Source organism: Mucilaginibacter sp. UYNi724 (assembly GCF_054057495.1).
This window is the reverse complement of the sequence record NZ_JBSRZI010000023.1, coordinates 1-42,755: the sequence shown is the minus strand read 5'-3', so window position 1 is coordinate 42,755 and position 42,755 is coordinate 1. Positions and strand designations below refer to the sequence as shown.

The following is a 42,755-nucleotide window of genomic DNA, read 5'->3' as shown; positions in this document are numbered from 1 at the left end:
CAAAAAAGCTCAAACATCTTTGGTGAATGTTTGAGCTTTTTTATCAATGTTTGTGTAATCAAAAACAGTCAACCTATTTCAGGACTACTCATTTAAAACGATCGTTACACGCCTAACAGTAACCTTGCGGGATCTTCCAACAGTTGTTTTACACGTACCAGGAAGCTTACCGATTCGCGGCCGTCAATAATGCGGTGATCGTAAGAAAGGGCCAGGTACATCATCGGGCGGATAACCACTTGTCCGTTTACGGCAACCGGGCGCTCTATAATGTTGTGCATACCTAAAATAGCCGATTGCGGCGAGTTGATGATAGGTGTAGACATCATTGAACCAAACACACCACCATTAGTGATCGTGAAGGTACCGCCGGTCATTTCTTCTAAAGTAAGTTTGCTTTCGCGGGCTTTGCCTGCTAAAACAACAATCGCTTTTTCAATTTCGGCAAGGCTCATGCTCTCCGCGTTGCGGATAACCGGCACTACCAAACCTTTTGGCGCAGAAACCGCGATAGAAATATCAGCAAAGTTGCTGTAAACCACTTCTTCGCCTTCTATACGGGCACCAACTGCAGGCCATTCTTTCAAGGCCTCGGTAACCGCTTTGGTGAAGAACGACATAAAGCCTAAGCCAACGCCATGTTTCTCTTTAAATTTATCTTTGTATTTGCCACGCAGTTCCATAATCGGCTGCATATCCACTTCGTTAAAAGTGGTAAGCATGGCAGTTTCGTTTTTAACGGCCACCAAACGCTTGGCAACTGTTTTACGTAACGACGACATCTTTTCCCTACGGTCGCTTCTTGGGCCCTGCGGCGTGGCCGGGGCAGCAGGTGCAGCTGCGGCTGGTTTGGCAGCAGGAGCAGCAGGTTGGTTTTGCGCGTTTAGGGCATCACCTTTGGTAATGCGGCCATCAACGCCTGTTCCGTTTACAGATGCGGTATCGACACCTTTTTCGGCTAATATTTTGGCAGCAGCAGGCGATGGTGTGCCCGATGCGTAAGTTGTTCCTTTTGATGGGGCAGCCTGTGGTGATTCGTTCACCTTATCGGCTACGGCGGGGGTTACCGGTGAAGCAGCAGGTGCCGAAGCGCCGCCACCTTCAATAGTACAAACTACCGCCCCAATGGCTAAGGTATCGCCTTCTTTAGCTATGGTTTTTAACGTACCCGCTTTTTCGGCAGTGAGTTCAAAAGTTGCTTTGTCAGATTCCAGTTCGGCAATGGCTTCGTCCATTTCAACGGCATCACCGTCTTTTTTCATCCAGCGCGATAATGTTACCTCGGTGATAGATTCGCCAACGGGTGGTACTTTTATCTCTAATGATGACGAACCACCTTGCACAGGCGCCGGAGTTGAACCACTTTGATCTGGTGCCGGTGCGTAACCGTTAGCAGGTACTTCAGGACTTACCGCCGTACCTGGCTCTTCCGTTTTAGCAGTTACAGGTGTGGCAGCAGGTGCTTTATCAGCAGCTACCGCAGGCGCAGCAGCGCGGCCATCTTCAATACTGGCTACAACCGCGCCAATAGCTAATGTATCGCCTTCGGCTGCAACAATTTTTAAAGTCCCGGCTTTTTCAGCAGTAAGCTCAAAAGTTGCCTTGTCTGATTCCAACTCGGCTATCACTTCGTCCATTTCTACCTGGTCGCCATCCTTTTTCTTCCAGGCTGACAGGGTTACTTCGGTAATGGATTCGCCTACCGGCGGAACTTTTATTTCTAAACTCATATTGGTAAGTAGTTGTAGTTTTTATTTTTTGGAACGAGGACTTGAGTGCGTGGTGCGGTTTTGATTAGCTATTACGCTCTTCGCTCTCATCACCGGCAACACAATATCAATCTGCCCCTGCGTTAGCCATTTTCTCTGTTGTTTTTTTGATGGTTTCTTTAACCGCTTTGCCGGCAGGTGCTTCAAACGCTTTAGATACTATGTGCAGCTGTTGCGCGGCATGCTGTTTAGCAAAACCGGTGGCCGTGCTGCTCCCCTCTAAACGCGAGATCACATTCAGGTTCATCAATTTGTCATTGTGGAACTTGCGGCAAATATATGGCCACGCGCCCATGTTTTCCGGCTCTTCCTGCACCCAGATAAACTCGGTGGCCTTATCGTATTTAGCTTTTATTTTCAGGATCTGTTGTATCGGGGTTGGGTATAACTGCTCCACGCGTACAATGGCAACATCCTTACGTTTATCTGTCTGTTGTTTCTCTAACAGATCATAATAAACCTTACCGGTACAAAGCAATACGCGTTTAACTTTTTTAGCATCAACGTAGTTATCGTCTATCAACTCGTAAAATTTACCATCGGTAAAATCGGCCATTGGCGATACACAGTTGGGGCTGCGCAATAAACTTTTTGGCGTAAAAATGATCAGCGGTTTACGGAAACTGCGTTTCATCTGCCTCCGTAATATATGGAAGAAATTTGCAGGCGTGGTACAGTTAGCCACCTGGATGTTATCGTCGGCACAAAGCTCTAAAAAACGCTCCACACGTGCCGATGAATGCTCGGGGCCCTGGCCTTCGTAACCGTGCGGCAATAACATCACCAAACCGTTACCACGTTGCCATTTTGTTTCGGCGCTGGCAATGTATTGGTCAACTATGATCTGTGCACCGTTAAAGAAATCGCCAAACTGCGCTTCCCAAATGGTTAAAGCGTTAGGGTTAGCCAGGGCATAACCATATTCGAAGCCTAATACGCCGTATTCAGACAGCAAGGAGTTAAATATGCTCAGTTTTGCTTGGGTGTCAATAGTTTCCAGCGGGGTATATTCATCCTCAGAATCGGCCAGGGTTAATACCGCGTGGCGATGCGAGAACGTACCGCGTTTAACATCTTCACCACTCAACCTTACCGGGAAACCATCTTTCAATAATGTACCATAAGCAAGAAGCTCGCCCATCGCCCAGTCGAATACGCCGGTTTTGTTAACCATAGCGTTACGGTCCTGGAACAATTTCTCAATTTTCTTGAAGAACTGTTTACCTATTGGCAAAACCGTCAGTTTATTACCAATTTCAATAATGGTTTCTTTGCTTACCGATGTATCAATCGCGCTGATCAGTTCGCTGTGGTTAGCTAAGTGCAGGCCACTCCAAGCGCCTTCAAACATCGGGATGGTATCGGTAAACCTATCAGAAGCTTTCGCATCGTCAAGCATTTTCTGTAATTCGCCACGAAAATCTTTTTCCAGCGTTTTTACATACTTGTCGTCTATAGTGCCTTCCGTTATGAGTTTTTTGCTGTAGATCTGTAGCGGGTTAGGGTGCGCTTCAATGGCTTTGTACAACACCGGCTGGGTGAACTTAGGCTCATCCGCCTCATTGTGGCCATAACGGCGGTAACAAAGAATATCGATAAACACATCCTCGTTAAACACCTGGCGGTATTCCATTGCCAGGTTTACAACGTAAACCAATGCTTCAACATCGTCACCGTTTACGTGGAACACAGGCGAAAGCACTGTTTTTGCAACATCGGTACAATAAGTACTAGAACGCGCATCTTTATAGTTGGTGGTAAAACCTATCTGATTGTTGATCACCAGGTGAATGGTACCACCAGTGCGGTAACCGTCCAGTTTTTCCATCTGTAAAACCTCGTAAACAATTCCTTGCCCGGCTACAGATGCGTCACCATGTATTAATATAGGGGCTATCTTTGAATGATCGCCATTGTATTTAAAATCAATTTTTGAACGCGTGATACCTTCCACAACCGGGTCAACCGCCTCTAGGTGCGATGGGTTGGGGCAAAGGCTAAGGTGTACTTTTTTACCTTGTTTGGTCTCGATATCTGTTGAATAACCCAGGTGGTATTTAACGTCGCCGCCAAAAGGTGATTCCGAATCGAAGTTTTTTCCTTCAAACTCGGTGAACACTTCCTGGTAGGTTTTCTCCATTATATTGGTCAGCACGTTCAACCGACCGCGGTGGGCCATACCGATGATGAATTCCTCTAAACCCAATTCAGATCCTTTTGTAATAACCGAATCAAGCGCAGGGATCAAGGCCTCGGCACCTTCTAAAGAAAAACGTTTTTGTCCCAGGAACTTCGTACCTAAAAAGTTTTCAAACACTACGGCTTCGTTCAGTTTGGCAAGCATTTGCTTTTTCTCGTCGGCGTTAAAGCTTGGCGTGTTACGTTTGGTTTCCATCCTGTCCTCAAACCACTTTAGTTTAATAGGGTTACGGATGTAGGTATATTCGGCACCAATGGCCTGGCAATAAGTTTGTTCTAATAACCCGCGGATATCGCGCAGCTTGGCGGGGCCTAAGCCAACTTCAACACCTGCATTAAATACGGTGTCCATATCGGCTTCGCTTAAGCCAAAAGTTTCTAATTCTTTACCCGGAAAGTACTTGCGGCGTTCGCGCACGGGGTTTGTTTTAGTAAATAAATGGCCACGTGTACGGTATCCATTTATCATGTTCATCACATTGATCTCTTTTAGCAAATTTTCCGGCGTGGCAACTGACGCTGCAGGTGCTGCCTGGTTATCCTTACCAAAATCGAAGCCTTCAAAAAACTTTTGCCAGCCAAAATCTATCGACTCGGGGTCTTGTTTATAAGCTTCGTAAAGGGTATCAATGTAAGCGGCGTTAGCGCTATTTATATAATTTAGGCGATCCATGAGCAACCAATGTTTTGAAACGGTAGCAAAATTAAGCATAATACATCCAAATGCTGAAAATATATGCAATTAGTTTAAGATAAAATCTCCAAAAGAAACTAACCGGTATGTTTTGAACCCGTACGGACAATTTTACGCGCAAAATAGCGCAGATAAGACGCCCCTTCAAGCAATATAGCAAGCAGACCTATAATTATGGTGAATTGTTCGAAAGGGTTCATAATATTTATACGATATATTATGCCGATTGTTGCGTAGTACGCCTGTAATATTATGCTTTAACGGTGGATGCCGTGGCAGGGAGCCAGGTATCAATATAATCGCTTTTGCTATCCAGCTGGTCTGTTGATTTGGCGGCGTTAAAAAAACGGTTGCCTTTAATATCGTTGCCTACTCCTGCAACAAAGGCCCAATTACCCCAGTTACTTGCCGGCGAATAGTCTATCAGTTTCTCTTCAAAATACAGGGCACCTTTTGTCCAGTCTACCTGTAACTCTTTTGTTAAATAGTTTGCAACAGCCTGCCTGCTGTAATTGGTAATATAACCCGTAGCATTCAGCTGATGCATGGCTGCGTCGATAAATGGGACCCCGGTTTCGCCATTTTTCCATTTTTCAAAAAGCTCGTCCTGGTTATCGGCAGTATCCGGAACATCGCCAAAACCCTCCGACCTGAAAAATTTTTGCCCGTGCTTTTTAAACATAAAGCGAAAGTAATCCCTCCACAGAAGCTCCAGCATTATCGGGTCGGTATTGGTGAGGTGGCGGTCGCGGTGATAATTAACTACTTCCCAGTAAACCTGCCTTGGGGAGATACAACCAACCGCTAACCATGGGCCTAATCCCGATGAATTGCAGTCGGCAGTACGCACCGCCTTGCCCTGGTTTTGGATGCAATTTTCCAGGTAAGCGTGGAGTTGTTTTAATGCCGAGGTTTCGCCGCCGGTAAACTTCTCCGCAGCGCGGGCATCGTCGATAGGCTCAGGTATGCCCAGATCTGCAAGGGTCGGCAACTGCCCGGCAACCGTAATTTCGGGGACAGGAATCTGCTCCGGACTAACCACACTCGGCCTTACCGTGCTATCACGTTCTACCTTCTTTTTAAAGGTTACAAAACTATCCGGGATATCTTTTATCGGGAATGGCAGGTCTTCCTTATGGTACATGGTATGCCCGATGAAATGCTTCAGGTTGAGCTTCATTTTCCATAAGGCGGCCTCCACCCTTTCAGATACATCGGTTTCATCGGGTGCAACTTCGCGGTGATGGTACACTTCGCTTACCTGGTATTCCTCGGCTAATTGGGTAAGCACCTCGGCAGGGTCGCCGGTGCGGATGATGAGATCGGCACCAAAAGCTTGCAGGTTTTTCTTAAGATCGGCAACGGCTTCTAACAGGAAACGAGCACGAAAACTGCCCGTTTTTTGCGCGCCTAAAGCACTGGTTTTAAAGTAGAATGGATCAAAAATATATACGGGCAATACTCGGTCGGCACGGCGCACGGCTTCGGATAATATTTCATTATCATGTATGCGCAGATCATTCCTAAACCAAACCAGTATAACTTTATCACTCATATGAACAACTAATCTAAACTTATTTAGATTGATTACAAAAATGGTAATTATTTATTTCCCTTGCACCGTTCGCTGCAATATTTGACATCATCCCAACATTTTGCCCATTTTTTTCGCCACGTAAACGGCCGTTTACACACCGGGCAAAGCTTTGCAGGGAGGTTTTCTTTCAATGTTCTGGCCATATTATCAGGATAACAAATAGCAACGATTACTGTTATACTATATATGAGTTTAAAAAATAAAAATGTTGTTGTGGTGGGTGGCAGCAGTGGTATCGGCTTGGCATTGGTAAAGCATTTGGCAATACAGGGAGCGAACATATTTAACATATCGCGTAACCCCGCAACTGACTGGCCTGAGGGTGTAACGCATATCCAGGCAGATGTCTTGGGCGATTTGAGTAGTATTGAGAACTGGTTACCGCAAATAATTCATGGGTTAGTTTACTCGGTAGGAAGCATCAACCTAAAACCATTTCAGCGCCTGACAAAAGATGATTTTTTAAACGATTATAAACTGAATGTAATGGGTGCTGCCGAGATCATCAGGCTAAGCCTTAAGGCTTTGAAGGGTGCCGGTGGCGCAAGTATCGTGCTTTATAGTTCCGTAGCGGCAAAAGCGGGGTTACCGTTCCACGCAAGTATCGCGGCGGCAAAAGGCGCGATAGAAGGGTTGACATTATCATTAGCGGCCGAGCTCTCTTCAAACCAAATCCGGGTTAACGCCATTGCGCCGTCATTAACTGATACGCCACTCGCTAAAAACCTGCTAAGCACTGATGAAAAACGTGAGGCATCAGCCAAAATGCACCCGCTTGGTAAAATTGGCACACCGGATGATATTGCCCTTGCAACCCAGTTTTTATTGAGCGACCACAGCGGCTGGCTTACCGGACAGATCATCGGTATAGATGGTGGCCTTGGTAACTTAAGGCCATTATAAAATAAGCTTGTAACCAAGCGTTTAATTATAGATAGTAATGACAAATGCAATTAAGATTATCCTTAATTTTATAATGTAAAAACCAAATATTATGGCAACCACAGAAAGCATCCAAACAGCGTATATAGATTATGTATTGACCGAAGGCCAACAGCCACAATCGGTTTATGTATTTGCTAAAAAGAATGAAATGGCCGAGGAAGAATTTTACCGTTTCTTTGGATCATTCGACGCGGTTGAACAAAGCGTATGGGCAGATCTTGTCCTAAAAACCTTAAGTGAAGTGCGTGCGCAGGAAATTTGGGCGCAATATTCATCGCGAGAGAAAGCACTATCTTTTTTCTACAGCTTTTTCGAGCTGTTGAAAAGCAATCGCAGCTTTGCCGTTTACAGTATAAGAAAGCATCGCAGCTTAGGTACGCCAAAGGTATTGGAGCCAACCAAAGAGATTTTTGAAAACTTTGCGGAAACCATTTTGAATGAAGGCATAGAAAGCCAGGAACTAAGCGACCGTAAATTTTTCAGCAAGCGCTATAAAGATGCCCTTTGGGTACAGTTTGGTTTCGTGCTAAATTTCTGGGTAAAAGATGATTCTACCGGATTTGAAAGGACGGATGAAGCTATCGAAAAAGGTGTTAACGTAACTTTCGACTTGTTCCAACGCTCGCCGATAGATAACCTGTTTGAGTACGGTAAGTTTTTGGCAAAGAATGGCGGGTTAAAGGAGAAGATGGGGTTTTAATAAGCCCACCCAAACCCTCCCCGAAAGGGAGGGCTTATAAATACAAATGAACAATAATAATAATAAAGTCTCCCCTATTGGGGGAGATTTAGAGGGGATTGCCGCCATATTCGATATGGATGGCACATTGATAGACAATACGCCCTACCACTACCAAGCCTGGCAGCAGCTTTTTAAAAAGTATGATATACCCGATTTGAGCAGGGAAACTTACCTGAGTAGCATTAGTGGTGTCCCCATTTTAAATACCTTGAAAAAGTATTTTGGCGAGGAGACGGATGAGGCGAAAATGCAGCAACTCATTAAAGAAAAAAAGGACTTTTATGAGCAAGCTTTTAAGCCTTTTTTACGACCAATAAACGGCCTTGAAACGTTTTTAACCGACCTCAAAAACGCTGGTGTTAAGATGGCTTTGGCTACATCATCAAATATGGATGATGTGGAATTTATATTCGGCACGATACCTATCCGCAAATACTTTGATGCCATAATTATTGGCAGTATGGTAAGCGAGCCTAAACCATCACCACTGATTTTTTTAAAGGCTGCCGAGCACTTAAATACCCGCCCCGAAAAATGCGCGGTGTTTGAAGATTCAATTTCGGGCCTAAAGGCTGGCCGCAACGCGGGTATGAAGGTTGTAGGTATTACCACGGCGCATCCTCCAGAAACCGTTACCAAATTGGCCGAACTGGTAATTAATGATTATGCCGACATAGATCTGCATAAGATGGCCGCACTATTTTGAGAAAGATTAACATGAGCGAGAATACCTCTAACGAACAAAACAGCATCCCCACCAGCAAGGTTGAACGCAGCGCCAAGTTTGTAAAAACAGGCTTCAAAATTGGTGGTAACTATATTAAGCATTACTCTAAAAAACTTTTCAACCCCGAGTTGGATAAATCGCAGTTGAATGAGGATAATGCTACAGACATCTACCAATCGCTTAGCGAACTTAAAGGCAGCGCGCTTAAAGTAGCGCAGATGCTAAGCATGGATAAAAACCTACTGCCGCAGGCATACGTGGATAAATTCACGCAGTCGCAGTATAACGCGCCACCTTTATCGGGGCCCCTTATTGTACAAACGTTCAAGAAATATTTTGGGAAAAACCCCGATCAGATCTACGATAAATTCAACATCCGATCTACCAACGCCGCATCTATAGGCCAGGTGCACCAGGCAGAACTGAATGGCAAAAAATTAGCGGTAAAAATTCAATACCCGGGCGTGGGTGATTCTATCTCGTCTGATCTGAAACTGGTAAAGCCATTTGCATTCCGGATGCTGGGCATGAGCGAGAAGGAACTTAACGTTTATATGAGCGAGGTGGAAGAACGCCTGTTAGAAGAAACAGATTACGAACTGGAGGTACGCCGCTCTATCGAATTTTCTATAGCCTGCAAAAATCTTAACAATGTTGTGTTCCCGGGGTACTATCCCGACCTCTCCAGCAAACGCATCATCACTATGGATTGGCTGGAAGGGCAGCATTTAAAAGAGTTTTTAGCTACCAATCCTTCCCAAGAACTACGCGACCAAATAGGCCAGGCGCTTTGGGATTTTTACAATTACCAGCAGCACGAACTGCGCGCCGTACATGCCGACCCCCACCCAGGCAATTTCCTGATAACCCCCGAGGGTAAACTGGGCTGTATTGATTTTGGCTGTATTAAAGTAATGCCCGATGATTTTTACTATCCGTTCTTCGCGCTTACCTCGACAGACCTATTCGAAAATAAGGAAGAAACTATCAAAGCGTTCCGGAAACTGGAAATGATATTGCCTAACGATACGCCGGCGCAGATCGACTTTTATCACAGCATGTTTAAACAAATGATAAGCCTGTTTGCCAAGCCATACATCACCAACATGTTTGATTTTGGTAAGAAAGAGTTTTTTGACGATCTGTTTGGTTTCGGCGAAAAAGTTGCTAAAATGCCCGAGTTTAAACAGGCACGTGGTGTTAAACATTTCATCTATGTAAACCGTACCAACTTTGGCTTGTACAATATTTTGCACGAGTTACAAGCACGCGTAAACACAGCTACATATAAACCACATATAGAGGAATTAGCCGGCTAAATAGAATTATAAAGGGAATTAAATAAACGTAATAACTACCCCAAGCGAAAGGCAGGCTGTTGATACCCAAGCAACATTTGCACGCAGGTACCAAGTCTCAATTTCAGCAATTCGGCCAGTGCCGATGTATGAGTTTGAGCGGTGGCGGCAATACACGCCAAATGCGATCAGCAAAACAAAAACAACACAGAAAAAGCAAATAATTAATCGTTGAAAATCTTGTGTTAACATAGTTTTAATTCAGCAAGGGTTATTTGTTCATCTAATATGATAACAAAGAGGCAAAACTTTATAGTTAGCTATTACCAACTTAACAAACCCTTACAGTATCTATACGGGTATTACACGGCAAGGGTTACGTATCATAATATATAGCGGCGGGAAATATTAAACTAATGGGGGAATTTTAGCAACTTTTTATTCTTCGATAATAATTTGTGCTACGATGATCAAAGAAAGTATAATGCTTATTGCCCAACTTATAGACGCCTTTGCAGACCACGACTGTATATCGGTTACGCGGCCACTACCTAAATAAGACTGGTATTTTTTACGGCTGTAGATACCATAACCAGCAGCACAAACAACTAATGTTGCCAGCAAGCAAATTACGATGAGCCGAAAATTACGATTTAACATCTGGTTTATAACTATACGCTAACTACATAAACGTCAACCGGCTGCACTTAGATTTGCGTGCAACCGTTACCTTTATAAAATCAAACTCCAATAAGCTATAATATATCGCCGGCATATATTGCCGGGTAAATAATTGGTCTAATCAAGAAGGAACGGTGTTACCGCAGCAAACGAAATAACAAAGGTCGCTATCCAGCTTAGGGTAGCCCTCATCGACCAATCCTGAACATCTGTCAACCTGCCCGTATTTGCAAACGAACGTGCCTTGCTTTGGCAATAAACAGCATAAGCTGCCAATAAAACAATAATAGTAACTGTACTAAAAATCAAAATCAATTTAAAACTGTGCGTAAACATCTCTCTATATACTTTATCTTAATATATACTTAACATTGGTATGCCATAAAAAGTTTACGTGGCTTGATATTTTTTTAATAGCTAACAAACTTGTTACAAACCTATTAAGGGGAAGTTCCTGTAGCTTCCTGGCATTCGCGCCTATAAACAGCAATTTAAAACACCCCGCCAAAAACGTTGTTGCACCTACATGAAAGTGCTACTTGCAGGAGCTAACGGATACATTGGCACAAGGCTTATCCCCGTTTTATTGGAGAAGGGACATACCGTTGTATGCCTTGTACGTGATAAACGCCGCTTTCATGAACAGAACGATTACAGCGACAGGGTAACCCTGCTAACCGGCGATCTCCTTAAGGAAGAAAGCATTGAAGCCATTCCCGAAGATATTGATGCAGCTTATTACCTGGTACACTCCATGGCGCAGGCTGATGATTTTTCCAAGTTGGAAGCGCTATCGGCACATAATTTTGTAAAAGCGCTCAATAAAACAACCTGTAAGCAACTTGTTTACCTAAGCGGAATCACCAATGCTGCCAACTTATCTGATCATTTGCTATCGCGAAGGCATGTAGAAGATGTATTAAGAGAAAGTACGGTAGCCTTAACAGTATTACGTGCCGCCATAATCATCGGCTCAGGTAGTTCATCGTTCGAGATAATTCGTGACCTGACGGAGAAACTCCCCATTATGACTGTGCCGCGCTGGGTAAATACCAAATGCCAGCCAATTGCTATCCGGGATGTATTAGGTTACCTGGAAGGCGTGCTTTTGAACGAGGCAACGTTCCAAAAAACATATGACATAGGCGGGCCGGATGTGCTCACCTTTAAACAAATGATGCTTACTTATGCCAAAGTACGTAAGCTAAAGCGTTACATCGTTACTATACCTTTCCTTTCACCCAAGATCTCGTCATACTGGCTGTACTTTGTAACATCTACCAGCTATTCGCTTGCCCAAAGCCTGGTAGATAGCATGAAGAACGAAACCATCATGAAAAACCATGATATTGACAATGTGGTAAAACGCCAATGCTTAACTTACGAGGATGCACTTAAACTGGCGTTTGAAAAAATAGAACAAAACTCCATAGTAAGCAGCTGGAAAGACGCGCTGAACAACGGGTATCTGACCTCGGGATTTATGGACCAAATAAAGGTACCCCAAAATGGCACGTTGGAGTATAAAGTAAAACAGCCTTTCAATCGCGACAGCGCCGAGGTACTTAAAAACATTATGGCTATTGGCGGCAACCGCGGATGGTATTATTGGGATTGGATCTGGAGCATCCGCGGCTTTTTAGACAAGCTGTTTGGTGGTGTGGGCAGCAGGCGCGGGCGCACCAGTAATGTAAGCATATCTGCCGGCGACGTGGTAGATTTTTGGCGGGTGTTACTTGCTGATAAAATAAATAACCGCCTTTTACTTTATGCCGAAATGAAGCTGCCCGGCGAGGCCTGGCTGGAGTTTAAAATTATTGAGCGCCACAACCAAACCTTCCTGAGCCAAATTGCTACTTTTAGGCCGAGAGGCCTTTGGGGCAGGCTATACTGGTACATCATGTGGCCATTTCACCTTTTTATATTTAAAGGGATGGCTAAACGGATAACAGATTTTGAGGAGGGTTCATAGACCATGCTTCATAGTTGACTTTAAAACTTCATCAATGAACTAATCTTCTGCAAACTCCTACCATGAACTATAAACTATAATTTACTATCATGAACTACGATCTATGAACCATAAACTAACTAAAAACATCCTCATTACCGGCGGCTCGGGTTTATTAGGCAGGGAACTAACTAAAGCACTGTTAGCGCTTGGCCATACCGTAAACCATTTAAGCCGAAGCCCGGGTAAAGACCTACACGTAAAAACCTTTTTGTGGGATGTTGCCAAAGGGCAGATAGACCCGCATTGCATAGATGGCGTTGATACGATTATACACCTGGCGGGCGCGGGCATTGCCGATAAACGCTGGACAGATGAACGTAAGCGCGAGATAGTGGAGAGCCGCACCAAATCTATAGGCCTTATTTACGGGTTAATGAAAGATAAAGCACACAAGGTAAACACGGTTATATCGGCATCGGGCATTAACTATTATGGCAACCGTGGCGAGAACTTGCTTACCGAGGATAGCGCCCCTGCAAAAGACTTTATTGGCGACTGCTGCGTAGCATGGGAAAAAGCGGTTGATGCAGGCAAAGCGTTCGATTTGCGAATCGTGAAATACCGTACCGGTGTGGTGCTTACTACAGAAGGTGGCGCGCTGCCCCAACTGGCAATGCCTGTAAAACTGGCGGTGGGTTCGCCCTTGGGCGCGGGCGGGCAGTGGGTGCCGTGGATCCACCACCGCGATGCTATTGATATGTATTTGTATGGTTTGGATGATGAACAACTTACCGGCGTTTATAATATGGTGGCGCCGCTACCTGTTACCAACAAAGAGATGACCGTGGCCGTTGCAAAACAACTACACCGCCCGTTATGGGCACCCAACGTACCTGCGTTGTTAATAAAAATACTTTTTGGGCAAATGGCAAGCCTGGTATTAGGCAGCACAAAAGCATCGGCACAAAAAATTGAGGACGCCGGTTTTAAATTTAAATACCCTGATGTAGCGTCGGCATTAAAAGAAATTTATGGATAAGGATACCCCTGTAAGCATTTTTTGGTTTCGCCGCGACTTACGGGTAGCAGATAATGCCAGCCTGTACTATGCCCTTAAAAGCGGCAACCCTGTGCTGCCTATTTTTATTTTTGATAAAGAGATCCTGGACAAACTGGACGATAAGGACGATGCCCGCGTAAGTTTTATTTACAAAGCTATTGAGGAGGTTAATAAAGAATGCCACGAGCACAACAGCAGTCTATTAGTAGTTTATGACAGCCCCCAAAATGCCTGGGAAAAACTTATCAAAGAATATAACATAACAGTTGTTTACACCAATCATGATTATGAACCGGCTTACGCTAAAGACCGCGATAGCGATATAAAAGAGTTGCTCGCAAAACACGGCATCGAATTTAAAACCTATAAGGACCAGGTAATTTTTGAGAAAGACGAAGTAACTAAAGACGACGGCAAACCCTACACGGTTTACACCCCTTACAAAAACAAGTGGTACCAAAAGCTGAAACCGTTTTACCTGAAGGCTTATCCGTCTGAAAAATATTTGAAAAACCTGTACAAATTTAAGGCCCCCGCTCTGCCCACTTTAAAGGATATGGGTTTTGTTAAAAGTGAAATAGACTACCCCGAAAAAGAATACGATAAGGTAATTGAAGATTACGCCAAAAACCGCGACTTCCCCGCTATCACGGGCACCTCGCATGTTGGGGTGCATTTGCGTTTTGGTACAGTTAGCATAAGGCGATGCGCACGCGATGCACACAATGCGCATGAAAAAACATGGCTGAACGAATTGATATGGCGTGAGTTTTATATGATGATCCTCCACCATTTTCCGCAAACTATGGACCATGCCTTCCGCCCGGAGTATGATCGCATTAAATGGATAAATGATGAAGCCCAGTTTGAGGCCTGGTGTAAAGGCGAAACAGGTTTCCCGTTGGTAGATGCAGGCATGCGCGAGTTAAATACTACAGGCTATATGCATAACCGCGTGCGGATGGTTGTAGCCAGTTTTTTAAGTAAGGACCTGCTGATAGACTGGCGCTGGGGTGAAGGCTATTTTGCTCGCAAGCTATTAGATTATGAAATGGCAAGCAACGTTGGCGGCTGGCAATGGGCTGCAGGTAGCGGTACTGATGCCGCGCCCTATTTCAGGATATTTAACCCGGATAGCCAGCTTAAGAAGTTTGACCCTAAATTGGAATACGTAAAAAAATGGGTCCCGGAATATGCCGACTTCAGCAAGTATCCAAAACCCATTATTGACCATGCCTTTGCGCGTGACAGATGTTTACAAGTTTTTAAAGAAGCGCTAAATAAATAGCAGCCCGTTACTCAACCTTAGTTACCTGGAACTCGAACCTTAGTGCCGAATTTGAAGGGATGCTGTTTTGTGCCGCGGTACCGTAACCCAAAGCCGATGGTATAAGTATTGAAATTGAACTACCGGTAACAGCATGTTTTCTAAGGGCATCCTTAAAACCATCTATAAGGTTATAGGGGGTTAAGGTAGTAGCCGTTGTTTTGCTGGATTCATCAAACGCAATACCATTTAGCAATGCACCTGTATAGGTAGTTGTAACGGTAGAAAATTCGCCTATCTCGCCGGCAGCACCTGTGCCCGGGGTTATAATTTTATAGTAATAGCCAAGCGCATCTTTGGTATAACCTTTTAAGCTATTTGCAGCCATATAGTTATTTATTACTTTATCATCGTAAGCCGGCTGGTCGCCAATTACGTGTACATAGTAATCAAGGCATTGGTTACCTGCAATACGCGTGTTAACATTGGTAATACTACCAGATCCAAAACCGTTAACGCCATAAGCCAGGCGCGATGGTATCAGTACACGCATACTGCCTCCCCTGTATTGCAACAGGTTATGTATAGCCAGCTGCAAACCTTTTGGCAGGTTATCGGCAGTTAAATGGCCCAAATATTCTTCGATATGGTTACTTATGGTGTCAGACGAGGTGTACTTGCCATCAAAAGATTTTAAAGTATAAACAATAGATATTTTATCGGCATATTTTATTGAATCGCCGCTGCCCGGTGTTAAAATCTTGTAGTACATGCCGGTTGTGCCGGTACCATCAGGTGTTGGGTCCTGAATAAAATCGTTTAAACCGTTGCCACTTATGTATTGTTCAATCTGCTGTTTATCATACTCCCTGATGTCCGGTTGGTTATCAAGTTTTTTACAAGCTGTAAGGCCTGCGGCAGCTATTAATAAAAAAGTAAAAATCTTTTGTTTCATCTAAAATTAGTTCGTTACATCTAAAAGTTCAATCTCAAAATCAACCACACTATTGGCGGGTAATTTAATTTCGGGCTGGTCATAAGGGCCGTACGCATAGCGCGATGCTGCTATAATACGGATCTTACCGCCCTTTTTTATATTAGGGATGCCCAGTTGCCAGGCCCTTAACACTTCACCCAAACTAAACGATGGATGAAAATTATTGCTTTGGCCAAATACAAATCCCGTGGTAAGTATTTTGCTGGTATAATCAATAGTTATCCGTGTAGAGTTTGTAAACACATCATTACCTGTTCCGGCTTTTTCTTCAACATAATAAACACCGGTTTTAATCCCGGCGCTATCTACCTGCTGTATTTTAGCGCTTAAACCGGGCGTAGCGGCTATATAATCCTGTATTATTTGATCATCTTTTGCCGCTTGTGTCCGCTCCTCCTCTAAAGAGTCGTAACCCTTTTTGCAGGATGAGAAACAAACTACACTCAAAAATAATATCAGCAGTACCCTGTTCATTTTCAAAACGCAAATTTATTGTTTTATATGGCAATTACAGCAGCTTAACACTTTTTAACACTTAGCGGTTGCTAAATGCTAACGTTCAGGGTTTGTAATTAAGTGTAAGCTGGTTGATTTTTTTAAGCATATCTGTTAAATACTGCTTATCTGCATCGCTTATATGGGCGTTTAGGTAGTTATTAAACTGTTTTACAACGTTTTTGGCAAGCTGGCGTTTCTCTTTGCCCAGGTCGGTTAAATATATTTTTACAGATCGCTTGTCGCCTTTATTTGATTCGCGGTAGATAAGGCCCGTTTGCTCCAGTTGGTTTAGCATCCGCGATAAACTGGTAGACTTTAGCCCCAGCAGCGCCGCCGCCTGCGATACCGTTGTACCTTCTTCTTCAATATTTATAAGCAGGTAACCTATAGATTGTGTAATACCAAATTCGGTAACTAACTGGTTGTACCGGTTAGCAACGGTTTGCCAAACGATCTTTAAAAAGTAATCAATTGTTTCCTGGTGTTTTACACTGCTTCTCATAACTGGACAAACATAAGATTTTTAGTTGATTGGTAAGCGGGGAATGAATAGTTCATGGTTCTTAGATGATAGTTCATGGTGGCAACAATTACACACCGTTTATAAATTATTAACCGTAATTACTGTTTTGCTATGATCTATAAACCATCAACTATCAATCAAATTAATACCCCAACGCTGTATCATCCCCTCTTGGGTCGGCACCGCCGTGATAGCCGGTTTTGGTTTTCAAAATGGCATCCACACGGCCAATTGCACCCTGGTTGGTTAGCTTATACCCTTTTCTTTGGAGTTTGGTCTTTACAGTATCACTTAAGGCACCGGCCTCGCTTTCGATCTCATCCGGCAGCCACTGGTGATGAAAACGCTTTGCAGCCACCGCTTGTTGCATATCCATATCAAATTCTATCACATTTAATACCGTTTGGAAAACCGACGTAATAATGGTCGAGCCGCCCGGCGTGCCAACCACCATACACAATTTTCCATTTTTTTCAACGATTGTAGGCGTCATGCTGGATAACATACGTTTACCCGGTTGGATGCTATTGGCCTTGCCCCCAATTAAACCGTACATATTTGGCACGCCCGGTTTCGAACTAAAATCATCCATCTCATTGTTTAGCAAAAAGCCCGCGCCTGCCACAAATATTTTGGAGCCGAATGTATCGTTCAAAGTGGTGGTAATAGAAACAGCGTTGCCATCCTTGTCTACGATTGAATAATGGGTGGTTTGGTCGCTTTCGTAGCCTATAAAGGTACCGGGTTGTATACTGGTGCTGGGTGTAGCGGCATCCCAGTTAAAGTTTTGCATTCGGCCGGCAATATATTTCGGCGCAAGCAGGCTATCTACAGGTACCTTAAAAAAATCAGGGTCGCCAAGGTATTTAGAGCGGTCGGCATATACGCGGCGCTCTGCCTCAGTAATTAATTGTACCGTGCTATCGCTGTTGAAACCGTAACGGTGTAATGGATATTTCTCTACCGACCGCAGCAATTGTAACAGTGCTACCCCACCGCTTGATGGCGGCGGCATAGTAATGATCTTGTAACCTTTATATTTCCCCGTAACCGGTTTGCGCCATACCGAATGATAATTCTTTAGGTCAGCTTTGGTGAATAGGCCTTTGCCGGCCTTCATTTCGGCAACAATCAGATCGGCTACCGGCCCTTCGTAAAAACCGGCGCGGCCTTTATCGCGTATGGCGGCCAGTGTTTTGCCAAGATCTTCCTGTATCAGTATGTCCCCTTCTTTATAACCACCTTCTTTAATGAGGTAATTTTTACCGGGATTTAGTTTCCTGAACTCAGTCTCGGTACGGGTAATATCTGATGCCAGGCGCTTAGTCATTTTAAACCCTTTGAAAGCCAAATTTATAGCCGGCTGCACTAAGGTTGTCCATTTTAACCTGCCATATTTTTTATGTGCCTGCACCATGCCATCTACCGCGCCTGGTACACCCGATGCCTCGTGAGTGTATAAACTCATATCGGGTATCACGTTTCCGGCTGCATCAAGGTACATGTCTGCGTTTGCCTTTGCGGGTGCCATCTCCCTGAAGTCGAGTGTTTTTGAGGCACCTTTTGCCGGGCGATACACCATAAATCCGCCGCCGCCAATGTTGCCGGCCTGTGGGTGGGTAACCGCCAGCGCAAACTGCACTGCTATAGCCGCATCAATCGCGTTTCCACCTTTTTTTAATACATCAAGCCCGGCTTTAGCTGCATCGGGATAGGCGCAAACAACCATCCCATTTTTGTATTTGGGGTTAATAGGCGGCTGGTCCTGCGCATAAGCGACTTGACCAAATAATATAATAATTACGATTAATTTAAAAGATGACTGCGACCGGAAGCTCATATATGCAGATGTAAATATTTGGCAATTTAACCCATTTAAACCCACATTTGCAACGCTTGCAGGTTCAATATTATCAATTTGTAAATCAACAGCATAATCAATAAAGCCTTTTTAAATTTCTTAAAAAGAACACAAAAAGCCATTTTCGCCGTTTATTACGCAAAAGCAAAAATTTACATCAGGTGGCAAAGCTTTAAATTTCAGGCAAAACACCCACCTAAATAACTACCTTTTATGAAAAAATTTACTCTCATCGCAGTATTGTTTACTTCGTTTTTATTGTTCAGCAAAACTTCGCAAGCGCAAGATTATAACACTGCCGTTGGTTTAAAATTTGGCGGTTACGAAAACGGCATTTCAGTTAAATATTTCATGAACAGCACCGCCGCAATTGAAGGCGTGCTTGGCCTCCGCAACCATGGTGCGGTGTTAACAGGGTTATATGAATTACATCAACCTGCATTTAACACGCCGCTACTAAAATTTTATTATGGTTTTGGCGCGCACGTTGGCTCGGTAGGTAAAGGTGTTTACAAACGCTTTGGCAGTGACGATAACATTTACAACGACAGCCATATTTTACTTGGTGCCGATGGTGTGTTGGGTTTAGAATACAAATTGAAGGAGTCGCCAATAGCCTTCAGCCTTGACCTTAACCCACGCCTTGAGATAGCTACCGGCCCTTTCTTTGACCTTGCGCCGGGCCTGGGACTAAAGTACACGTTTTAAGCATCCCTTACCATTATAACAACAAAGCCTGTGCAGATTGCATAGGCTTTGTTGTTTACTTCACAATAATTATCTTTTTCGAATACACTTTATCGCTTAGGTTTAGCTTGAGCAGATAAGTACCCGGTAGCCTGTCGGTAGTGTTTACTACCGTACTGTAATTACCTGCTGCACCTACTTTTTGCGTGGCTTGGTAAACTATTTGCCCTGCAGTGTTCAGCAATGAAATGCTGAGATTACCTGCAGCCCTGGCCTCAAACACCACATTAAAATAAGTTGTTGCCGGCACCGGGAACACACTTAAGCCAATATCTGTACCCCTATCCGGGTTTTTGGCTACAATGGCATAGGTGAATTTATCAGACATTGCCACGCAACCATTATCGAGCGTAACTTGTACCTGGTAATTACCACTTACCAACGGCGTGTAGGTGGCGCCGGTAGCGCCTGCTATCAGTTCATCGTTCAACAGCCATTGGTTGCCTGTAGTTATGTTAGATGCTAACACATCCCCGGTTTGGGTGATCGTCGGTTTTGTAATAGTTACAGGCACACGTATTACCGAGGCACAGCCGGGGCTGCGCACCTGCATATCATACAGGTAATAGTAAAAGCTTTTATAGTATGTTGTGTCTATTTCGCTGGTGCCGGATACTGCCTCGTTACCGGTAATACTAAATATATTACCAATAGTGAATGGATAACCCGTTACCCCGCCGTTGTTACGATAAATAGTCGCGTTGTTTTCGTAAGATGGCGTTATGGTGTAGGCACCGGCTTCCGGCAGTGTTAGGTTAAGGTTATACACCTTTCCCTGGTCGGCAGGATCATCCGGCTGCACACCTGCCGCGGCGGTGGTGCGTGTTGCCGTAACATTTAGTGTAACGGTTGATACCACCTCGCCATTAACATTGGTAGCCGTAAATATTACCCGGCCAGGGTTGCCAACAAACAAGCGGGCGCTCTCTATAACAACAGGTACTTTCGTGTTTATTTTGATGCCGGGCGTAAACTGGTTGTAGCCGCCCGCGCCAAATACATTTTTGTTGGCAGGGCCAACCTTACCGCTAAAATCATTAAGCCCGGCGTAAAAAGTATTGTTAACAGGCGCTGCCGTAACACTTGCCGGCGAACCGTACCCTACCGGGATGGCATCAGTAAGTGACTTATACCAGAACAGTTCGCCATCGCCATTGCCCGATAATAAATACGATTTGGTATTAGTACAGAAATAGGCCAATAAATTGCTAACCCCGGGCGAGAAGCCGATGCTAATGTTTCCTGTAGTTTTATTGTTAGACACAAGCGCGTCGCCGGTTAGTTTAGTTTCGGCAGTTACCGTGTAAGTGGCACCCGGCGTAGTGTTAAATTTACCGCTCAGGGTAAAATCCGTTTCCTCTTCGGGGTTTAGCGTGCCGGTGAATGTTTCAGTAAAAGTATTAACCGTATTGCTATTAACCGAAACCACTACCGTAACCGGGATATTGCTGATGCCCGCGCTGCCATAGTTTTTAAGCCTTACCGTAACGGCTAAGGCCTGCGCACAGGTAACCCCGGCATCAGAATTTACTATCGCGATGGCACCCGCGTCAATAGCAGGTTTTAAAAATTGCACGCGGTAATCCTGGGTCTCGCCTTTAGCATACGTGCCGCATGCAGTAATGGTTGACGCCGCGTTGGTTTCGTTCAATACAATGCGCAACAGGCTTATATTGCCAGGCGACACCGTGGCAGGAACCGCGATATTGCCACTAATAGTGCCTGTAGCATTTACAATAGTTGTTGTGGCCGCCAGTTCATCAGCATCAAAAACCCCGTTACCATTCCAGTCTATAAATATTTTGGCGGCTTTGTTAAAGTTAGCCCCGCAGGTGCCCAATGAGATGCTAAACGGATAAGTTTTTCCGGCTTCTAACTGGATGGAAAGCGCAGTATTATCGGTAAAGGAAATGCATCCCGCCGGCGCGGTATAATTAATGTTAGATAGAGAGAAACTGTTAACCTTAGCATCGGCAGTTGATGTTGGGGCCGACGCGCAATACGGGTTACCACCTGCACCGGTTACGATAACAGAGTACGCCTGGCTGCCGGACCTAAGCGTGCCCTTGTGCGAAATGGTGATGGTGTATTCTTTCCCGGGTACGGCGTTGGCAATATAAACCTGCTCCAGGTTATCCCTAATGTTATCACCCTTTGTGGCTGGTGCCGATGGGTTATCGGGCGTTAATACCCATGGTGTGTATGTGGTAGCTTCGTCGGCTATGCGCAGGTCAAGGTCGTTTACCAGTTTTGGGGTGCGGTCGTTTATTGTTGTTCCTGCTGTAGGGGTACCTTCGGGGTCGGTCCATGAGATGCTAACCGCCAACGGCCCTACGCCTGAAGCTGTCACTTTAAAGGTGCGGGTTTGTCCCTGCGTTAACGTCGCTTCGTTCAGGATGCTTTTGGTGCCGTTATCGGTAATGGCTTGCGCGGCTTTGGTCATATCCAGCAAACCCCAGCCGTAAATATAATCGGGGCCAACGTTGCCGGCGTCAAACGCGGTGTGGCAAGCCAAACCTTTTAAGGTAGCGGCGCGCATAAAATTACCCCTATTTTTTTGCGCGTAGTACTCCTGCAACAGGTATAACGAGCCTGTAACATTTGGCGCCGCCATTGAAGTACCCGACAAGGTTAAGTAAGAACTTGTGCCCTGCACACCTGTAGATAATACCTGTTCGCCATCGCCAACAAGATCCGGTTTAATACGGCCATCATCTGTTGGCCCCCAACTGCTAAAGAACGATACGGCAACGTCGGTACGGTTTACCGGCCCGTTTGGCAGCGGTCCAACCGAACCTACCGTTAATATATTTTTAGCGTTACCTGTTGTAGTGATAATATCGTAGCCATTATTACTGCTGATAGTTGCCGGCCTTGGCCCTTTATTTACAAAAGTTGGGTTAGTGCGGCTACTGAACCCGTAATATGTTGAGCCCACAGCAGGCCCATTGCTGGACCTGCTGTTACCTGCCGATTCTACAATTAAATAGTACGGCGCGTTGTAGGCTACCTGATCGAACGATTGCACGCGCGAGTCATAGAACCCAAAGTTGTAATCTTCGTTATCGCCGGGCAGGCCGTACCATTCCCAGCGTGCATCACTACTGTTATAATCCCAGCCGCCTACGTCACCGTAAGAATGGTTAGAAAGTAGCAAACCTGTTGCCGCCGCGCTCATTTCAGAAACATCGTTATCAAAATCCCAGGCAGACAGCGTGGCTGCGCCAAAGCTCATTCCCTTTGCAGGGGCGTACACACCCTTTGCTATCATGGTACCGGCCACGTGGGTAGAGTGATCAAGGATGGCGGTATTATCTTTGGCCGTAATGGTTTTACCTTCAAACTCGCGATGGGCCTGGTAAACTTGCCCCCCATCCCAAATACCCAGTTTGTTATTTAAAAATGCGCTGCTGCCACTTAAATCTAAACCTAAAGCGCCACCCGGCTGCACGGTATTTGTACCCGTTGTTGCTGCCGCGATTGTATTATTATGTGTTATCAAATATACGGGGAAGCCGTGGCTGTTGATACCCTCCAACGCAACCAGGTTGCCCGCTTTGGTAGTACGGCGGATAGTCCATCCATTTGCGGGGGCTAATGAAAGTGCCTTTTGATACCCGGTTGTGAAGCTTTCTCGCGAGCGGACAGACAGGGCATCCAGCCGCTGTTTTTTGTCGGCATCTACAGGTATTTGCCGCTGTGCAACAGCCGGGGCCAAACAGCTAAATAAAAGGATGTTAAATAACAGTGCCGCGTAAAATTTTCCCATAAAGTTCAAAGCCGTAGTATTTACAAGTTTCCGCATTTAGCGCCGTATTAAAAAATATTGGGGATTGATAATTGCATTAATTTATTAATGCAATTATAAGACGACAATTTGCAGCTGTTAAACCTCTATTTGCGCGTAAATAGAAGTTTATCATCCATTTACGACATTCTAAAGGTGTATTTTTTTACCCGTTTTGGGAATTTTATTGCGCACTATTTGAGTTAATTGAATTAAAACATATTTTTTAATTCAAAATCCGTGGGGCTAAATATCACGCACCTAATGTCATGTCGAATTTTATAGCAATAATAGGCTGATTTTATTGGTCTTGCATTGTTTTTGCAATGCGCAAGTGTTGATTAATTAAAACCTAAACTTTGAAAAAACATTTACTTAATTATATTTTAATTATAGGTTGCCTTACGCTCAGTTTTCAAAAAACTGTAGGACAAGTTGTTTTTACCTCCCTTCCTGGTAATTCTTCTACATATACTAAAGGTGCAGGAAGTAGTGTTGTATACGGGTTTAGTATGCGCGTACCCGCAGGCGGAAGTTTTTCTGGCGGTGTTTTAAATATAGGTGTAACGCAAGGTTTGAATGGTTTTGTAGGTAACCCCGCTTCCATAGCACGTGTAGCAAGCGCTGATCCTACATTGGCTCAAAATGCGGGCACGATTTTAAATTCCTATTCAGTTAGCGTTAATGGCGGCCCGGGGAACAACGCTTTCTCCGTTACAAGTTGGCCCGCTTTCACAGGTGGCACTAACGGCACTACATACTATTTTTATCTTATCTTAAATTATAATTCCATTAATAATACGCCACAACCAACCGGCTACCAATTTTATTTACCTACCAGCGGGTCGCCGGGGATTACACAAAATACTTACAGCGGTGGAATAACGGTTAACAATACCAATTCGCAAACATATAATTTCTCGGCTCAAATAGATTGGATAGGTGCATCGGGTACAGCTAATAATAACTGGAATAACAGTGCTAATTGGTCGCCGGCTACTGTACCAGGCACAACCGACCTGGCAAGGATCGGCGTAGTTGCTTTCACCAAACAACCTGTAGTTACAGCAACAACTCAAGTCGGGTCAGTTACCTTCGGCACACTAAAAAGCAGTTTAACGGGTACGCCCGATAAAATACTTACTGTAAATGGCTCTCAAACCTTAACCGTAAACGGTGACATTAACCAAATTTCCGGAACAAACGTCAGTATTACATCGATAGTTGCGGGCACTGGCACTATCACTTGTGCAGGTAACTTTAATATAGGTTCAACAACGCAACCATCTGCTGCAGCCAACAACCTTGTAAACATTAGCAGCCAGATCAATCAATTTAATATTTTAGGTAATATTCTTTTAATTTCGCAGGGAAACGGAGGTAATGGTATAAACTATCCAGCCTTTACTTTAGATGCAAATAAAGTTACTTTAACGGGCCAGGTTTCGTTCAGCGCATTAAACAGCCCAACCTTCGGCGGTTTAAACAACGCGGCCTACCAAGGTATAGGAATATTTAAAACAGACCCCGGTACTTCTGCAACCACTTTAGAGTTATTAAATGCCAATGCAATTGCAACACCTATACCTACAGGCTTTTATGTAGATTTTACTGATAATGGCACGGGCAATGGCTATACTATATATAATAAACCTTCTGGTACCCAAACAATTTATACATCTACTACCACCGGTATAGGTTTAAATGCATTTAACTATGATAACCTTACCTTAAGTGGTGCAAGCAGCAAAATATCGGGCGGTGGCACATTAACAATTGGAAATAGCTTTGTAAGCAGTGGCGGCGCAGTGGATCTAAACACCAATAACCCGGATATTACAGTTGGTAACAGTTGGACCAACACGGCGAACGTAACCCAGGGCTCGGGTGATATTACATTGGCAAATTCATTACAAAACAATGCCGGTGCATTTCAATTGGGTGCAGGGAATTTAACAACAACTGTTATACAAAATAACGCCGGGACGATTAGCGGCGGTGCAGGCCCGGGTGTAGTTACCGTTACAAATATATTTCAAAACCAGGGTGGCGCTTATATCTGTAACGGAGAGGACCTTATAATAACCGGCACTACTTATACAAATAGTGCGGCATCCACATTTACTGCAGGCACAGGTACAGTGTTTTTTAGTTCCGGAACCGCACAGTCATTATCTGATGTTACAACAAGTGGCACAACATTTAATAAAGTCACATTTCAGGGCAATGGAACAAAAACCATGTCGGGTAGTGGTGGGTTTGGTGTTTCGTCAACCGGCCTGCTAACCGTGAGCGCCGGGTCGTTAGCTGCCGGGGGTGTTTTAACATTGAGATCTGATGAGGATGGGGCAGCAACAGTAGCATCTATGCCTACGGCGGCATCTGTAACAGGTACAGTAAAAGTAGAACGCTTTTTATCAGGAAGCCCAACAAGCCTTGCGCGAAGGGGGTATCGCTTAATGTCGTCACCTGTGTACGCTGCTACAGTGTCGGGCGCTAATGTATATGATCTAAATTATCTTAAAAACTCTTCGATAGTTACCGGTATAGGCGGGTCGGGCAATGGCTTTACTACAGGCACAAGCACAACAGCAAATGCCAGTATTTATCTTTTCAGAGAAGATCTGGTGCCAAATAACAGTTCGTTCGCAGCAGGTAATTTTAAAGGGATAACACAGTTAAATAAAACTCCCGCATACAATTTTGGCATTAATGCATTAAGCACTTTAACAAACACCAACGATGCTTCTACCTATTTGCCGGTAGGCAATGGGTTCATGTTCTTTTTTAGGGGTAACAGCACATTAAACACTACAGCACAAACCGGCACTAAAACCACCTCGCCCTATGACTATCCTGAAGATGTAACATTTACACAATCAGGAACGCTTAATCGTGGTACTATAGTAGTAAGGCCCTGGTCAATCGGCGGCACTGCGCTCCTATATTCAACAGGAATCGCAAATAACGTCCCACACAGTGACGTAAGAGGTTATAACCTGGTAGGCAACCCCTATGCGGCAACCATTAACTGGGAAAAATTTAATCGTAATGGTATAAATTCGTCTATTTACGGTGGAAACGCTGCCGGTACTGTACCTATTAATACCACCATTTGGCAATTCAATTCAACAACCAAACAATACGCCTCTTATCAGCCAAAAGCTACCGTAACTGCTGCTGATACCACTTTAAATACTGTTATACCTACAGGCGCTGTTTCGAGCGACGGGGTTGTCAGCAATTTGATCTCAAGCGGGCAGGGATTTTTTGTCATTGCAAACGCGCCCGGTCAAACGTTAACTTTCCGCGAGTCGGCTAAAGTTACTTCACAGGCACCCGCGGCAAGTGTTGTAACGCTAATGGGCACATCGCTGCCACGATCTGGCAACGGAGGGATAAACGGCTTTATGCGCTTAAAATTAATAAAGGATAATATTAATACGGATGCAGTTGCACTGGTATTAAACAGCACTAACGACGCGAATTATAAGAACACAGAGGATGCTGTAGACCTTGGCGGTAATGGTGCACAGGTAAGCATATCTGCCTACTCGGCAGATGACATAGGCTTAAGTATAAACAGGTTACCATTACCTAAATTGAACCCGGAGATAGTACCTGTTTCAGTAGATGCTAATACAAACGGTTTATTTTCCTTAAAAATAGAAGCATTAAGCGGCTTGCCATCTATTTACCAGGTTTGGTTGATGGATAGCTATAAAAAAGATTCGCTTGATATGCGCGCGCATGACACCTACAATTTCAACATTGACAGAGCTATTGCCGAAACTTTTGGTAAGGCACGTTTTACCTTAGTTATACGCCAAAACCCCGAGCTCGCTTTAAAACTGCTGGATTTTACGGGCACTAAAGTAACCGCCGGTGTTAAGCTTAACTGGGTAGCGGAGAATGAAGGCAACTACACCAACTATTCGGTTGAACGCAGTATCGATAATGGCAATACATTTGAAATTGTAGGCGGGCTACACGCCACCGGTGATGGAAAATATAATATTACAGACGCTAAACCAGTAAAAGGCCTAAATCAATACCGCCTTAAGCAGGATGATATTAACGGTACAATTACGTACTCTAAAGTTGTTGACATGATGTATGCTGATGTTGAAGGCATAACTATTAAAACGTTTAACGTGTATCCTAACCCGGTTAGCAATACGGTAAACGTGAGCATTATAAACCCTGCAACTACGGCAACCACTTATAACATCAAAATATCTGACGGTAGCGGGTCGTTAATTAAAAACGCGGTATCAACGCAGGCAACCTGGCAGGCAAATGTGGGTAACCTTTTACCGGGCACCTATTTTGTACAGGTAGTTAATAACATAACCAAGGCCGTTATAGGTAATGGTAAATTTATAAAATTGTAATAAGCGTTGCTATAAGATAAGTGATAATGATAAAAAAGATATTCGCCCTGTTTTTGCTACTGACAATAAGTACCATTTCTTTTGCACAAATAACCAACCCATGTGGTGGTACCGATGATGACGATGTATGCCCTTTAGATACCTGGGTTTACGTTTTGGTTGTTGCTGCCGTAATTTACGGCGCTTATAAAATGAACCAAAAACAAAAAAGCGTTTCGTTATAGGTCAAAAAAGCCGCCCTTGGCTTTCTTATAAAAACATTTCAACAACTTTTAATTAATTAACATACTTTTGTTAACTTTAATTAAATTAGTTTTTGGTTAATTAATAAAACCAACCTTTCATGTAATTCGTTCGTATAAATGACAGTTGTAAGGGCACCTAATACAATCCTTAAAATTGTATTCCGCGCCATAATACCCCTGTAATTTGAAAACACGTTTACATAACCTCATCACTACGGCAGTACTGTTACTTGCTGGTACGCAATTGTTTGCGCAGGCCCCTGCTGTTACTTATACTACTCCTCAAAATTTAACAGTAGGCACTGGTGTTACCATAACCCCAAGCAACAGCGGCGGCGCGGTCACCACAAACCCGGCTTATACAGTAACTACCTTTGCAGGCCAGGTGGGGGCAGGTAGCGCTGACAATACAGGCCCACTTGCAAGTTTCAACAACCCTGTAGGAATTGCACGGGACGCCTCCGGAAACCTTTATATAGCGGATCCAAATAACAACAAGATCAGAAAAATAACCACGGCGGGCGTGGTAACTACTTTTGCAGGCAGCGGTGCGGCAGGAGCGGCCGACGGTACGGGCACAGGCGCTACTTTCAACGCACCTTTTGATATTACCATTGTCCCATCGGGCAATTTATATGTGGCCGACTATAGCAATAATAGTATCAGGAAAATAACCCCTGCGGGTGTAGTAACTACTTTTGCAACTGTTACCGCGCCGGCGGGCATTTTATACAACTCGGTAACAGGCACGTTATTCGCCAGCAGTTATACCACTCATACTATTTTACAAATCTCGGCTACGGGTACGGTAACTACTTTTGCGGGCAGCGGTACGCAAGGTGCTAATAATGCCACGGGAACAGCCGCTACGTTTTTTAACCCTGTCGGCATAACTGATGATGGTAACGGCTTTATATTTGTAGCCGACCAGGGGAACAACCTGATCAGAAAGATAACCGCGGGTGGTATAGTAAGCACCTATGCCGGCAGCGGTGTAGCAGGCTCTGCCGATGGTATAGGTACAGCAGCCACATTCAATCGGCCATCAGGTATTTCCATTGCAAACGGCAACATTTATGTAGGGGATGTAAGCAACAACAAAATAAGAATGATAACGATGCCCGGCACTGTAGTTACCACTATAGCGGGCACAGGTACTGCCGGGGCGGGCAATGGCACCGGGGCCACTGCTACTTTTAACGGGCCATGGGGTATTCAGGCAGATGGAACAGGCAATTTATATATAGCTGACAGGTATAGTAACCAGATCAGAAAACTTGCACCTACCAGTGGCTATACGGTAAACACCCCTTTACCAACCGGGTTAAGCCTTAATAACGTTACCGGCGTAATAAGCGGTACCCCAACAGTAGTTACAGCCGCTGCAAACTATATTGTTACGGCCACAAACCCTAACGGTACCAACAGTACCACCATTAACATATCTGTGGCAAACAGTTTAAGCACGCCTATTGATAATAACCCTGCTGCAAATACAGCCAATTCATATTCAGCCATAGGTACAACTACCGGGGTTACCGCTTTTTCTACCATAAACGGCAATATCGCGCTTAACGCGCCTGTAACCGTATCGTCTTTAGAAGCAGGAGCCACCTACCCTGGTTCGGCCGCGGTAGATGGTGCCATCACCGGCGCGCGCTGGTCAAGCGCGTTTTCAGATCCTCAATCCATCATCATTGACCTTGGTAACACTTACACAGTTAGCCAGGTTACATTATACTGGGAAGCAGCGTATGGTAAAGCCTACTCGATAGATATCTCCGCCACAAACGGTTTCGGCGCCGGCACCTATACTACCCTATATAGTACCACCAACGGGGATGGAAATATAGATGACTTAACCGGCCTGTCCGGCACGGGCAGGTATATCAGGATGTATGGTACGCAACGTGCCATAGCGGCCGGTTACTCATTATTTGAATTCCAGGTGTACGGCACAACGGCTATAACTTACGCGCTTACGACTAATCCAAGCTCCTACTTTGCTATTAATTCAACAACAGGCGTTGTAACATTAGCTTCTGCGACGGTACCTGCAGGTGCATACACTATAGGCGTTACCTCTACCGCTACGGGCCTTGGCCAAACTTCAAGCCCCGCCAGCTTTGCCGTTAATATTGCTACTGCAACCCCCACAATAAGCGGCAGTAGCGCGGGATGCGGCGCCGGTTCGGTAACACTTACCGCTGCAGGTGGCCAGCCCACAGGCGGTGTTTATAACTGGTATGGCACAGCCACCGGCAACGCTGTATTAGCTACCGGAACTACATTCGCCCCTATTACCAGCGGTAGCTACTATGTAGATTATACCTCAGGCGGCGTAACCAGCGGCAGAAGCACAGCTAAAATAGTAACCATTAATCCTATAGTATCGTCTCCAATAGCCGCCGCCGTTCTTTCTTATCCGTTAGATGGTAATACCAATGACGTATCTGGCAACCAAAATAATGGCGTGGGCCAAAATACGCCGGCATTTACAGCAAACAGGTATACGGCAACACCCGGCGCATATAGTGCTAACGGCTCAACACAATATATCACCAGTACAACACCTTTTGTTAACCCTCAAACTTTCTCGTTAAGCCTTTGGTTTAACACAAATACGCCATCGGGCGGTAAGCTCATCGGGTTTTCATCGCAGCAAGCAGGCGGCGGCCAGCGCGACAGGCAGATCTACATGAATAATGCAGGCCAACTTTATTTTGGCGTGTATAACGGCGCTACCAACACGGTTAATACAGCGGGCTCTTATAACGATGGTAACTGGCACCATGTGGTAGGTACCTTTTCGCCAACCAACGGTATAAAATTATACGTAGATAACGTTTTACAGGCGGCAAATGCTACTTACACAGCCGCAGAAACCTATACCGGTTACTGGAGCATCGGCGGCAATACGTTAACAGGTTGGCCATCTATACCTACCAGCGCTTTTTTTGCAGGTAGCATTGATGATGTAGCTGTATACAGTACAGAGTTATCGGTAGCAACTGTTACAACATCTAACGATAATTATCAAATAGGTGCATATGGCCCCATTTGTGTTGGCAGCCCTTTAACCCTTTATTCTCCAATAATTACAGGCGCCACTTACAGCTGGACAGACCCTAACGGTGCTGTTTTAGCAGGAACAAGCAACAGCACTACATTTGCCGCCGCGATAGCGGGCACCTATACGCTTACTGTAACAAACGGCCCGGGTGGCTGTTCATCTACAGCAAATTATACCCCAACATTAAACGCGCTGCCTGCAGCAACCATTACAGGGCCAACTACTGTAGCAACCGCCACAGCCGCGGCTTTTAGTACAACCCCTGTTGCCGGCGTTACCTATGCATGGACAACAGATGGCGGTACGCCTGCTACCGGTACAGGTACCGCTATTAGTGTAACTTGGGCTACGGCCGGGCTTAAAAAAGTGACACTTACGGCAACAAACACCAATGGCTGTAGCGTATCTACCACGCAAACCATAGCGGTTACAAAAACAGTTGCATCCGGTAATTATGTCTTTAGTCAGCCTATTACAGTAGCCGCACTTGGTAATACAGCAACACTCGCCAATTTCCCGATGCTTGTGTATATAAAAGAAGATGCCCTAAAATCCGGGATTAATTGCGCAAACAATGTTCAATTCCCAACGGGTTTATCTGCTACCAACGGTTACGATTTTGCATTTACCACCAATGGCGGTACAGACGAGCTTTTTTACCAGGTAGAAAGCTTTGATGCAACCAACGGAATTTTAACGGCATGGGTACAAGTGCCCTCCGTAACGTCGGCAGCTACACAGCTTTCATTCTATTTTGGATCTACTGCGCCTGCGCATGATGCCAGTTTTGCTTACGGTACCTGGAGCAGCGATTACCTGGCGGTTTACCATTTTAACGAGGGTAGCGGTACGGTATTGGATGCAACAACCAACCAGCGGTCGGCCACGGCAACAAATGCTACAAGCACAACAAGTGGTAAAATATCTTCGGCGTATGCTTTTAATGGTACAAGCACCAAAATCATATCTGCAACTGCTGCAGATGCCACCGGCAATTTTACGCTATCCGGCTGGGCATTTGTTACAGATTTTGCAACCAGTTCCGATCAAAAAATAGTAACAAATGAAAGCAGCTACGCAAGCGGCGGTTATAAACTTGGATACTATGGCTCAACTACTACCAATGTTAAAACTGAAGTGGAAACACGCTCATATTCTGGGGCTGCCGCTTTAAACAGGGGCGAAGCGGGTGGTACTATAGTTACAACCGGCCAATGGCATTATGTACAAGGTGTATATAACGGCACAAACTTTATTACTTATTTTGATGGTGTATCTGACAGAGGCGCCACTACCGGCGTGGCTGCAGGCACGGGTGGCCCTATTTATATAGGATCAGACTTTGCATCCGCCAACTTCTTTAAGGGTACAATGGATGAGATAAGGGTATCTAATGTTGCGAAACCGGCAGACTGGATAAAGGCCGAATATAACAATCAAAATAACTACTTAACCTACACAACAACCAATACGGCAATTACAGCTACGTCTGCAGCCGCAGTATCTGCAATAGGCGGTGGTATACCTTTCGCGTGGAAAACCACAGCTACCACTACCGATCCTGCCACTGCCGCCAACTGGACTTCATCGTCAGGCAGCATACCGTCGGTAGCTGTGCTTGCACCTCCACTTGATGGTACTGTAACACTTACTATCCCTAATACCACTTCAAATATCTATCCTAAATTAAGGGCTAATGCTATTATATCCGGTCTTACGCTTTCAGGAAATACCGCAACCTTAGATCTTAATGGTTTTAATTTAAGCATCGGGTGTAATATTTACAACAGCAACGGCGGTCAAATTACCAGTACAAACGGTGCATCGGGGTTATCATGGACGGGAGCTGTTGCATCGCAAACCTACACGGGTTCGGCTACAGCAAATACAGCTAAACTTGGCAACATGACCATCAATAACTCGGTTAGCGGCACAGTTACTGTAAGCGGCGGCCCGATAGATATTTACACCTCGCTTAACTTTACAAAAGGCAATCTTACGATAGCTCCTACTACAACGCTTACACTAAAGTCCGACGCTACCGCTACTGCTTATGTTGCTGCTGTACCAACCGCATCAACCCTAACCGGCCTGGTTAGTGCAGAACGTTATGTATCCGGCAGCCCTACCAGTTTGGCACGAAGGGGTTACCGTTTAATGTCGTCTCCGGTTTATGCGGCTACCGTAGCGGGCAATAACGTTTACGACCTTAATTTTCTTAAAGCATCCTCAATAGTTACCGGTGTAAACGGTGCTACAAACGGCTTTACAGCAGGTACAAGCGCCACGGCAAATGCCAGTGTCTACTTGTTCAGGGAAGATCTTGTACCGGGTAACACAACCTTTGCCTCGGGCAATTTTAAAGGCATTACGCAATTAAATAACTCGCCGGTGTACAACTATGGTATCAACGCGGTAAATACGTTAACAAATACAAACGACTCGCAAACCTATTTGCCGGTTGGTAATGGCTTCTTGTTCTTTTTTAGGGGCAATAACACATTAAACACCGCAGCACAAACCGGCACAAAAACCACATCTCCTTATGATTATCCTGAAAACGTTACCTTTACACAAACAGGTACATTAAACCGGGGTACGGTTGTAGTAAGGCCGTGGGCAAGCGGCAGTAATGTACTTTTGTATTCAACAACCATCGCAAATAACGTTGCCCCTAATAACATAAGGGGATATAACCTGGTTGGTAACCCTTACGCGGCAACCATAAACTGGGAGAAATTTAACCGCAATGGTGTAAACTCATCCATCTATGGTGGTACTACACCTGCAGGCACGCCTATTTCGACTACCATTTACCAGTTCAATTCAACCAGTAAACAATACGCATCTTATATTCCAAAAGCTACGGTAGGTTCGGTGGCCGATACAACATCAACCATTAACACTGGTGCAACATTTTCAAGCGATGGTGTGGTTAGTAATATGATATCAAGCGGGCAGGGTTTCTTTGTAATAGCTAACGCGTCAGGCCAAACTTTAACCTTCCGCGAATCGGCCAAAACTACTACACAGGCAGCTGCGGCAAACGTTATAACGCTTATGAGCACCTCTTTACCACCATCCGGCGACCAGTCGGAAGCTTCGATGAGGATAAAACTTGTAAAGGATGATGTAAATACCGATGCTTTCTCCATAGTATTAAACAACAATACCGATACAAAATATGTGCTTAATGAAGATGCCATAGACCTTGGTGGCAATGGCGCCCAGGTTAGTTTAACGGCCTATTCTTCAGATGATGTGCCATTAAGTATCAACAGGTTACCATTACCAAAACTACAACCGCAGGTAATACCTGTTTTGGTTGATGCTACAACCGATGGTTTATACAGCCTAAAGCTGCAAGACCTTAATGGCCTGCCATCTATTTACCAGGTTTGGCTGATGGATAACTTTAAGAAAGATTCGCTTGATCTGCGTGCGCATAACACGTATAACTTTAACATTCTAAAAGGGACGCCCGAGAGTTTTGGTAAAGAAAGGTTTAAAATTGTTGTCCGCCAGAATGCCGAGCTTGCCCTAAGGTTGCTTGACTTTAACGGCATTAAAGTAACCGGGGGTAATAAACTGGCGTGGACAGTAGAGAATGAGGCCAACTACACCAACTTTACAGTTGAGCGCAGTACTGACGGCGGCAAAACGTTTGAAGTGATAGGAGGCTTGCTTTCCACAGGTAAGGGCACGTACACTTTAATTGATAAAAACCCGCCGAAAGGCACAACCCAATATCGTTTAAAACAAGACGACATCAACGGCGCCATCAGTTACTCTGAAATAGTTACGCTGATGTACGCCAATACAAATGGCCTTACCGATAGGTTATTTAACATATACCCTAACCCGGTTATTAATATGGTTAACGTAGCAATTACAGACCCTGAACAAAAGCAGGAGGCTACCTATACCATTAAAATAAGCAACGGAAGCGGTATAATTGTCAGAACCACAAAATCGGCAAAAGCAAGCTGGCAAGACAATGTAGGCAACCTTTACCCGGGTACTTATTTTGTACAGGTGATAAACAACAGCACCAAAAAAGTGATAGGTACCGGAAAATTCGTAAAATTGTAATCTCAAAAGATAAGTGCAACAGATGAAAAAGATTTTAGCGTTACTTACGCTTCTAATTATACATACCGCATCATACGCCCAAATTACTAACCCCTGCGGCGGCTTAGATGAAGACGATGTATGCCCTTTAGATACATGGGTATATGTATTAGTATTTGCCTTTATGATGTTTGGCGCTTACAAAATGTACCAAAAGCAAAAGGCTTTAACCGTTTAAAGGTCGTTTTGAGACGAATTTGTAGCACATAACGTAAGCCTTTTCTGCGCGCTGTGAAGTAATTTTGAACTTGTTTGGCGGCCCCGCAGCTATTGTTTAATCCCTAATAATTAAACGAAATCGTGCGCTTGGCAGCCCGTATTTCAGATAAACAAAAATACTCACACAAAGTACTGACAGTACTTTGTCAGTACCACACAAAAATTAACAACCTGATTATCAACATGTTCACGAAAAACAAACGCTGTTCAAACCGTGAACGTGAACAACATTAACCATAAAAAAGGGGGATGCAGCTTGCATCCCCCTTTTTTATGGTCTTGGTACACGGATTATGATTTGCGCATTGGTGGCGCTAATTCTAGTTGTTTTATAATACCTTCAACCACCTTAGGGATATCCCGCATGGTTTGTTTAGGGTTTTGCAATTCGCCAACGCCGTAACCGCGCCATACCACCTGCTGTGTCTTGCTGTCTATCAGGTCGATGATGATGGTACCTTCTTTATAGTGTACCTTTTGCGAGTAACCGCCGCCCCAGCCGCCGTAACCCCAAGGCCCACCCCAGCCGCCGTAACCAAATCCCCAAGGGCGATAGAAGCCACCATAACCGAAGCCAAAGCCACCACCATAAAAACCGCCGTAGTACGGCGAGTAAAATTCAGTTTTGCTTCCACGGCCGGTAACCGTTAAGTAACGCACTAACAGATCCGGGTTTTGATCTTGGAGCGACAGGCCTTTACCTACCAGCGCCTGCCTTGTTGCCTCCTGGATCTTACCGCGGCCAATTTCGTCGAGCGGGCGCCATTGCTTGTTTGGGTTTTGTTGCGTTGCAGCCCAGGCAAATGTTTTGTAAGATGATAAGTTGGTTTTGTTTTGGGCCGCAGTATAGTAATTATAACTGCTGCAAGCCGATAGCAGCGATACGAAAGCCACCGTCAGCGTTAAATAGATATATTTTTTCATAGCCTTACCAGTAATTTATGTGTATTAGACTAATAAGCACGCAAAGGTTTAATCGGTTTTACCCTAAATAAAATTATTTTTACGGTGACCGACGATGCTTTGCGTTTCTTACCTGCAGGTAAAAATACTCATCTGCAATTTGCAATCATAATACGCTGTAACAGAAAATATATTATGTAAGATATTTACCAACTATCGGCATACGCCTGCCCATCCCAAATGCCTTTGGCGATACGCGGAGTATTGGCGGGGTTTGGTAGCGTTTGTGTTCGGCCAGGTTCACCAGCCGCAGCACTTTATGCACTACTGCATCTTCAAACCCCTGTTTGATGATCTCGACAGATGACCTGCGGTGTTCCACATATTGTTCTAATATGGCATCAAGTATATCGTACTCGGGCAGCGAGTCGGTGTCTTTTTGATCCGGCCTTAACTCTGCAGATGGTGGTTTAACAATGGTATTTTCAGGGATTATCTCGCGGTCGCGGTTTATGTGGCGGGCCAGCTGGAAAACCTGTGTTTTAAATACATCGCCAATAACAGATATACCACCGCACATGTCGCCATAAAGCGTACCATAACCCACGGCAGCCTCGCTTTTGTTGGATGTATTGAGCAAAATATAGCCAAACTTATTGCACATGGCCATCAACACCACCGCCCTACTGCGCGATTGGATATTCTCTTCTGCAATGTTAAATGGCAGGTTATTAAACTGCGGGTGCAACGAACTTTCGAACGCGTCTGTTATCTTCTCGATAGCGATGGTCTCTGATTTACAACCCAGGTTGGCAACCAAGTCTTCCGCGTCTTTCAACGAGTGGTCGCTGGAGAATTTGGATGGTAGCAATACAGCCATTACATTCTCGGCACCCAAAGCTTCGGCAGCCAGGGCACATACCACGGCAGAATCTATCCCGCCTGATAAGCCCAATATAGCCTGCTTAAAGCCTGATTTATAAAAGTAATCCCGGATGCCTAAAATAAGGCCCTGGTGAATTTGCTCAATATCGTTTGGACGCTTCGCTTTTTGGGTGGTTTGATGTTCAAAAGTGATGCTTGCATCATCATGCAAGGTATAATAAGCAATGCTCTCGGTAAAATAAGGCAACTCATCGGCTACCTCACCCTTGTTATCAAAAACTAAAGAGCCGCCGTCAAATATCAGTTCGGTTTGGGCCCCAACGTGGTTAACGTAGAATAACGGCAGGTTGTACCTGCGCGCATTGTCGCTTAGTATGGAAATACGCTCTTCATCGTGGTTATAAGCAAAAGGCGATGCCGCAATATTGATCATCACATCCGGCTTTTCCTGGATCAGTATATCCATTGGGCGGGTAACGTAAAGCGGGTTCTCAATGGTGTTCCACAGGTCCTCGCAAATGGTAAGCGCTATGCGCTTGCCCTTAAAATCTATACAGCTAAACTGGGTAGATGGTTCAAAGTAGCGGTACTCATCAAAAATATCGTAATTAGGTAGCAATGCTTTGTTAACCACAGCCTTCACCTCGGCGTTCTCTATAAAGTATGCCGAGTTATTCAGGTCTTTACCCTCGGGATTATTATTAGGGGTGGGCAAGCCGATGATACAGGCGATGCCGATACATTCTGTAGCAATTTTTTTGGCGGCATCATCGCACAGGCTTATAAATTCGTTAAACTCCAAAAAATCACGCGCGGGGTAGCCGCAAACACATAATTCGGCAAAAACCACCAGATCGGCGCCGTTTTGCTTTGCTTCGCGGATGCCGGCAATGATCTTATTTGTGTTAGATTCGAAGTTGCCTACGTGGTAATTAAGCTGTGCTAATGCTATCTTCATAATAATTGGTGAATGGTGAGCAGTTCATCGGTGAATGGTTGTTAAGCTTATAATGAATTGAGCCATTCACTAATCGCTACTTAACTACTCTCCGATCCTCCCTAATGCAAATAAAAAAATTATTTTTGCTAAAACGCTATTATGATGTCTAATTCATGTAAAACAATGCTTATTTACACAAGTTTTTTATTGTGCCTGGCTTTTACAGCTTGTAAGCGCAACAAAAAGATCGATGTAAGCAATATACCTGTTGATGTTAAAATTGAACGCTTCGATAAGGATTTTGACCTGTTGCGTACAAAACCCCTTGCCTTGCAGGTAACTGCCCTGCAAAGCAAATACGGGATGTTTTACCAGGATTTTATTGAACGCGTTTTAAAGATAGGTAGTACCGCCGATACAAACTATTACAAAAACTTGCGCGATGTATTTGCCGGTAAGGCATACGCCGATCTGAAACATGATGTTGATGCCGCCTACCCCAATACCGATAAGCAGGATGCAGAACTAACGGATGCCTTCCGGAGGGTAAAATATTATTACCCGCAAAAAAAGCTACCAAAAGTTTACGCATACTTTTCAGGTTTTCAAGCGCAAACAACTATAGGCGATGGTTACCTGGGTGTCGGGTTGGATCTTTTTTTGGGTGCCGATTCTAAATTTTATCCGGCTTTGGTAGAAAGCTTCCCACACTACCTTTCGCGCAGGTTTACGCCGGATAACGTTACGCCAAGGGTTGTAGAGATCACGGCACGCGAGGAAATGTTCCCCGAGGACGACCGCGACCAATCACTACTTTCAAAAATGGTATATAATGGCAAGATCCTGTACTTTATGGATCAGACCATGCCGGATCTGGCCGATTCTACCAAGATAGGTTATACCGCGAAACAGTTAAAATGGTGCGAGGACTTTAAAGGCAACATCTGGGGATTTTTCCTGGAGGAGAACCTGTTGTATGAAACCGATTTCCAGAAGATCCAAAAATACCTTAACGAGGCGCCCTTCACCCCCGGCCTTGGCGAAAAAAATGAATCGGCACCAAAGCTTGGTGTTTGGACAGGCTGGCAAATTGTGAAACAGTATATGGATAAGCATCCCAACGTTACCCTGCAGCAGCTAATGATAGATAGGGATGCTCAAAAGATCCTGAACGAATCTAAATACCGGCCTAAAAACACCGGGGAATAAATGAATAATATTTGCTTATTGAGGCAGATACTTATTTAAAGTCTTCCCGCTTTTGTAAGCCGTCGAACTTTCCAGGTTCAAAATTTTGCGTTCTTTAAAAACCGAGAGGCCGGCGCCAATCGCCACCGGGTTACGGATGATGTAATATTCATCAATAAGGTTCAAGTCCACCAATGAAGTTACGAAATCGGCACCGCCATAAACCAATAGATCTTTACCTTGCTGTTGTTTTAGCGCATTAACTGCCGTAGCCAGGTCGCCGTTTTCTGTTTCCAAATTCCTGCCTCTGATGTTATTTTCTGTATGGCTAAAAACTATCTTACGCGTATTTACCATGGTTTGGGCGAAGGAATGCATTGGGCTGTCGGGCTGATTGTCTACTACATTTTCCCAATAATCAATAAACTCGCGGGTCATTTTGCGGCCCAGTAAAATAACGTCGCTGCTTTCGGCAATATCTATCACAGCCTTAAAACTATCCGGATCTGGCGTGGCACCCGGTAAAAATTGCCAGTCTAACTCGCCATTAGGCCCGGCTACAAAACCGTCGATGCTCATTTGTATCTGTAATTTTAACTTTCTCATATCGATGCTTAATAAATAGCTTTTGTTTATCACAAATATCGACAAATCCCTATATACTGATAAGGTATGAATACGACAAAACACAAGGCCGTTTGCGCTGTAAGCTTGCGATCAAAGTCTCACAATAAAAACTTAGCCCACAAAAAAAGCGCTACCGGTTCGGTAGCGCTTTTTTTATATTTTTAGTACGTACTTATTTCAAAATACCGAAAACTGCTCTAAGGCAAATAATGGAAGCGAACAATAATATGATGTTAGATACTAATGTAGCGTGTGGAAATTCTGCAAAACGTAAATATACCCCTACTAAACCGATCATTACTGTAATAACTAAAAATGTATAGTGACTTACTGAATTTGCGTTCTCTGTTGAATTTTGCATTTGCTTATTTATTTGCCACAAAAATATAAATGTTTCCCGAAAAACCGATAATCTTTTTTACGAATTAAACAGCCTTTTCTTTCTTGCTCCAGCCTTGTGGTAAGTTCTCTTCTATCTCTATGTTTTCAGACTCGGCGCTGGCGCGTGAGCCAACTACTTTTACCCATGCCGCCATTTTTGCAATGCCTTCTTCAAGGCTTACGTTTTTACTGTTGCCAAATACGCTTGCAGCTTTAGAGTGGTCGCTGTAGCTGCAAAAAAGCCGCGATACCTAACGGTATTGCGGCCTAAAAATAAGCTATTTTACTAAGCAATCAATTTTTTACTGCCCATACCGATACAGAGCCCGGGCAGACGAAAAATTCTGCCCAGCCATCATCACCAATGGTAATTTCTGCATCGTGCTTACCCAGGTAATCTACAAAGGTTTTGCCTGCGTGTCGCTGGCCTACCTCCATTTTTTTGTTACTTTCTTCGCCGTTTGAGATCACTATAGCGCAACCCGAGTTTTCGTGCTCGTCATCGCCTTCACGGGTCCAGCCTATGCAGTTAGGATGGTCAAAATAATCGCGCTGCCGGCCGTAGGCAATATGCTTGCGGATGTGAAGCAAGCTCTCCAACTCGGCAACCGGGGCAAGGATTATCTCATGGTCGTTACCGTCTTCGCCCTTATCCGTATAAGTAGATCCGTACAGGTCGGGGTAAAAAACGCATGGGTAACCACTTTCACGCAGTAAAATAAGCGCGTAGCCTATTGGTTTAAACCAAAAATCCACAGGTTGAGTTAACGATTGCAAGGGTTGGGTATCGTGGTTTTCTACAAGTGTTACAGCCTTATCCGGATTGGCCGCTACAAGCGAATTATTAAAGATAGTGGTCAGGTCATATTCCTTGCCCTGTACCGATGCCTCGTGTAAGTTATTATGCAAGGGCGCATCAAAAAGTGCCATGCGGCCAGCCGTAGCTTCGAGATACTCTTGTAAAAGGCTTACGTCATAACTCCAATACTCGCCAACCGTGAACAGTTCCTGGCCGGTTTCGTTGCGCATATAGTCCAGCCAGTCGTTATAAAAATCGAACGAGATATGTTTAATGGCATCCAGGCGCATACCGTTAAAGCCAACCGTGTCATAGTACCATTTACCCCAACGTTTAAGCTCGTCGCGCACGGCGGGGTTGCGGGTATCAATATCATCAAGCATTAAATAATCAAAGTTACCGTTCTCGGTGCCTACTACATCTTCCCAAGCCTCGCCGTATTGGTTTTGAATGCTGAAGATTGCGTTCTCGCCTGTTGCGCTATCGTTATCTACACCGCTAAAGCATTGCCAGTCCCACACAAATTGAGAGTGCTGCCCCTGCCTGCCCGGGAAAGTAAATTTAGTATATGCTTCTATCTCGTACGGCTCGCTTATAAACTCGTTACGGTTATCGGGGTTTACCTTACGCACGGTAAACTTTTCGGCTTCATCTGCGCCGCCCATGTGGTTTAGCACTACGTCAACATAAACATTTAAACCGGCTTCTTTTGCAGCATTTACTGCATCAAGTAATTGTTGTTTTGTACCGTATTTGGTACGTTCCGATCCTTTTTGGTCAAACTCGCCCAGGTCATAAATATCGTAAACATCATAGCCTACCGAGTAGCCACCCGCGGCGCCTTTTTGCGCCGGCGGTAACCATACGGCATCTATCCCTATACTTTTTAATCGCCCCGATTCATTCTTTAAATGCTCCCACAGGCTGCCGTCGCCGGGGTAATACCATTCAAAAAACTGCATCATTGTAAAATTTTCCATTCAGTGTAATTTATCATCGTACAACTTTACAGATGTGGTTTTGGTTTTGGGTAACCATAAAAAAGAAGTTGCAACACCTTAACCTACGGTTTTTTTGAACTAAAATCGGTCAAAATGTTCACGTTCACGGCCGTGACCACGCAAGGATATTTGTAAGGCCCTAATAATTAAACACTTCAGAAAATTCAACTACTGACAAAATGATGCCACCACGTTTATCAACTATTAAATATAGCTACCCGGATGTAACAACACCCCGCCTTTGGCATCATACTTGTAATTAAATCTTAAAACATACATTTACTTAAATTATAAATATCATGGGCTTATTAAAATTTATAGCGGTAGGTGCCGCCATTGGATACGGAATAAATTACGTCACTAAAAAAGGCCCTAACGGCCGCTCTATCCTTGATGATATTACCGAGGATGCGCCGGAATGGTTTGATAAAGCAAAAGCCTACGCTACCGAAAAAGTAGAGCAGGTAGTGCAGCAAGCCAAGCCAGATGCCGGGTACCAAGGCGGTCAATAATCGATCAACTAACATTATGAGTAGTCCTGAAATAGGTTGACTGTTTTTGATTACACAAACATTGATAAAAAAGCTCAAACATTCACCAAAGATGTTTGAGCTTTTTTGTTG

At 44.5% G+C, this 42,755-nt stretch carries 29 protein-coding genes; 14 read left to right on the top strand and 15 right to left on the bottom strand.

Translation table 11 applies throughout. The features are described 5' to 3' along the window. Window positions 1-104: 104 nt before the first annotated feature. From odhB to ACVW0P_RS21390, 4 genes are all read right to left on the bottom strand, one after another. Entirely contained in the window at window positions 105-1,730 is a 1,626-nt protein-coding gene (gene odhB, locus ACVW0P_RS21405; protein WP_457133867.1) for a 2-oxoglutarate dehydrogenase complex dihydrolipoyllysine-residue succinyltransferase, read from the bottom strand. Between the two features lie 106 nt (window positions 1,731-1,836). Further along, window positions 1,837-4,641 (bottom strand): 2-oxoglutarate dehydrogenase E1 component, encoded by a 2,805-nt coding sequence (locus tag ACVW0P_RS21400; protein ID WP_457133866.1) that lies wholly within the window; start codon window positions 4,639-4,641, stop codon window positions 1,837-1,839. Between the two features lie 271 nt (window positions 4,642-4,912). Then, window positions 4,913-6,217: a DASH family cryptochrome gene (locus ACVW0P_RS21395; protein WP_457133865.1), complete on the bottom strand. Its 1,305-nt coding sequence runs from the start codon at window positions 6,215-6,217 to the stop codon at window positions 4,913-4,915. A 47-nt stretch (window positions 6,218-6,264) separates the two neighbouring features. Beyond that, window positions 6,265-6,402, bottom strand: coding sequence for a DUF2256 domain-containing protein (locus ACVW0P_RS21390; protein WP_354428540.1), 138 nt, complete (start codon window positions 6,400-6,402; stop codon window positions 6,265-6,267). 43 nt (window positions 6,403-6,445) lie between these two features. On the opposite strand from ACVW0P_RS21390, the gene ACVW0P_RS21385 reads away from it, so the two are divergent. The 4 genes from ACVW0P_RS21385 to ACVW0P_RS21370 all read left to right on the top strand — a co-directional run bounded on the left by ACVW0P_RS21385 (window position 6,446) and on the right by ACVW0P_RS21370 (window position 9,992). Continuing rightward, complete coding sequence (locus tag ACVW0P_RS21385) at window positions 6,446-7,162, top strand: SDR family NAD(P)-dependent oxidoreductase (protein WP_457133864.1); 717 nt, start codon at window positions 6,446-6,448, stop codon at window positions 7,160-7,162. Between the two features lie 91 nt (window positions 7,163-7,253). Continuing rightward, window positions 7,254-7,904, top strand: coding sequence for a TetR family transcriptional regulator C-terminal domain-containing protein (locus ACVW0P_RS21380; protein ID WP_457133863.1), 651 nt, complete (start codon window positions 7,254-7,256; stop codon window positions 7,902-7,904). 46 nt (window positions 7,905-7,950) lie between these two features. Beyond that, complete coding sequence (locus ACVW0P_RS21375; RefSeq protein ID WP_457133862.1) at window positions 7,951-8,652, top strand: HAD family hydrolase; 702 nt, start codon at window positions 7,951-7,953, stop codon at window positions 8,650-8,652. A gap of 11 nt (window positions 8,653-8,663) precedes the next feature. Further along, a complete protein-coding gene (locus ACVW0P_RS21370) occupies window positions 8,664-9,992 on the top strand; it encodes an ABC1 kinase family protein (RefSeq protein WP_457133861.1) in 1,329 nt (442 codons plus the stop codon). Between the two features lie 18 nt (window positions 9,993-10,010). Here ACVW0P_RS21370 and ACVW0P_RS21365 read toward each other — a convergent pair whose 3' ends face one another. Then, window positions 10,011-10,223, bottom strand: coding sequence for a hypothetical protein (locus ACVW0P_RS21365; protein ID WP_354428533.1), 213 nt, complete (start codon window positions 10,221-10,223; stop codon window positions 10,011-10,013). 186 nt (window positions 10,224-10,409) lie between these two features. Beyond that, complete coding sequence (locus tag ACVW0P_RS21360; RefSeq protein WP_457133860.1) at window positions 10,410-10,631, bottom strand: hypothetical protein; 222 nt, start codon at window positions 10,629-10,631, stop codon at window positions 10,410-10,412. 547 nt (window positions 10,632-11,178) lie between these two features. Here ACVW0P_RS21360 and ACVW0P_RS21355 point away from each other — a divergent pair. The 3 genes from ACVW0P_RS21355 (at window position 11,179) to ACVW0P_RS21345 (ending at window position 14,954) form a co-directional block, all read left to right on the top strand. Beyond that, window positions 11,179-12,624 (top strand): SDR family oxidoreductase, encoded by a 1,446-nt coding sequence (locus ACVW0P_RS21355; protein ID WP_457133859.1) that lies wholly within the window; start codon window positions 11,179-11,181, stop codon window positions 12,622-12,624. A 103-nt stretch (window positions 12,625-12,727) separates the two neighbouring features. Further along, on the top strand, window positions 12,728-13,645 hold the full coding sequence (locus ACVW0P_RS21350; protein WP_457133858.1) for a TIGR01777 family oxidoreductase: 918 nt from the start codon (window positions 12,728-12,730) through the stop codon (window positions 13,643-13,645). After that, the gene (locus tag ACVW0P_RS21345) at window positions 13,638-14,954 is read left to right on the top strand and encodes a cryptochrome/photolyase family protein (RefSeq protein ID WP_457133857.1); all 1,317 of its coding nucleotides are present in this window, start codon (window positions 13,638-13,640) and stop codon (window positions 14,952-14,954) included. The genes ACVW0P_RS21350 and ACVW0P_RS21345 overlap by 8 nt, the downstream gene beginning before the upstream one ends. A gap of 7 nt (window positions 14,955-14,961) precedes the next feature. Here the strand turns inward: ACVW0P_RS21345 and ACVW0P_RS21340 are convergent, their stop codons facing one another. The 4 genes from ACVW0P_RS21340 to ggt all read right to left on the bottom strand — a co-directional run bounded on the left by ACVW0P_RS21340 (window position 14,962) and on the right by ggt (window position 18,791). Beyond that, window positions 14,962-15,888 carry an FKBP-type peptidyl-prolyl cis-trans isomerase gene (locus ACVW0P_RS21340; RefSeq protein ID WP_457133856.1) on the bottom strand — a complete coding sequence of 309 codons (927 nt, stop codon included), beginning with the start codon at window positions 15,886-15,888 and terminating at the stop codon, window positions 14,962-14,964. 6 nt (window positions 15,889-15,894) lie between these two features. Next, window positions 15,895-16,404, bottom strand: coding sequence for an FKBP-type peptidyl-prolyl cis-trans isomerase (locus ACVW0P_RS21335; RefSeq protein ID WP_457133855.1), 510 nt, complete (start codon window positions 16,402-16,404; stop codon window positions 15,895-15,897). A gap of 85 nt (window positions 16,405-16,489) precedes the next feature. Beyond that, window positions 16,490-16,930 carry a MarR family winged helix-turn-helix transcriptional regulator gene (locus ACVW0P_RS21330; protein WP_354428521.1) on the bottom strand — a complete coding sequence of 147 codons (441 nt, stop codon included), beginning with the start codon at window positions 16,928-16,930 and terminating at the stop codon, window positions 16,490-16,492. Window positions 16,931-17,093: 163 nt separating this feature from the next. Next, window positions 17,094-18,791 (bottom strand): gamma-glutamyltransferase, encoded by a 1,698-nt coding sequence (gene ggt, locus ACVW0P_RS21325; RefSeq protein WP_457133854.1) that lies wholly within the window; start codon window positions 18,789-18,791, stop codon window positions 17,094-17,096. 234 nt (window positions 18,792-19,025) lie between these two features. Between ggt and ACVW0P_RS21320 the strand changes: the two genes are divergently transcribed. After that, window positions 19,026-19,520: a hypothetical protein gene (locus ACVW0P_RS21320; RefSeq protein ID WP_457133853.1), complete on the top strand. Its 495-nt coding sequence runs from the start codon at window positions 19,026-19,028 to the stop codon at window positions 19,518-19,520. 55 nt (window positions 19,521-19,575) lie between these two features. Here ACVW0P_RS21320 and ACVW0P_RS21315 read toward each other — a convergent pair whose 3' ends face one another. Then, on the bottom strand, window positions 19,576-23,364 hold the full coding sequence (locus ACVW0P_RS21315) for a S8 family serine peptidase (RefSeq protein WP_457133852.1): 3,789 nt from the start codon (window positions 23,362-23,364) through the stop codon (window positions 19,576-19,578). A 494-nt stretch (window positions 23,365-23,858) separates the two neighbouring features. Here ACVW0P_RS21315 and ACVW0P_RS21310 point away from each other — a divergent pair, with 494 nt between their 5' ends. The 4 genes from ACVW0P_RS21310 (at window position 23,859) to ACVW0P_RS21295 (ending at window position 35,367) form a co-directional block, all read left to right on the top strand. After that, entirely contained in the window at window positions 23,859-27,740 is a 3,882-nt protein-coding gene (locus tag ACVW0P_RS21310; RefSeq protein WP_457133851.1) for a T9SS type A sorting domain-containing protein, read from the top strand. A 26-nt stretch (window positions 27,741-27,766) separates the two neighbouring features. Then, window positions 27,767-27,964 carry a hypothetical protein gene (locus tag ACVW0P_RS21305; protein WP_354428513.1) on the top strand — a complete coding sequence of 66 codons (198 nt, stop codon included), beginning with the start codon at window positions 27,767-27,769 and terminating at the stop codon, window positions 27,962-27,964. A 205-nt stretch (window positions 27,965-28,169) separates the two neighbouring features. Next, window positions 28,170-35,150 (top strand): DUF2341 domain-containing protein, encoded by a 6,981-nt coding sequence (locus ACVW0P_RS21300; RefSeq protein ID WP_457133850.1) that lies wholly within the window; start codon window positions 28,170-28,172, stop codon window positions 35,148-35,150. Window positions 35,151-35,172: 22 nt separating this feature from the next. After that, window positions 35,173-35,367, top strand: coding sequence for a hypothetical protein (locus ACVW0P_RS21295; protein WP_457133849.1), 195 nt, complete (start codon window positions 35,173-35,175; stop codon window positions 35,365-35,367). A 332-nt stretch (window positions 35,368-35,699) separates the two neighbouring features. On the opposite strand, the gene ACVW0P_RS21290 is transcribed toward ACVW0P_RS21295, so the two are convergent. Beyond that, window positions 35,700-36,332: a DUF4136 domain-containing protein gene (locus ACVW0P_RS21290; RefSeq protein ID WP_457133848.1), complete on the bottom strand. Its 633-nt coding sequence runs from the start codon at window positions 36,330-36,332 to the stop codon at window positions 35,700-35,702. Window positions 36,333-36,504: 172 nt separating this feature from the next. After that, window positions 36,505-38,154: an NAD+ synthase gene (locus ACVW0P_RS21285; protein ID WP_457133847.1), complete on the bottom strand. Its 1,650-nt coding sequence runs from the start codon at window positions 38,152-38,154 to the stop codon at window positions 36,505-36,507. 165 nt (window positions 38,155-38,319) lie between these two features. Between ACVW0P_RS21285 and gldB the strand changes: the two genes are divergently transcribed. Further along, entirely contained in the window at window positions 38,320-39,345 is a 1,026-nt protein-coding gene (gene gldB, locus ACVW0P_RS21280; RefSeq protein ID WP_457133846.1) for a gliding motility lipoprotein GldB, read from the top strand. A gap of 15 nt (window positions 39,346-39,360) precedes the next feature. Here the strand turns inward: gldB and ACVW0P_RS21275 are convergent, their stop codons facing one another. Together ACVW0P_RS21275 and ACVW0P_RS21270 are read right to left on the bottom strand one after the other, a co-directional pair. Continuing rightward, window positions 39,361-39,930 (bottom strand): dihydrofolate reductase family protein, encoded by a 570-nt coding sequence (locus ACVW0P_RS21275; protein WP_457133845.1) that lies wholly within the window; start codon window positions 39,928-39,930, stop codon window positions 39,361-39,363. Between the two features lie 696 nt (window positions 39,931-40,626). Next, window positions 40,627-42,111 carry an alpha-amylase gene (locus ACVW0P_RS21270; protein ID WP_457133844.1) on the bottom strand — a complete coding sequence of 495 codons (1,485 nt, stop codon included), beginning with the start codon at window positions 42,109-42,111 and terminating at the stop codon, window positions 40,627-40,629. Between the two features lie 320 nt (window positions 42,112-42,431). Between ACVW0P_RS21270 and ACVW0P_RS21265 the strand changes: the two genes are divergently transcribed. Then, on the top strand, window positions 42,432-42,644 hold the full coding sequence (locus ACVW0P_RS21265; protein ID WP_354428502.1) for a YtxH domain-containing protein: 213 nt from the start codon (window positions 42,432-42,434) through the stop codon (window positions 42,642-42,644). Window positions 42,645-42,755: the final 111 nt, after the last annotated feature.

Excerpts from the sequence above, each read along its gene's own strand:
- ACVW0P_RS21305 (WP_354428513.1), top strand. The coding sequence starts at position 27,767 with ATGATAAAAAAGATATTCGCCCTGTTTTTGCTACTGACAATAAGTACC.
- ACVW0P_RS21350 (WP_457133858.1), top strand. The coding sequence starts at position 12,728 with ATGAACCATAAACTAACTAAAAACATCCTCATTACCGGCGGCTCGGGT.
- odhB (WP_457133867.1), bottom strand. The coding sequence starts at position 1,730 with ATGAGTTTAGAAATAAAAGTTCCGCCGGTAGGCGAATCCATTACCGAA.
- ACVW0P_RS21310 (WP_457133851.1), top strand. The coding sequence starts at position 23,859 with ATGCGCGTACCCGCAGGCGGAAGTTTTTCTGGCGGTGTTTTAAATATA.
- ACVW0P_RS21395 (WP_457133865.1), bottom strand. The coding sequence starts at position 6,217 with ATGAGTGATAAAGTTATACTGGTTTGGTTTAGGAATGATCTGCGCATA.
- ACVW0P_RS21335 (WP_457133855.1), bottom strand. The coding sequence starts at position 16,404 with ATGAACAGGGTACTGCTGATATTATTTTTGAGTGTAGTTTGTTTCTCA.
- ACVW0P_RS21290 (WP_457133848.1), bottom strand. The coding sequence starts at position 36,332 with ATGAAAAAATATATCTATTTAACGCTGACGGTGGCTTTCGTATCGCTG.
- ACVW0P_RS21340 (WP_457133856.1), bottom strand. The coding sequence starts at position 15,888 with ATGAAACAAAAGATTTTTACTTTTTTATTAATAGCTGCCGCAGGCCTT.
- ACVW0P_RS21320 (WP_457133853.1), top strand. The coding sequence starts at position 19,026 with ATGAAAAAATTTACTCTCATCGCAGTATTGTTTACTTCGTTTTTATTG.
- ACVW0P_RS21345 (WP_457133857.1), top strand. The coding sequence starts at position 13,638 with ATGGATAAGGATACCCCTGTAAGCATTTTTTGGTTTCGCCGCGACTTA.
- ACVW0P_RS21295 (WP_457133849.1), top strand. The coding sequence starts at position 35,173 with ATGAAAAAGATTTTAGCGTTACTTACGCTTCTAATTATACATACCGCA.
- gldB (WP_457133846.1), top strand. The coding sequence starts at position 38,320 with ATGCTTATTTACACAAGTTTTTTATTGTGCCTGGCTTTTACAGCTTGT.
- ACVW0P_RS21265 (WP_354428502.1), top strand. The coding sequence starts at position 42,432 with ATGGGCTTATTAAAATTTATAGCGGTAGGTGCCGCCATTGGATACGGA.
- ACVW0P_RS21385 (WP_457133864.1), top strand. The coding sequence starts at position 6,446 with ATGAGTTTAAAAAATAAAAATGTTGTTGTGGTGGGTGGCAGCAGTGGT.
- ACVW0P_RS21270 (WP_457133844.1), bottom strand. The coding sequence starts at position 42,111 with ATGGAAAATTTTACAATGATGCAGTTTTTTGAATGGTATTACCCCGGC.
- ACVW0P_RS21360 (WP_457133860.1), bottom strand. The coding sequence starts at position 10,631 with ATGTTAAATCGTAATTTTCGGCTCATCGTAATTTGCTTGCTGGCAACA.
- ACVW0P_RS21355 (WP_457133859.1), top strand. The coding sequence starts at position 11,179 with ATGAAAGTGCTACTTGCAGGAGCTAACGGATACATTGGCACAAGGCTT.
- ACVW0P_RS21315 (WP_457133852.1), bottom strand. The coding sequence starts at position 23,364 with ATGCGGAAACTTGTAAATACTACGGCTTTGAACTTTATGGGAAAATTT.
- ACVW0P_RS21365 (WP_354428533.1), bottom strand. The coding sequence starts at position 10,223 with ATGTTAACACAAGATTTTCAACGATTAATTATTTGCTTTTTCTGTGTT.
- ggt (WP_457133854.1), bottom strand. The coding sequence starts at position 18,791 with ATGAGCTTCCGGTCGCAGTCATCTTTTAAATTAATCGTAATTATTATA.
- ACVW0P_RS21390 (WP_354428540.1), bottom strand. The coding sequence starts at position 6,402 with ATGGCCAGAACATTGAAAGAAAACCTCCCTGCAAAGCTTTGCCCGGTG.
- ACVW0P_RS21330 (WP_354428521.1), bottom strand. The coding sequence starts at position 16,930 with ATGAGAAGCAGTGTAAAACACCAGGAAACAATTGATTACTTTTTAAAG.
- ACVW0P_RS21370 (WP_457133861.1), top strand. The coding sequence starts at position 8,664 with ATGAGCGAGAATACCTCTAACGAACAAAACAGCATCCCCACCAGCAAG.
- ACVW0P_RS21375 (WP_457133862.1), top strand. The coding sequence starts at position 7,951 with ATGAACAATAATAATAATAAAGTCTCCCCTATTGGGGGAGATTTAGAG.
- ACVW0P_RS21380 (WP_457133863.1), top strand. The coding sequence starts at position 7,254 with ATGGCAACCACAGAAAGCATCCAAACAGCGTATATAGATTATGTATTG.
- ACVW0P_RS21400 (WP_457133866.1), bottom strand. The coding sequence starts at position 4,641 with ATGGATCGCCTAAATTATATAAATAGCGCTAACGCCGCTTACATTGAT.
- ACVW0P_RS21275 (WP_457133845.1), bottom strand. The coding sequence starts at position 39,930 with ATGAGAAAGTTAAAATTACAGATACAAATGAGCATCGACGGTTTTGTA.
- ACVW0P_RS21285 (WP_457133847.1), bottom strand. The coding sequence starts at position 38,154 with ATGAAGATAGCATTAGCACAGCTTAATTACCACGTAGGCAACTTCGAA.